Annotated in this window: 46 protein-coding genes and 2 pseudogenes; 31 read left to right on the forward strand and 17 right to left on the reverse strand. The window is 63.8% G+C overall.

The window, feature by feature from the left end; translation table 11 throughout:
• The 5 genes and pseudogenes from BN1132_RS06440 to kefF form a co-directional block, all read right to left on the reverse strand.
• A pseudogene (locus tag BN1132_RS06440) lies at positions 1–896 on the reverse strand (IS1595 family transposase); the annotation flags it as partial.
• A 914-nt stretch (positions 897–1,810) separates the two neighbouring features.
• Positions 1,811–2,797: a helix-turn-helix transcriptional regulator gene (locus tag BN1132_RS06445; protein WP_042076108.1), complete on the reverse strand. Its 987-nt coding sequence runs from the start codon at positions 2,795–2,797 to the stop codon at positions 1,811–1,813.
• Positions 2,798–3,085: 288 nt separating this feature from the next.
• A complete protein-coding gene (locus BN1132_RS06450; protein WP_042076111.1) occupies positions 3,086–3,472 on the reverse strand; it encodes a SirB2 family protein in 387 nt (128 codons plus the stop codon).
• On the reverse strand, positions 3,469–5,325 hold the full coding sequence (locus tag BN1132_RS06455; protein WP_042076112.1) for a monovalent cation:proton antiporter-2 (CPA2) family protein: 1,857 nt from the start codon (positions 5,323–5,325) through the stop codon (positions 3,469–3,471). The genes BN1132_RS06450 and BN1132_RS06455 overlap by 4 nt, the downstream gene beginning before the upstream one ends.
• Positions 5,326–5,365: 40 nt before the next feature.
• On the reverse strand, positions 5,366–5,965 hold the full coding sequence (gene kefF / locus BN1132_RS06460) for a glutathione-regulated potassium-efflux system oxidoreductase KefF (protein ID WP_042076115.1): 600 nt from the start codon (positions 5,963–5,965) through the stop codon (positions 5,366–5,368).
• A 252-nt stretch (positions 5,966–6,217) separates the two neighbouring features.
• Here kefF and BN1132_RS06465 point away from each other — a divergent pair, with 252 nt between their 5' ends.
• The 5 genes from BN1132_RS06465 to BN1132_RS06485 all read left to right on the forward strand — a co-directional run bounded on the left by BN1132_RS06465 (position 6,218) and on the right by BN1132_RS06485 (position 13,665).
• On the forward strand, positions 6,218–6,541 hold the full coding sequence (locus BN1132_RS06465) for a hypothetical protein (protein WP_042076116.1): 324 nt from the start codon (positions 6,218–6,220) through the stop codon (positions 6,539–6,541).
• Positions 6,542–6,588: 47 nt separating this feature from the next.
• Positions 6,589–7,020: a DUF411 domain-containing protein gene (locus BN1132_RS06470; RefSeq protein ID WP_042076118.1), complete on the forward strand. Its 432-nt coding sequence runs from the start codon at positions 6,589–6,591 to the stop codon at positions 7,018–7,020.
• Between the two features lie 311 nt (positions 7,021–7,331).
• Complete coding sequence (locus tag BN1132_RS06475) at positions 7,332–9,485, forward strand: S9 family peptidase (RefSeq protein WP_042076119.1); 2,154 nt, start codon at positions 7,332–7,334, stop codon at positions 9,483–9,485.
• Between the two features lie 556 nt (positions 9,486–10,041).
• Positions 10,042–11,013, forward strand: a complete 972-nt coding sequence (locus BN1132_RS06480) for a TAXI family TRAP transporter solute-binding subunit (protein ID WP_042076184.1) — start codon at positions 10,042–10,044, stop codon at positions 11,011–11,013.
• Between the two features lie 87 nt (positions 11,014–11,100).
• The gene (locus BN1132_RS06485; protein WP_042076121.1) at positions 11,101–13,665 is read left to right on the forward strand and encodes a TRAP transporter permease; all 2,565 of its coding nucleotides are present in this window, start codon (positions 11,101–11,103) and stop codon (positions 13,663–13,665) included.
• Between the two features lie 102 nt (positions 13,666–13,767).
• Here the strand turns inward: BN1132_RS06485 and BN1132_RS19405 are convergent, their stop codons facing one another.
• A complete protein-coding gene (locus BN1132_RS19405) occupies positions 13,768–13,926 on the reverse strand; it encodes a hypothetical protein (RefSeq protein ID WP_084202639.1) in 159 nt (52 codons plus the stop codon).
• Between the two features lie 172 nt (positions 13,927–14,098).
• Between BN1132_RS19405 and BN1132_RS06490 the strand changes: the two genes are divergently transcribed.
• A complete protein-coding gene (locus BN1132_RS06490) occupies positions 14,099–14,725 on the forward strand; it encodes a lysoplasmalogenase (RefSeq protein WP_042076122.1) in 627 nt (208 codons plus the stop codon).
• A gap of 87 nt (positions 14,726–14,812) precedes the next feature.
• Here the strand turns inward: BN1132_RS06490 and BN1132_RS06495 are convergent, their stop codons facing one another.
• Complete coding sequence (locus BN1132_RS06495) at positions 14,813–16,366, reverse strand: DHA2 family efflux MFS transporter permease subunit (RefSeq protein ID WP_042076124.1); 1,554 nt, start codon at positions 16,364–16,366, stop codon at positions 14,813–14,815.
• Entirely contained in the window at positions 16,366–17,418 is a 1,053-nt protein-coding gene (locus BN1132_RS06500) for an HlyD family secretion protein (RefSeq protein WP_042076125.1), read from the reverse strand. The genes BN1132_RS06495 and BN1132_RS06500 overlap by 1 nt, the downstream gene beginning before the upstream one ends.
• A gap of 97 nt (positions 17,419–17,515) precedes the next feature.
• Between BN1132_RS06500 and BN1132_RS06505 the strand changes: the two genes are divergently transcribed.
• Positions 17,516–18,418 (forward strand): LysR family transcriptional regulator, encoded by a 903-nt coding sequence (locus BN1132_RS06505; RefSeq protein ID WP_042076128.1) that lies wholly within the window; start codon positions 17,516–17,518, stop codon positions 18,416–18,418.
• A 210-nt stretch (positions 18,419–18,628) separates the two neighbouring features.
• Positions 18,629–18,943 carry a putative signal transducing protein gene (locus BN1132_RS06510; RefSeq protein ID WP_042076131.1) on the forward strand — a complete coding sequence of 105 codons (315 nt, stop codon included), beginning with the start codon at positions 18,629–18,631 and terminating at the stop codon, positions 18,941–18,943.
• A 13-nt stretch (positions 18,944–18,956) separates the two neighbouring features.
• Here the strand turns inward: BN1132_RS06510 and BN1132_RS06515 are convergent, their stop codons facing one another.
• Positions 18,957–20,240 carry a dicarboxylate/amino acid:cation symporter gene (locus BN1132_RS06515; RefSeq protein ID WP_042076134.1) on the reverse strand — a complete coding sequence of 428 codons (1,284 nt, stop codon included), beginning with the start codon at positions 20,238–20,240 and terminating at the stop codon, positions 18,957–18,959.
• Positions 20,241–20,447: 207 nt separating this feature from the next.
• Between BN1132_RS06515 and BN1132_RS06520 the strand changes: the two genes are divergently transcribed.
• Entirely contained in the window at positions 20,448–20,693 is a 246-nt protein-coding gene (locus tag BN1132_RS06520) for a YecH family metal-binding protein (protein ID WP_042076135.1), read from the forward strand.
• A gap of 101 nt (positions 20,694–20,794) precedes the next feature.
• Positions 20,795–21,394 (forward strand): YhgN family NAAT transporter, encoded by a 600-nt coding sequence (locus tag BN1132_RS06525; protein ID WP_042076137.1) that lies wholly within the window; start codon positions 20,795–20,797, stop codon positions 21,392–21,394.
• Between the two features lie 60 nt (positions 21,395–21,454).
• Here BN1132_RS06525 and BN1132_RS06530 read toward each other — a convergent pair whose 3' ends face one another.
• Positions 21,455–22,432 (reverse strand): LysR substrate-binding domain-containing protein, encoded by a 978-nt coding sequence (locus tag BN1132_RS06530; RefSeq protein WP_042076139.1) that lies wholly within the window; start codon positions 22,430–22,432, stop codon positions 21,455–21,457.
• Positions 22,433–22,703: 271 nt separating this feature from the next.
• Here BN1132_RS06530 and tatA point away from each other — a divergent pair, with 271 nt between their 5' ends.
• From tatA to BN1132_RS06545, 3 genes are all read left to right on the forward strand, one after another.
• Complete coding sequence (gene tatA, locus BN1132_RS06535; RefSeq protein ID WP_042076141.1) at positions 22,704–22,865, forward strand: twin-arginine translocase TatA/TatE family subunit; 162 nt, start codon at positions 22,704–22,706, stop codon at positions 22,863–22,865.
• A gap of 9 nt (positions 22,866–22,874) precedes the next feature.
• The gene (locus BN1132_RS06540) at positions 22,875–23,177 is read left to right on the forward strand and encodes a YfcZ/YiiS family protein (RefSeq protein WP_042076144.1); all 303 of its coding nucleotides are present in this window, start codon (positions 22,875–22,877) and stop codon (positions 23,175–23,177) included.
• 236 nt (positions 23,178–23,413) lie between these two features.
• On the forward strand, positions 23,414–24,877 hold the full coding sequence (locus tag BN1132_RS06545) for an MltF family protein (protein ID WP_042076146.1): 1,464 nt from the start codon (positions 23,414–23,416) through the stop codon (positions 24,875–24,877).
• A gap of 4 nt (positions 24,878–24,881) precedes the next feature.
• Here BN1132_RS06545 and BN1132_RS20100 read toward each other — a convergent pair whose 3' ends face one another.
• Positions 24,882–25,043, reverse strand: a complete 162-nt coding sequence (locus BN1132_RS20100; RefSeq protein ID WP_164884656.1) for a hypothetical protein — start codon at positions 25,041–25,043, stop codon at positions 24,882–24,884.
• Positions 25,044–25,118: 75 nt separating this feature from the next.
• Here BN1132_RS20100 and BN1132_RS06550 point away from each other — a divergent pair, with 75 nt between their 5' ends.
• Entirely contained in the window at positions 25,119–26,372 is a 1,254-nt protein-coding gene (locus BN1132_RS06550; protein ID WP_042076147.1) for a phospholipase D family protein, read from the forward strand.
• 472 nt (positions 26,373–26,844) lie between these two features.
• Here BN1132_RS06550 and BN1132_RS06555 read toward each other — a convergent pair whose 3' ends face one another.
• Positions 26,845–27,963: a fatty acid desaturase gene (locus BN1132_RS06555; RefSeq protein ID WP_042076150.1), complete on the reverse strand. Its 1,119-nt coding sequence runs from the start codon at positions 27,961–27,963 to the stop codon at positions 26,845–26,847.
• 149 nt (positions 27,964–28,112) lie between these two features.
• Between BN1132_RS06555 and fabR the strand changes: the two genes are divergently transcribed.
• Together fabR and BN1132_RS06565 are read left to right on the forward strand one after the other, a co-directional pair.
• Complete coding sequence (gene fabR, locus BN1132_RS06560) at positions 28,113–28,733, forward strand: HTH-type transcriptional repressor FabR (protein WP_042076151.1); 621 nt, start codon at positions 28,113–28,115, stop codon at positions 28,731–28,733.
• A 19-nt stretch (positions 28,734–28,752) separates the two neighbouring features.
• Complete coding sequence (locus BN1132_RS06565) at positions 28,753–29,118, forward strand: YijD family membrane protein (RefSeq protein WP_042076152.1); 366 nt, start codon at positions 28,753–28,755, stop codon at positions 29,116–29,118.
• A gap of 37 nt (positions 29,119–29,155) precedes the next feature.
• Here BN1132_RS06565 and BN1132_RS06570 read toward each other — a convergent pair whose 3' ends face one another.
• Complete coding sequence (locus tag BN1132_RS06570) at positions 29,156–29,470, reverse strand: DUF1145 domain-containing protein (protein WP_042076154.1); 315 nt, start codon at positions 29,468–29,470, stop codon at positions 29,156–29,158.
• Between the two features lie 230 nt (positions 29,471–29,700).
• Positions 29,701–30,330: a 16S rRNA (guanine(966)-N(2))-methyltransferase RsmD gene (gene rsmD / locus BN1132_RS06575; protein WP_042076156.1), complete on the reverse strand. Its 630-nt coding sequence runs from the start codon at positions 30,328–30,330 to the stop codon at positions 29,701–29,703.
• A 110-nt stretch (positions 30,331–30,440) separates the two neighbouring features.
• On the opposite strand from rsmD, the gene ftsY reads away from it, so the two are divergent.
• The 10 genes from ftsY to hutH all read left to right on the forward strand — a co-directional run bounded on the left by ftsY (position 30,441) and on the right by hutH (position 42,391).
• On the forward strand, positions 30,441–32,111 hold the full coding sequence (ftsY, locus tag BN1132_RS06580) for a signal recognition particle-docking protein FtsY (RefSeq protein WP_042076157.1): 1,671 nt from the start codon (positions 30,441–30,443) through the stop codon (positions 32,109–32,111).
• A 130-nt stretch (positions 32,112–32,241) separates the two neighbouring features.
• Positions 32,242–32,910 carry a cell division ATP-binding protein FtsE gene (gene ftsE, locus BN1132_RS06585; RefSeq protein WP_042076158.1) on the forward strand — a complete coding sequence of 223 codons (669 nt, stop codon included), beginning with the start codon at positions 32,242–32,244 and terminating at the stop codon, positions 32,908–32,910.
• A gap of 97 nt (positions 32,911–33,007) precedes the next feature.
• Positions 33,008–33,961, forward strand: coding sequence for a permease-like cell division protein FtsX (ftsX, locus tag BN1132_RS06590; protein ID WP_005323432.1), 954 nt, complete (start codon positions 33,008–33,010; stop codon positions 33,959–33,961).
• Between the two features lie 453 nt (positions 33,962–34,414).
• On the forward strand, positions 34,415–35,269 hold the full coding sequence (gene rpoH / locus BN1132_RS06595; protein ID WP_042076160.1) for an RNA polymerase sigma factor RpoH: 855 nt from the start codon (positions 34,415–34,417) through the stop codon (positions 35,267–35,269).
• 125 nt (positions 35,270–35,394) lie between these two features.
• Complete coding sequence (gene can / locus BN1132_RS06600; RefSeq protein WP_042076162.1) at positions 35,395–36,054, forward strand: carbonate dehydratase; 660 nt, start codon at positions 35,395–35,397, stop codon at positions 36,052–36,054.
• Positions 36,055–36,065: 11 nt separating this feature from the next.
• Positions 36,066–36,770 carry a histidine utilization repressor gene (gene hutC, locus BN1132_RS06605; RefSeq protein WP_042076163.1) on the forward strand — a complete coding sequence of 235 codons (705 nt, stop codon included), beginning with the start codon at positions 36,066–36,068 and terminating at the stop codon, positions 36,768–36,770.
• Between the two features lie 156 nt (positions 36,771–36,926).
• On the forward strand, positions 36,927–38,162 hold the full coding sequence (gene hutI, locus BN1132_RS06610; RefSeq protein ID WP_042076165.1) for an imidazolonepropionase: 1,236 nt from the start codon (positions 36,927–36,929) through the stop codon (positions 38,160–38,162).
• Positions 38,155–39,111, forward strand: a complete 957-nt coding sequence (gene hutG / locus BN1132_RS06615) for a formimidoylglutamase (RefSeq protein ID WP_042076167.1) — start codon at positions 38,155–38,157, stop codon at positions 39,109–39,111. Before hutI ends, hutG begins: the two co-directional genes overlap by 8 nt.
• Positions 39,112–39,153: 42 nt before the next feature.
• Positions 39,154–40,857, forward strand: coding sequence for a urocanate hydratase (gene hutU / locus BN1132_RS06620; RefSeq protein ID WP_042076168.1), 1,704 nt, complete (start codon positions 39,154–39,156; stop codon positions 40,855–40,857).
• A 1-nt stretch (position 40,858) separates the two neighbouring features.
• Positions 40,859–42,391: a histidine ammonia-lyase gene (gene hutH, locus BN1132_RS06625; RefSeq protein WP_042076169.1), complete on the forward strand. Its 1,533-nt coding sequence runs from the start codon at positions 40,859–40,861 to the stop codon at positions 42,389–42,391.
• A gap of 183 nt (positions 42,392–42,574) precedes the next feature.
• Here the strand turns inward: hutH and BN1132_RS06630 are convergent, their stop codons facing one another.
• The gene (locus BN1132_RS06630) at positions 42,575–43,672 is read right to left on the reverse strand and encodes a calcium:cation antiporter (RefSeq protein WP_042076170.1); all 1,098 of its coding nucleotides are present in this window, start codon (positions 43,670–43,672) and stop codon (positions 42,575–42,577) included.
• 264 nt (positions 43,673–43,936) lie between these two features.
• On the reverse strand, positions 43,937–45,487 hold the full coding sequence (locus tag BN1132_RS06635) for an EAL domain-containing protein (RefSeq protein WP_084202643.1): 1,551 nt from the start codon (positions 45,485–45,487) through the stop codon (positions 43,937–43,939).
• A 499-nt stretch (positions 45,488–45,986) separates the two neighbouring features.
• Between BN1132_RS06635 and BN1132_RS06640 the strand changes: the two genes are divergently transcribed.
• Entirely contained in the window at positions 45,987–47,906 is a 1,920-nt protein-coding gene (locus BN1132_RS06640; RefSeq protein ID WP_042076176.1) for an EAL domain-containing protein, read from the forward strand.
• A gap of 59 nt (positions 47,907–47,965) precedes the next feature.
• On the opposite strand, the gene BN1132_RS06645 is transcribed toward BN1132_RS06640, so the two are convergent.
• Positions 47,966–48,913: a 1-aminocyclopropane-1-carboxylate deaminase/D-cysteine desulfhydrase gene (locus tag BN1132_RS06645; protein WP_042076178.1), complete on the reverse strand. Its 948-nt coding sequence runs from the start codon at positions 48,911–48,913 to the stop codon at positions 47,966–47,968.
• A 69-nt stretch (positions 48,914–48,982) separates the two neighbouring features.
• Here BN1132_RS06645 and BN1132_RS06650 point away from each other — a divergent pair, with 69 nt between their 5' ends.
• The 4 genes and pseudogenes from BN1132_RS06650 to BN1132_RS06665 form a co-directional block, all read left to right on the forward strand.
• The gene (locus tag BN1132_RS06650; protein WP_042076179.1) at positions 48,983–49,846 is read left to right on the forward strand and encodes a hypothetical protein; all 864 of its coding nucleotides are present in this window, start codon (positions 48,983–48,985) and stop codon (positions 49,844–49,846) included.
• Positions 49,846–50,439, forward strand: coding sequence for a PilN domain-containing protein (locus BN1132_RS06655; protein ID WP_042076181.1), 594 nt, complete (start codon positions 49,846–49,848; stop codon positions 50,437–50,439). Before BN1132_RS06650 ends, BN1132_RS06655 begins: the two co-directional genes overlap by 1 nt.
• On the forward strand, positions 50,439–51,086 hold the full coding sequence (locus BN1132_RS06660) for an MSHA biogenesis protein MshJ (RefSeq protein WP_042076182.1): 648 nt from the start codon (positions 50,439–50,441) through the stop codon (positions 51,084–51,086). The genes BN1132_RS06655 and BN1132_RS06660 overlap by 1 nt, the downstream gene beginning before the upstream one ends.
• Positions 51,079–51,261: pseudogene (locus BN1132_RS06665) on the forward strand (MSHA biogenesis protein MshK); the annotation flags it as partial. The gene BN1132_RS06660 and the pseudogene BN1132_RS06665, both read left to right, overlap by 8 nt.

The following is a 51,261-nucleotide window of genomic DNA, read 5'->3' on the forward strand; positions in this document are numbered from 1 at the left end:
TATCCGGCATTTGTGCATGGTGCGCTCTAGCGCCTCATGCAAGCACAGCCTGATGTTCACCCCCCTTCCGTAAAGCTCCAACATCCTGCACCAACCCAGATAATTCTTCAGGTAAGACGTCGCCACTCCGTGGAATCGCTCCATCCACTCCTTTAGCCTGTGGTGATATCCGTTCACATGTTGAGTGTGGTAGGCACCGGCTATCACTCGCTGTCTCACCCGGTTATGCAGCACTTGATGGCTCAGTCCCTGGCTGCGGGCAAAGCTCGCATACACCCCTGCGCCATCACTGCACAGCACCGCATCCTTGTCCACCAGCGGCGCCAGGACCGCCTTCACATGCTTGGCATCCAGCTGAGCTAGTTGGAAGTCGGCCAGATGATCTTCTCTGTCTTGCACCACGACGACCGGGATATAATCCGGTCCCGTTCCTCGGGTACGTCCTTTGCCACCCCGCAGCCTAACAGGTCGTGACCAGACAAACTGGCCTTTGAAGGACTCTAGGAAGAAGGTCTCGTCCACTTCCACAATCCCCCCTTCATGGTCGGCACGATGCTCCGCCATGGCGCGCAGAAAGCGATGGCGCCACAGGAAAGCTGTGTTCTTGCAGACTCCGCAGCGCCGGGCTGCTTCTCTGATGGTCAGCCCCTCGATGAGGGCCTGCGCATAGTCTTGCCAGCATTGGGATTTTCTCCGGCGTGCCAATGGCGTCTTGGTCAAGGTAGAGCAGGTCCGCAAGCATGGTTTGCAACGGTTGCGCATGACAATGGGACAAGTAGGGCATTAATAGGAGGGGGCAAGCTGAGTTGCTGCAACTCACGCCGAGCGATATGTCGTTGTCGAAGAGAGAGTTGTGGGAACAGGGTAAGGAGATGTTGGAAGGCTTGGGTGTCCATGATGGAGGCCCTCAAGGTGATGACTTACTCCAAGGCTAGCCTTCCAACACATAATTGGGACAGAGGCAAAAGAAAAGGGGACGGCATCTGCCGTCCCCTCAAGTCATTTCGTCCAGTCCATGAACTGCCATGCTCCCTGCAATCCTTGACTCTATCCTTTCCTTTGGAATTTCCCCTTCCCAATCCGTTGGGGTGTCCTGTGGCCTTCCTAGCCTGGCAATCGATCCTGATTGCTTCACCCTCTCCATCCTGGAGGTGTCCGTTACCACATCCCGTGGTGTTCCTTGCGTCTTCCTGACAGATAACCACCCTGGCTATCTCGCTTCATCCTGAAGCTGTTCCTGACCGCATCTTGCGGCGTCCTTTCGTCCTTGCGAGTGACTGTCCTTGCCACTCAGCCTCTTCCTGAGGTGTCCTGAGACCGCATCCTGCAGTTGTCCGGTCGATCCCTGTGATGACTATCCAAGTCATCGGCCTCATCCCGAGGTGTTCCTGATCCACGTCCTGTGGATTATTCCCTGTTTATGCGCCGTTCCTGCATCCTGCCGAACCGGCTCGTCCTTGTGAGACCCATAGTAAGGCAATCGTGTACATGTACAAGGCGGGCAAGGCGACAGGCGCAGGCCTCGGTGTGAATCATTCGTCCACCGACAAGCTTATTGCTTATTTATATCAATGACTTAGTTGGTTTCTTTTGAAAGTATACTATGCCCGGGATGGCTTTGCGTACGGTTCAACACTGAGGGGTCTTACAGGGGGAATGGCGGATCTCTCACAACCAAAAATCGGCAGGAAAACGATCGTACAGCAGCTTCAATCAGGGGTGTAAGAGTTCAAAATTATTTGAATATTTATGCTTTAAAAGTAGACAAAAGCCGAGATAAATCTCGGCTTTGTATTGTCTGCTGGTTTCTTTAGCTGACCCTTGTCCCAGGAGTCGGGTAGGCCTTGCGCAGTGATTCGGGAGCCAGCACTTCCAGATCGCCGCTCATGTTGTTCAGCCAGGAGCGGAACTCGGGCGTATCCTGCACTTCGGTCTCCACCACCACGCTGCGCTTGTCGTAGCGGGTCATGCGCGGATTGTGCCCAGGGATCTGCCCGTCGATCAGGGTAGGGCAGTTGGCATCGATACGGCCGACGAAGCGGATCGGGCCGCTGACGTCCTGATAACCCTGGTCGCGGATCAGCTTCTGGATGTTGAAATCCTTCGGCTGGGTCGCGCTGAAGTTGGTCAGCTCCACGTTCTTGATGTGATCGAACGGAATGCCATAGACCTTGGGATCCAGCTCGGACAGGGTGCAGAGCAGGATGGGGCCGTCGGACTGGTTCAGGATCCCGAGCGGGTTGATGCGGTCGTAGCAGAGCCACACGGTGCGCTCCTTGATGACGCGCTGGATCTCGGCGCTGAACTTGCGACCGCGCCAGAGGGCGTCGCGGATCAGGGTGCTGCGGCGGATTTCCGGGTTGCCGGCAAACGGACGCGGCGACTGATGCACGCTCTCCAGCCAGCGCTCGGCCAGTTCGCTCTGGCTGTCGCGGATCACCTGGCCGGCCTTGTCGACCAGCGGGTTCAATTCGGTCAGCACGCTCGCCGGCAGCAGTTGGCTCGCCTGATCGCTCCAGGTCTTCAGGGCCACTGCCAGAGAGAGCGGCATGATGTTGGCAAAATCGTTGAGGCCATGGCGCTCGAAGCACCAGCCATGGGGCTTGCTACGTTCATCAGAGGTGAGGTCGAACAGCCCCATGCCGGACATCTCTTCCAGGTCCCGTTGCACGGTACGGAGACTGACGTGAATGCCTTCCTCTTCCAGTTTTACCTGGAGCTGGCTGGCGGTCAGCTTGTAAGGGCGGTGCGGGATGCAACGCGCCAAGGTCAGTTGTCGTAACAGCTTCTTACTCATGGTGCATGCCTTCACTGGTTTAGCGTTGAGTGTATCCTAGCCATGGCCTGCGACAGTCTATGTCGCAAGTTTTGCTGCGACAACTGTCGCCATTTTCATACATAATTTCGTAAGATAATGATAAATAAAGTAAAAAATGAGATTTGAAGGTCTGTTTGGGGCTTTTTTTTGCTGAAATTAAGCCTCGGCAGGATTGTCGCCATCCTGATGGCAGAGGGGGGAATGGGGTCCGGAGCGTATCGAGAGGGGGAAATGCGGTGAGGCACCAGCCCTCACCGCCAGGGGTCATCAGGCCAGCCAGGACCAGGCAGACTTGGTGATGGCCGCACCTATCATGTAGCCGAATACCGCGATCGCGGCGATGCCAGCCACGAGTTTCTGGCCGCGGGCCGGCCGCTTGAGCGCCATGACGCCGAGACCTATGTAGACCACCAGGGCGATCAGCTTGCCCATCAGCCAGGGCTGCTGACCTGGGCTCATCTGCAGGGTCACCGCCAACAGGATCCCGAACAGCAACAGGAAGGTGTCGTTGACATGGGGCAGGATCTTCAGCCACTTCTGCTGCAACCGCTCGCTGCCGCCGAGCGCCAGGCTCCAGCGGTAGACGAACAGCAGCAGGCTGACCAGGGCCAGGGTCATGTGCAGGTGTTTGAGCATGGGGTAATAGGCAATCATATTGCTTCCTTGTCGTTGTCGGGCAGACCGCTGTTCCAGTTGTGGGCGTGGGTACGCTCCTGCCCTTCCTGATCGTCTTGCAGCAGGTCGGAGAGGATTTCGCGGTATTGCAGGCTCTTGTTGATATAGGTGTGTTCGTCGTCCAGGTAGTTGACCTGTTCCCGCAGCAGCCGGTTGTCATACTGCTTGAACATCTGGCCGGCCCGCCAGGCCTGGTTGGCCCGGAATCCCAGCTGCGTCAGGGCCTCGACCCCGAGATCCACCGCCGACCCCAGGGTTTCCCGGTACACGCTGTCGATCCCGTGGCGCAGGATCTCGTGGGCGTGGGGCCTGTCCTGGGCACGGGCCAGGATCCTGAGATGCGGGAAGTGTTTCTTCACCATCTCGATCACCGCGAGAGAGGTGGCCGGATCGTTGATGGAGAGCACCAGCAGCCTGGCCTTGTGGGCGCCGGCGGCGTGCAGCAGGTCGAGCCGGCTGGCATCGCCGTAGAATACCTGATAGCCGTACTTGCGCAGCATCTCGATCTGGCTGGCGTCCTGCTCGAGGATGGTGGTGCCGATGCCATGTCCGTGCAGCAGGCGCCCCACTATCTGACCGAAGCGGCCGAAGCCGGCGATGATGACAGGGTGTTCCACCAGTTCCGGCTGCTCGTGCTCCGGCTGGTCCTCCCGATTTCGATAGTCGAACCAGGGCTGGATCACCCGATCGTTCAGGATCAGCAAGAGCGGTGTCAGCGCCATGGAGAGCGCCACCACCAGGGTCAGCAGGGAGATGGTCTCCCCCGGCAGCACCTTGTTCTGGGCGGCGAACGAGAACAGCACGAAGGCGAATTCCCCCCCCTGGGCCAGGGCCAGGGCGAAGGTCCAGCGCTGGCTGGGGGAGATACGAATGATGAGGCCGAGCCCCATCAGCACTCCCCATTTCAATACCATCAGGCCAATCACCAGGGTCGGGATGAGCAGGGGATGGGCGGCAAACAGGCTGAAGTCGATGCCGGCCCCCACCGACATGAAGAAGAGGCCGAGCAGCAGCCCCTTGAACGGCTCTATGTCCGCCTCCAGCTCGTGGCGATATTCGCTGTCGGCCAGCACCACGCCGGCGAGGAAGGAGCCGAGGGCAGGGGAGAGGCCCACCGACTCCATCAGCACGGCGATGGCGATCACCAGCAGCAGGGCGGCGGCGACGAAGATCTCCCGCATGTGGGCCTCTGCGATGGCGCGGAACACGGGCCGCATCAGGTAGTGACCCCCCAGCACTATGCCGGCGATGGCAGCCACCACCAGCAGACCGTGTTGCCAGCCCGCCAGTTCGGGGCCGCCGCCGCTGGCCACGGGCGCGACGGCGAGCAGCGGCAGTATGGCCAGGATGGGGATGACGGCGATGTCCTGGAACAGCAGCACCGCAAAGCCGGATCTGCCGCTCTCGCTCTGCATCAGCCTGCGCTCCTGCAGGCTCTGCAGTACGATGGCGGTGGAGGAGAGCGCCAGAATGAGGCCGATAGCCAGCCCCTGCTGCCAGGGCAGGCCGATGAGGGAGGCGACCCCGGTCAGGGCGGCGCTGGTGAGCAGCACCTGCAGGCCGCCGGTGCCGAGGATGGGCCCCTTCAACTGCCAGAGCAGGGCAGGACGCAGCTCCAGGCCTACCAGAAACAGCATCAGCACCACCCCGAACTCGGCGAAGTGCATCACATCCTTCTGCTCCCCCACCAGGCCGAGCAGGAAGGGGCCAATGATGATGCCCGCCAGCAGGTAACCGAGCACCGATCCCAGCCCCCAGCGCTTGGCCAGCGGCACCGCGATCACCGCGGCAGAAAGATAGATCAGGGCGTCAAACAGCAATCCGTGTCCCATCAGTGACTCCTCCGCCCTCGTTGTCTCGTCTCGCTTCGTATCATGACAGTCCCTCCAGCAGATCCCGCAGATAGGCGCTGCCGGCGAGCTGAGCCGGCGTCAGCTGTTCGTCCCTCAGGGCACAGAGCAACTGGCGATAGTCCTGGCCGCAGCGGCGCAGCGCCTCCGGGTCACGGATCTTGTGAAAGGAGTGCAGCACGAAGGGTGGCAACCAGGTCATGCCGCACAGCTGTGCGGTCTGCTGGAACGGCAGCAGAAAGTCCAGCAGGGGACGCTGGTTGTAGCCGGCGCTGCAATAGGATTCGGGAGCCCCCCCCGTGGTGATGGCAGAGAGCCACTGCTTGCCGCTGAGGGCGTGGGCTTCCGGGCCGTAGGCGTAGCCGTACTCCAGCACCAGGTCCATCCACTCCTTCATGATGGCCGGGCAGGAGTACCAGTAGAAGGGGTGCTGGAAGACGATGATGTCGTGCTCCGACAGCAGGCCCTGCTCCCGCTTCACGTCGATGAACATGTCGGGGTAGTGGTGGTAGAGGTCGTGCAGCGTGATGCCGTCCAGGCCGGACAAGGCCTGCAACAGTTGCTTGTTGGCCCGGGAACTCTGCAGCGCCGGGTGCGAGAAGATAACCAGAATGCGTTTCATGGGGTTCCTGAAGAGGTCTAGTACCGGCAAAAAAGGTGCATTGAGCAGCGACGTTATCAAGAAGCACCCTGACCTGCCAGCATCGGGTGTGAATGACACCCTCACGGGGCATGGCGAGTCCCCGGCTGTGGCCGCGTCTGGTGGTCGATGGCCGTTATCTCGCGCGCTTTTGATCTCCCTCAGCTGGCGGGCTTGACCCTCCCCCAGGGCCAGGGGTTACCATGGGCCATCATTTCGTCAATGAGTCCTGTCATGGTCCTGACCCGTCGCCAACTCGCTCGCGCCCGCCGCTGGCTCCCCCTGTGGAGTCTGCTGATGGTGCTGATGTCGTTTGGCAGCCGGGCGGCCACCGATCTCTGTACCCTGACGCCCCATTGCAGCCAGAGCGAACGCATCCTGGAGAAGGCCATGCCCTGCGGCAGCTTCACCTCGGCGCTCGCCATGACGGTGCTCACCGCCGACAGCCTGACGGTGGCCCGGCTTGAGCCGGACTCCCCGGACTTCCTCTCCCCCTCCCTGTTCATGCCGGACGCGCCGTCCGAGCGACTGGAGCGTCCTCCCCGCCACCAAGGTTGAGTCGAGTTCCCCCGTTTTTTGGCATTTCTTCTTATCCGAGGTGAGTTATGTACAAGTCCCTGTTGCTGGCCGTGGTGGCCGGTACCCTCAGTTTTTCTGCTCTGGCAGCCGAGCAGATGACCGTCTACAAGTCCAAGTACTGCGGCTGCTGCAAGACCTGGATCAAGCACATGGAAGAGAACGGCTTCGCAGTCAAGGTCGTGGAAACCGAAGAGCCTGAACCGGTCAAGCAGCAGTACGGTATCACCCCGCAGCTGGCGTCCTGCCACACCGGGGTGGTGAACGGCTATGTGGTGGAGGGGCATGTACCCGCCGCCGACGTGCAGAAGCTGCTCAAGGAGAAGCCGGCGATCCGCGGCCTGACCATTCCGGGCATGCCCCAGAGTGCGCCGGGCATGGACATTCCGGGTCAGCCCTATGAGGTGCTGAGCATAGACAAGGAGGGCGCGACCAGGGTCTGGTCGAGCTATCCCGGCTGATGAAGGCTGGCCGTGAGCAGGCACGCTTCCATCATGTGAGGCACACCTGAGCGAGCCCGTGCCGCTCACGGTCAGGAAGGGGCCGCCATCGCGAGATGGCGGCCCTTTTTCGTCGATTTGGGGGGAAAGTCAGGGGATCGCTTGCAACCCCGGGCGACAAGGGGCAGATTGATCGCCAATTTATTTTCTCAGGGACAGTGCACCCTTTCGCCAGCCTGGTCACCGCATCGGCGGTACGGGTGGCGGCGTGTGCCGTCGATGTCTGGCGTTCCCCCGGGCCGCCAGCCCTGTTACTGCGCAGAGGATGCGACATGTTCACCTTTTCCCGAGGGTTGCTGCTGGCTTGCCTGCTGGTCGCCCCCTCTTCCCATGCCAATGAAGAGTCCACCATGCCTACAAGCGATACCTCCCTCCCGTCCGCCATTGTTCCCCCGGTGGCGGCCAAGCATCCCCATCCACTCAAGAAGCACGGGGACACGCGGGTCGACAACTACTACTGGTTGCGCGATGACGAGCGGCAGAAACCCGAGGTGCTGGACTATCTCAAGGCCGAAAACGCCTACACCGAGGCCATGCTCAAGCCGGCCAAGCCGCTGCGTGATCAGCTCTACCAGGAGATGGTGGCCCGCATTCCCCAGCAGGACGAGTCCGTTCCCTATGTGAAGAACGGCTACCGTTACCAGACCCGCTACGAGCCGGGCAAGGAGTACGCCATCTACTCCCGCAGCAAGGTGGAGGGGGACGAGGCGCCCAGCCTGCTGCTGGACGGCAACCAGCGGGCCGAGGGGCACGACTTCTATTCTCTGGGAGCCCTGGAGGTGAGCCGCAACAACCGCTGGCTGGCGGTGGCGGAGGACTTCCTCTCCCGCCGTCAATACAAGATCCAGTTCCTGGATCTGGAGAGCGGCAAATGGGCCGCCGACGTCCTCGAGAACACCTCGGGCAACCTGGTGTGGGCCAACGACAGCAAGACGGTGTTCTATGTGCGCAAGCACCCCCAGACTCTGCTGCCCTATCAGGTCTATCGCCACACCCTCGGCACGGATCCGGCCAAGGATCAGCTGGTCTACGAGGAGAAGGACGACAGCTTCTACGTCAGCCTCTACGCCACCACCTCGGAAGACTTCATCGTCATCGCCCTCTCCAGCACCACCACCAGCGAGGCGCGCCTCATCGACGCCAATGTGCCGGGTCAGACGCCGCGCCTGTTCCTGCCGCGCCAGGTGGACCACGAATACAGCCTGGATCACTACCGCGGCCGCTTCTACGTGCGCTCCAACAAGGACGGCAAGAACTTCGGCCTGTACGAGACCAGGGAGAGCCCGGTGGATCGCTGGAAGGCAGTGATCGCCCCCAATCCCGACGTGCTGCTGGAGAGCTACGCCCTGTTCAGGGACTGGCTGGTGCTGGAGGAGCGCAGCCAGGGGCTGACCCGGCTGCGTCAGGTCAACTGGCAGAGCGGCGAGCAGAAGGAGATCGCCTTCGACGACCCCGCCTACGTCACCTGGCTCGCCTACAACCCTGAGCCGGAGACGAGCGCCCTGCGCTATGGCTACTCCTCCATGACCACGCCGTCCTCCACCTATGAGCTCGACATGGACAGCGGCAAGCGCACCCTGCTCAAGCAGCAGCCGGTGGCGGGGTTCAAGGCGGACCAGTATGTCAGCGAGCGGCTCTGGATCGCCGCCCGCGACGGCGTCAAGGTGCCTGTCTCCCTGGTCTATCGCAAGGACAAGTTCAAGCAGGTCGGCCAGAATCCGCTGCTGGTCTATGGCTACGGCTCCTACGGCGCCAGCATGGATCCGGACTTCAGCAGCTCGCGCCTGAGCCTGCTGGATCGCGGCTTCGTCTACGCCATCGCCCACGTGCGGGGCGGCGAGGAGCTGGGCCGCGCCTGGTATGAAGACGGCAAGCTGCTGAAGAAGCAGAACAGCTTCCACGACTTCATCGACGTGACCGAGGCGCTGGTGGCCCGGGGCTATGGCGCCAGAGATCAGGTCTACGCCATGGGGGGCAGCGCCGGCGGCCTGCTGATGGGGGCCGTCATCAACCAGGCGCCCCAGCTCTACCGCGGCGTGGTGGCCCAGGTGCCCTTCGTCGACGTGGTCACCACCATGCTGGACGAGTCCATTCCCCTCACCACGGGCGAGTACGACGAGTGGGGCAACCCGAACCAGAAGCGCTACTACGACTACATGCTGGCCTACAGCCCCTACGATCAGGTCAAGGCCCAGGCCTACCCCAATCTGCTGGTCACCACAGGGCTGCACGACTCCCAGGTGCAGTACTGGGAGCCCGCCAAGTGGGTCGCCAAGCTGCGGGAGCTGAAGACGGACGACAACCTGCTGCTGCTCAGCACCGACATGGACGCCGGTCACGGCGGCAAGTCGGGGCGCTTCAAGGCCTATGAGGACATCGCCCTGGAGTTCGCCTTCATCCTGGAGCTGGCCGGCAGCAAGGCGTGACTGCCTGGGTCGGATGAAAACGATTTGTAACTAAGCCCCGATCGGGCCGCCGGCGAAGGCGGTCGATCGGGGTTTCTGCATCCAGGTGGCGGCGACGACATCGAGATGGTGTTTATGCTGGATATGGCCGTCATTTCGATAGAACACACCAGAATGGGAACCCTTGCCAGTCAAGGGTTACGAAAGAATCTGCCCACGTTTTTATTGCTTCCATTCGATGGCGCATCTAATTAATCTGCGGCAGAGAAATTGATGATCCGCTTCAAAATTCTCGCTATTTAAATCCACCATTTTGCTGTTTTGTTTGATTTATGTTGGCGCCATGTGCTTAATCGGGGGCGTTAACTCTTTTGAACTGGCCAGCCGTGGTCAGATCACCTCCGATCGGCATGACGCCGATTATCTCACCGCAGGATGATGGTGGCTGATGGCAGGGCGCTCGCCGCTCGACCATTTCCTCGTACGAGGCTGTACAGGCAGATCCGGTCTTGATGCGGGTCCGTCTCATATTCACCCGGGAATCGGGTGGGATAAATCAATGAAAAGGATGAAGAACATGAAAGGATTATCCTTGGCGTGCGCCCTGTCGGCTGCCCTGGTCGGTGTCTCTTTTGGTGGTCCGGTACAGGCGCAGGAGCGCTTCGTGACCATAGGCACCGGCGGTCAGACCGGCGTCTACTATGTGGCGGGCCAGTCCATCTGCCGCTTCCTCAACCGCGGCGCCGCCGATCACCAGATCAAGTGCAACGCACCGGCCAGTGGCGGTGGTGTGGCCAACGTCAACGGCATCCGCTCCGGTGAGTTCAACTTCGGCATCATGCAGTCCGACCACCAGTACAAGGCGATGAAGGGCGTAGAGCCGTTCAAGGCCGAAGGGGCCATGGACGACATCCGCGCCGTCTTCTCCCTGCAGAGCGAAGTGTTCACCATCCTGGCCCGCAAGGATGCCAAGGTCGCCGGCTTCGACGATCTCAAGGGCAAGCGCGTCAACATCGGCAACCCGGGTTCCGGCCAGCGGGACACCTTCGAAGAGATCATGGCCGTCAAGGGCTGGGACAAGTCCGCCTTCAGCCTGGTCTCCGAGCTCAAGCCCGCCGAGCAGGCCTCCGCCCTGGGTGACAACAACATCGACGCCATGAGCTACTTCGTCGGCCACCCGAACGGCGCCATCCAGGAAGCCTCCACCACCACGGACACCGTGCTGGTGCCGGTGACCGGCCCCGAGATCGACAAGCTGCTGGCCGAGAAGAGCTACTACAGCAAGGCCGAGATCCCCGGTGGCCTCTACAAGGGCAGCCCGAACCCGACCCCGTCCATCGGCGGCAAGGCGGTGCTCTCCACCAGCGCCAAGGCCGATCCGGAAGTGGTCTACCAGCTGGTCAAGTCCGTGTTCGACAACCTGGATCGCTTCAAGCGCCTGCACCCGGCCTTCGCCGACCTGAAGGAGGCCGACATGATCAAGGTGGGTCTCTCCGCCCCGCTGCATGAAGGCGCGGTCCGCTACTACAAGGAACGTGGCTGGATGTAATCCGGCTGCGGCTTCGGATGTGCCCCGGACTCGCTCCTCCTTAGGGGGAGCGAGTCCCGTTTATTGCAGCACCAACAGAGTCACACTATGCAGCAAACACAACAACAAGAGGCGCTCTCGGCCGAGGAGCTGATCGCCCAGGACGTGGGCGCCCGCCTGCCGGTCGGCGCAATGAGCTGGATCATCGCGGGCCTCGCGCTGGTCTGGTCCCTGTTCCAGCTCTGGATCGCCTCGCCACTGCCGTTCTCCCTCGGCGTCGGCGTGCTCAACGACACTGAAACCCGCTCGATCCACCTGGCCTTCGCCATCCTGCTCGCCTATCTGGTGTTCCCGGCTCTGCGCACCTCGCCGCGGGATCGGGTGCCCCTCGCCGACATCGCCCTCGGCCTCGTCGGCGCCGCCGTCGCCAGCTACCTGTTCGTCATGTATGACCAGCTGGCCCAGCGCCCCGGCAACCTGACCTCCATGGACTTCGCGGTCGCCTGCATCGGCATCCCGCTCCTGCTGGAAGCCGCCCGCCGAGCCCTGGGCCCGGCCCTGGCGGTCATCGCCATCGTCTTCCTGGCCTACAGCCTGGCCGGCCCCTGGATGCCCTCCCTGCTGGCCCACCGCGGGGTGAGCCTGCACGCCCTGGCGAATCACCAGTGGATCACCACCGAAGGGGTGTTCGGTATCGCCCTCGGGGTCTCCACCAGCTTCGTCTTCCTGTTCGTGCTGTTCGGTGCCCTGCTCGAGCGTGCGGGTGCCGGTCACTACTTCATCCAGCTCGCCTTCAGCCTGCTGGGTCACCTGCGCGGCGGCCCGGCCAAGGCGGCCGTGGTGGCCTCGGCCCTGACCGGGGTCATCTCCGGCTCGTCCATTGCCAACGTGGTCACCACGGGCACCTTCACCATCCCCATGATGAAACGGGTCGGCTTCTCCAAGGAGAAGGCCGGTGCGGTGGAAGTGGCCTCCTCGGTCAATGGCCAGATCATGCCCCCCGTCATGGGCGCCGCGGCCTTCCTGATGGTGGAGTACGTGGGCATTCCCTACGTGGAGATCATCAAGCACGCCTTCCTGCCGGCGGCCATCTCCTATATCGCGCTGCTCTACATCGTCCATCTGGAGGCGCTCAAGCTCGGCATGGAGCCCATCGGCAACCGCCAGCCGCGCCCCTGGCTGCGCCGCCTGACCGGCTTCGCCTTCGGTGCCGCCCTCATCAGCGGCCTCTCCATGGCGGTCTACTACGGCCTGGGCTGGCTCAAGCCGGTGCTGGGCGACCATGCCCTGCCGGGGATCAGCCTGCTGCTGGCCGTCGCCTATCTGGGGCTGCTCAAGATAGCCGCGAGCAACGCACCGCTGCCTGCCGAGGATCCGGACAAGCCCCTGGACGAGCTGCCCGAGACCCGCTCCGTGCTGCTCTCCGGCCTGCACTTCCTGCTGCCCGTGGTGGTACTGGTGTGGTGCCTGATGGTGGAGCGCCTCTCCCCCGGGCTGTCGGCCTTCTGGGGCTCGGTGATGCTCATCATCATACTGCTGACCCAGCGGCCGCTGCTGAACTGGCTGCGCACCGACGGCAAGCATGACTACGGCACCTTCACCGACGGCGTGGTGGACCTGCGCGAGGGGCTGATCGCCGGCGCCCGCAACATGATCGGCATCGGTATCGCCACCGCCACCGCCGGCATCATCGTCGGGGCCGTCTCCCAGACCGGCGTCGGCCTGGTGCTGGCGGATCTGGTGGAGTTCCTCTCCATGGGCAACCTGCTGCTCATGCTCATCCTCACCGCCCTGCTGAGCCTGATCCTCGGCATGGGGCTGCCGACCACCGCCAACTACATAGTGGTGTCGAGCCTGCTGGCGCCGGTGATCGTCACCCTGGGGCAGCAGAACGGCCTCATCGTGCCGCTCATCGCGGTGCACCTGTTCGTGTTCTACTTCGGCATCATGGCGGACGTGACCCCGCCGGTGGGGCTGGCCTCGTTCGCGGCGGCGGCCGTCTCCAAGGGCGATCCCATCAAGACCGGGATCACGGCGTTCTACTACAGCCTGCGCACCGCGGCGCTGCCCTTCCTGTTCATCTTCAACACCGATCTGCTGCTCATCAACGTGGACTTCGCCCACGGGGTGCTGATCTTCATCGTGGCCACGGTGGCCATGCTGATCTTCGCCGCCGCGACCCAGGGCTGGTTCCTGGTGAAGAGCCGCTGGTACGAGAGCCTGCTGCTGCTGCTGGTGGCCTTCACCCTGTTCCGCCCCGGCTTCTGGATGGATCTGCTGCACGATCCCTACCGTGACACGTCCCCGGCCGAGCTGGTGCAGACCATGGGTCAGGTGGAGGCCGAGAGCACCCTGCGCCTGCGCATGGAAGGGGAGGACGCGGTCGGCAAGCTGCGCCGCTTCACCGTGCTGCTGCCGGTGCCGGAGGGGGCGAGCGGCGAGGATCGCCTGGCCAAGCTGGGGATCCAGACCTATGAGCAGGACGGCAAGATCCTGATCGACACCGTCACCTTCGGCAGCCAGGCCGCCGATCTGGGGCTGGAGATGGATCAGCAGATCCTGAGCGTGAAGGCCCCCACCGAGCGCTGGCACAAGGAGCTGATGTGGCTGCCCGGCTTCCTGCTGTTCGGCGTCATCGTCTGGCTGCAACGCCGGCGGGCGGTGCGCCCCTGAGCCTCGACCATAAAAACGGCGCCTTCGGGCGCCGTTTTCAATGCTGGGGGGAGGTGATGCCGGCCGCCGCCTCTGCAGCAGACCACGGGCATACCGGGAGGGCTAGTTTGATTGAACCTGCTTCTGCTTTTGCAGCAGATCCAGGGTCTGCTGTTCCTGCGGGCTCAGGCCCAGCTGCTCGCAGGCTTGCTCAAAACTGATGCCAAGGTGGCACATCATGATGTCGATGGCGGGCAGGTAGTTGGTCATTGCGTCTTCCATGGTGATCCTCCGGAGCTGTCTCTTATGCCCGAGCCGTGCGGAGGGGGCAATTAGACTTTAGGCGTAGGGTGCCATCTGCTTCGCCCCCTGCCACTGCCCGGGGGAATTTGCTACTCTTGCGTGCACTAAAGAGGTTGCCGTCCGAGTGCGAGCAGCCGGTGAGGAGCAGGGCATGTTATTGAGTTTCTTGATCATCGCATCGGGCTGGTGGCACATCCGCGCGGCCTACGGCTCAGACCCTCGTCAGTTCTACATCAGCAAGCCGCTGACCATGCTGTTCATCATCGCCCTGGCATTCGGCTACCAGAGCGACGACCACAACGGCTCTCATGCCTGGATCCTGCTGGGCCTCTGCCTGTCGCTGGCCGGGGACGTGCTGCTGATGCTGCCAAGGGATCGTTTCATCCAGGGGCTGGCGGCATTTCTTGTCGCGCACCTCTGCTACATCGTCGGCTTCGCCCAGGGCCCCCTGGTGCTCAAGCTGGTGGACGGTCTGCTGCTGCTGGGGCTGGCCGGCATGGTGTTCGGCCTGCTGTGGAGCAAGCTCGGCGAGATGCGGATCCCCGTCTTCTGCTACATGCTGGTGATCATCGCCATGGCCTGGGTGGCCGCCGGTGCCTGGCACGCCTCCCTCACCGCCGGCAGCGCCGCCGCCCTGGTGGGGGCCCTGATGTTCCTCTTCTCCGACAGCATGCTGGCCCTCGACCGTTTCCGTCGCCCCTTCCCCCATGCCACGGCCTGGATCATGAGCAGCTACTTCGCCGCCCAGTTCCTGATCGCCGCTTCGCTGGCAGGCTGAGGGTGTCGGAGTTGTCTCCTCGCTGAGGGGGGTACAGACAAAAAACGGGCCCTTAGGCTCGTTTTGCTATTCCATTCTCACCGTTTTTCACGCCTCCAGCGGTTCTGCATCCGCCGTCCTGGGGGCCGGCTGCCTGAGCAGCAGCATCAAGGCGCTGGCGATGAGCAGGAAGATGCCCATCACGTAGAACACCTGGTTGTAGGCCATGATGGCGGCCTCCCGGTTGATGGTATTGGACAGCATGGCCCTGGCTTGCTGCTGCGCCAGCGCCGGATCCGAGCCCTGGGCCATCAGGTTCTGGGCCAGTTGCAGCAGGTAGCTCTGTCCCTCGATGCTGGTGGCGGCCAGGGTGCTGCCGATCTGGCTGACGTGGATCCGGGTGTCGTTGTCGATCTGGGTGGCGATGATGGCGATGCCGAAGGCGCCCCCCAGGTTGCGCAGCACGTTGAGCAATGTGGAGGAGGAGGGGACCTCGTCCGGCGTCAGGCTGGCGGTCGCCACCAGGGAGAGGGGCACCATGATGAAGGGTTGGCCCAGGGCGCGCACGATGAGGGACTGGATCAGCTGGGGCCCGGCGTAGTCGGCACTCATGTTGACGTTCATAAAGCAGCTGATGGCGAACACCAGGAAGCCGAAGCTCACCAGATAGCGCGGATCGATGCGGGTCACCAGCCTGGGCACCAGGGGCAGCACCAGCAGCTGGGGCAGTCCCATCCACATCAGCACCTCCCCTATCTCCAGGGCGTTGTAGTTGTGGATCTGGGTCATGTAGAGCGGCAGCACATAGATGGATCCCATCAACGCCATGCCGAGCACCAGGTAGGCGAAGCAGGCCAGGGCGAAGCGCGGGTTGTGCAGCAGCCGCAGGTTGACCAGGGGGTGGCGGCGCAGCAGCTGGCTGATGACGAAGAACACCAGCGCCACCACGGAGATGACGGTGAGCCGCACGATGAAGCTGGAGCCGAACCAGTCCTCTCTGTTGCCCTCTTCCAGCACCACCTCCAGCAGGCCCAGCCCCACCGCCATGGTGAGGATGCCGACCAGATCTACCCGCTTGATCACCTTCCAGTCCACCGGCTTCCTGTCCAGGCCGTGGGCCAGCATGGCCATCACCAGCAGGCCCGGCGGCACGTTCAGGTAGAAGATGTAGTGCCAGGACATCTGCTCGGTCAGCCAGCCGCCCAGGGTCGGGCCTATGGCGGGGGCGAAGGTGGCGCACAGGCCGAACAGCGCCATGCCGGTGGCCCGCTTGTGCAGCGGCAGCAGGCTGACGATGAGGGAGAAGGCCATGGGGATCAGGGCCCCGCCGGTGAAGCCCTGCAGCGCCCTAAAGACGATCATGCTGGTGAGGTTCCAGCTGAACGAGCAGAGCACGGAGGCGACGATGAAGGCCCCCGTGGTCCACAGCAGGTAGCGCCGCACGCTCAGCCCCCGGCTCAGCCAGCCGCTCAGCGGGATGGCGATCATCTCCGCCACCAGATAGGAGGTGGAGATCCAGGAGCTCTCGCTCAGGGTGGCCGAGAGGGCCCCCTGAATGTCCTTCAGGGAGGCGTTGGTGATCTGGATGTCGAGGATGGCCATGAAGGCGCCGATGAGGCCCCCCATGACCGCGATCCAGTTGCGGCGTGGAATGGGTTCCATCAGTGGGCGGCCACCACGGGATCAGGGGTGCGGGTATCCACTATCACCTCGGTGGAGAGGCCCGGCAGCAGCCTGCCCGCCAGGGGACCCGGCTCCAGGATGCGGATCTTGACCGGGACCCGCTGCACTATTTTGGTGAAGTTGCCGGTGGCGTTCTCCGGCGGCAGCAGGGCGAACTTGGCACCGGTGGCGGGAGCCAGGCTGTCGATGATCCCCTCGACCGGCTGATCCGGGTAGGCATCCAGGATCACCTCCACCTTCTGCCCCGGCTGCATATGCTGCAACTGGGTCTCCTTGAAATTCGCCTCGACCCAGACCTGGCTCAGGGGCACCAGGCTGGCCACCTGCATGCCGGACTGGACATAGAGCCCCTCCCGCAGGCTGCGCTTGCCGATGATGCCGTCGGCCGGGGCCCGCAGCTCTGTGTAGCCGAGCTCCAGCCTGGCCTGTTCGAGCTGGGCGGCGCTCAATGCCAGCCTGGCCTGGTTCTGCTTGGCTTCGGCGTCCAGCACCAGCAGCCGCTCGCGGGCGGCCTGCAGGGCGGCCCTGGCCTCCTGCTCCTGGGCCTGGCTGACCTGCAAGCCGGCCCGCACCTCGTCCAGGTTGTCCTGGGAGCTGTAGTGGCGCTCATTGAGCTGGCTGACGCGGCGCACCTGCTGCTGGGCCCGCACCTGTTCGGCATTGGCGGAGCTGACCCTGGCCTCGGCCTGGCGAATGAGGCTCAGCTGCTGGGTGCGGGTGGCGGCCAGGTTCTCCGCCGTCGCCTGGTTGAGGCGCAGGTCGGCCTCGGCCTCCGCGACCCGGGTCCTGTGCTCCCGGTCGTCGAGCCGGGCGATGAGCTGGCCCGCCTTCACCGCCTGGTTGTCGGTCACCAGCACCTCGCCGATGTAGCCGGACAGCTTGGAGCCGATGCCGGTCACCTCACTCTGCAGGTAGGCGTTGTCGGTGCTCTCGAAGTAACGGCCGTGCAGATACCAGTAGGCGGCGAACAGCATGCCCAGCAGTACCAGCAGCAGGGCGGCCAGCAGGGGGATCTTCTTGTGTTGACTCATGATATTGGGTTTCCTGAACTGTGGCGGGCAGGCTAACATCGCGAGACTGTTTCGATTAGTATCCATTCATGAGATATACAGTTTCACTGGTGAGACAATGGACTTGAACGCAGCCCTCATTCTCGTGCGCATCGTCGACAAGGGCTCCTTCACCGCCGCCGCCCAGGAGCTGGGCATGACCAAGGCCACGGTGAGCCGGCGCATCGCCGAGCTGGAGCAGCGTCTCGGCGTGCGGCTGCTCTACCGCTCCACCCGCCAGCTCACCCTGACCGAGGCGGGGGAGCAGTACTACCTGCGCTGCAGCAAGGCGGTGGAGGAGCTGGCCCAGGCCGAGCTGATGCTGAGCGCCAGCCAGCAGGAGGTGACCGGCACCCTCAAGCTGGCGGTCCCCATCGAGACGGGGCAGCTGGTGGTGGGCAGGCTGGTGGCGAACTTCCTGCAAGCCTATCCGGGGTTGCAGGTGGAGCTGGAGCTGACCAACCGCATCGTGGATCCCATCAGCGAGGGGCTGGACGCCATAGTGCGGGTCGGTGACATGAGCGACTCCAATCTGGCGGCACGGCGCCTGTGGAGCACGGAGCGGCTGCTGTGCGCCAGCCCGGCGTACCTGGCCCGCAGCCCGGCGATCGCCCACCCCGAAGATCTGGTACACCATGAGCGGGTGGCGGTGAGCAGCGGCTTCCTGGCGTCCCACTGGTGTTTCGAGCGGGACGATCGCGAGGTGCTGGTGGATCCGCCCTCCCGCTTCCAGGTCAACAACATCACCTGCGCCCGCGAGGCGGCGAAGGCGGGGCTGGGGCTGGCCTCCCTGCCCGCCATGCTGTGCCATGATGAGCTGGCGAGCGGTGCTCTGGTGTCGCTGCTGCCGGATTGGCAGCAACCCAGGGTGCCCATCTACCTGCTGTTTCCGGAGCGGCGGCTGATGCCGCGCAAGTTGAGGGCATTCATCGATTTTCTGGTGGCCAACGGCCCCGAGTATGGCATCGACAAGCTGTTGTGAGCGGCGCCGGGGGCGGGCACAGTGGATCACATGCCATGGAGCCAGCCGCTCCTGGACGGCCCGGGCGGGAGCGGTGCGAGACGGGCATTGCGAGGAGGGCATGAAGGGATCCATGGATTGACTTGTGTCGAGCCTCCCATTCCCTGGAGGCGCACGCCCTGGAATGAGGGTAGCGCTGGCGGCACTGACAAGCGGTTTCGAGGACAACGTATGGATCAGTGGATTAACTTGTATCGCGCCTCTCACTCATTGGAGGCGCACGCCCTGAAAGGGGCCCTGGAGGTCGAGGGCGTCAGGGTGCGGCTCAGCGGGGAGGGGCTCAGTGGTGCGCTGGGGGAGCTGCCGGTGGATCTGCTGCAGGTCACCCTGATGGTGTGCGAGCAGGATCGCCTGCGGGCGGGCCGGATCATCGAGCGCTACCAGCAGCGTCAGGGGAACGGCTGGCTATGCGGCCAGTGCGGGGAGGAGAACGGCGCCAACTTCGACATCTGCTGGCGCTGCCATCACGATCCCCACGAGCACTGATCGCGGCCGCATCTCAACGCAGGGTGAAGTCGATGTCATCTCCCGCGTGGGCATCGTGATAGGTGGCGAGATCCAGCTCCTTCTCGCTGCGGGCGATGAGCACGGAGACCAGGATGTCGCCGGAGACGTTGACCGTGGTGCGCGCCATGTCGAGGATCCGGTCGATGCCCGCAATGAGGGCCACCCCTTCCAGCGGCAGTCCCACCGCGGTCAGGGTCAGGGTCAGCAGCATCAGCCCGGTGCCGGGTGTGCCCGCCGTGCCTATGCTGGCCAGGGTGGCGATGCTGATGATGGTCAGGTAGTCCACCAGGTGCAGATCCACCCCGAACGCCTGGGCCACGAACAGGGCGGTCACCCCCTGATAGAGAGCGGTGCCGTCCATGTTGATGGTGGCGCCGATGGGCAGCACCTTGGCGGTGATGGCGGGGGAGACCCCGAGCCTGCGCTCGGCGCAGGCCAGGCTGATGGGCAGGGTGCTGCTGCTTGAGCTGCTGGTGAAGGCCACCGCCTGGGCGTCGAGGATGCTCTTGAAGTAGTGCAGCGGGTTGAGGCGGGCCAGCAGGAGCAGCAGGCTGCTGTAGACGCCGAGCAGGTGCAGCAGGCAGCCGAGGTAGACGGCGCCGATCACCTTGAGCAGCGGCAGCAGCAGGCTGACCCCGTATTTGCCGGTCATCCAGGCCATCAGGGCGCAGACGCCATAGGGGGCCAGGGCCATCACCATCTGGGTCAGCTTGAACATCCCCTCCGCCAGGGAGGTGAAGAACAGGATGGCGGGGCGACCGCGCCGCCCGGTGGCGTTGAGGGCCAGGGCGAGGGCCACGGCGAATACGATCACCTGCAGTATCTTGCCGTCCACCATGGCCTGCATCGGGTTGCGCGGCACCAGGTGGCTCAGCACGCTGGCCAGGGTCGGCTGCTCCGCCAGGGCGCCCCGTTCATAGGGATCCATATTGGCACCCATGCCCGGCTCCAGCAGCCAGCCCATCATCAGGCCGATGCAGATGGCGACGGCGGTGGAGCAGAGATAGAGGGTGATGGCCTTGCCGGCGATCCGATCCAGGGTCTTGCCCTTGAGCAGCGAGGTGAGACCGGCGATGACAGAGCAGAAGATGAGGGGCACCATCAGCATCTGTATGGTGTTCACGAACAGAAGGCCGATGGGCTTGAGCAGGAGCGCCAGCTCGTTGAAGCCGAGCCCGATCCCTATCCCGATCAGCATGCCGAGCAGGGTCTTCAACCAGAGCGGGCGGCGGGTCCAGATCCGCCAGGGCTTGAAGACCAATCCATGGAACAGCATGACGCCAATGTCCTTATTTTCTGTCTGCGATGGCAAAAAGGGGCGCTAGTGTAGCCGTCCCCCCGTCAGGTTGCCACATTATCGACAAAGCGGCGCACAGGGCCACCCCGGGGACACGAAAAAAGGTGTTTTGTTGGCTTGCATCAAGATCGGGCGCCGGGCTTTTGGCTTTAATGGGCATCTGACATGATGATTAAGAGGTTTGCAATGACTCAATCGGTACACGGTCACGACGTGATGGAGATGATGCTGGCGCAGGGCGGCCAGTTTACCCGGGCCAGCCTCAAGCAGGCCATCGATGATCGCTTCGGGGCGGATGCCCGTTTCCACACCTGCAGCGCCAGCGAGATGGATGCCGAGGCCCTGATCGACTTCCTGGCCAGGCGCGGCAAGTTCATCGAATCCGACGAGGGCTTCCAGACCCGCGCCGACAAGATCTGCAACCACGGTTGATTCCCGACGGCGAGCGCTGCCGGGTGCTCGCCGAATCCCGCCACCTTTGTTATATTCGCCCTCTTTTCCCTCTTCTGTTGAAGGCGTTGCCTGGGCGTTGTATGGACACTTTTTCCGCTGCCGTCATGCTGTTTCTGATCATGGATCCCCTGGGGAACCTGCCGGTCTTCCTCTCGATCCTGCGCCACGTCGATCCCAAGCGGCGGCGCAAGGTGATGATCCGCGAGCTGCTGTTCTCCTTGGGTATCATGATGGGCTTCCTGTTCGCCGGTCAGCAGATCCTGAGCTTCCTCAACCTGCGCCAGGAGGCGGTCAGCATCGCCGGCGGCATCATACTCTTCCTCATCGCCATCAAGATGATCTTCCCGACTCCCGGCGGCGTGACCGGGTTGGCGGCGGGGGAGGAGCCCTTCCTGGTGCCCATGGCCATCCCCATGATCGCGGGCCCCTCCATCCTGGCCTCCCTGCTGCTGCTGGCGAACCAGGAGCCGACCCGGATGGTGGACTGGTCCCTGGCGCTGCTGATGGCCTGGGGCGCCAGCGCCGTGATCCTGATGTTCTACGAGCTGTTCAACAAGCTGCTGGGTGAGCGAGGACTAACCGCGGTGGAGCGGCTGATGGGCATGCTGCTGGTGATGATCTCGGTGCAGATGCTGCTGGACGGCGTGCACCACTATCTGGCGGTGACGGGTCAGAACTGACGGGGCGGCATGCTGAACTCAAGGTGAAACGGGGCTCCTGGAGCCCCGTTTTTTTGCGCGTCAGGCGGCAGCGGCCGGGCCATCCGCCGAGGTTTCCAGCTTGCCCATGATGAGGGCGAGCAGGGTCTCTCGCAGCCAGCGGTGTCCGGGATCCTCCTCGTGACGCTGATGCCAGATGAGCAGGTGGGAGATGCTGTCCAGGGCGATGGGCAGTGGCAGCGGCACCAGGGGGTAGACCTGGGTGGCGTGGCGGGCATAGAGGCGGGAGAGGGTCACTATCATGTCCGAGTGCATGCCCATGCGCAGCGCCGCCTCGAAGGAGGGGACGGTCGCCTCGATCCGGCGATAGAGATCCTGCTCCGCCAGCTTGTGATCCAGCATCCAGCGATCTCGCCCCTCGCAGTAGGTCTGCACGTGGGGATAGGCCAGGTAGCGGGCGAGATCCCACTCGGGGTCGCGCAGGGCCGGGTGATCCCGCTGTACCAGGCAGGTGAGGTCATCGATGGCGAGCAGTCGCTGGCAGATGGCGTTGGGCAGGGTATCCAGCCTGAAATCCGAGTTGATGCAGTTCTCCCGCACCGTGAAGGCGATGTCCACCTGACCCTGGCTCATCTCGGTCAGGCTGTGCTCCGTCCACTCCTCGTAACGCAGCCGGATCCCCGGCGCCTGGCGCTTGAGCTCGCTCAGGTAGAGCGGCGCGAACAGGGTGAAGGCGCTGTCCATGCTGGCGATGACGAACTCCCGCTCGGTGCTGGCGGGATCGAAGTCCGGCGGCTGGATCAGGTTGTCCAGCGACAGCAGTATGGGCTGCAACTGTTGCTGCAGATCCAGGGCGCGCGGGGTGGGATCCATCCCGTAGGCGGAGCGGACGAACAGGGGGTCGTCGAAGGTCTCCCGCAGCCGGCCCAGGGCCTTGCTGACGGCGGACTGGCTCAGGTGGAGGCGGCGAGCGGCCCGGCTGCCGTTGCGCTCCTCCAGCAAGACTTGCAGGATAATCAACAAATTAAGGTCTATGCGGCCAAGCTGTTCCAGCAACATGATATGAATCCTCTTCAATTCTTAGATGAATTTATACCATTTGTTTTCATATCTTGGCGATCCTATGCTCGACGGGTCTCTCGCCCTGGTGGCGGCTGGTACAGGATGTAGCGGTTGAGGGGACAAGTAGCACCGACTCATACGGCGGCCCCTGGTCGCCGTATTTTTTTATGATTGATTCGTAAACTTGCACCTGGCTTGATTTCGCCCAACAATCGATACGCTTTCTTTTGATACAACCTCAGGGTATCTATCAGTCAGGAGTATCCCCATGGGACTGGGTGGCATTCATATCTGGCATCTGCTGATCTTGCTCGTGGTCGTCGTCGTGGTGTTTGGCAGCAAACGCCTGGCCGGCGCCGGTGAGGATCTGGGCACCGCCATCAGGGATTTTCGCAACGCCTTGCGCGACGACGAACATCCGAACAAGTAGGAGTGAAGTATGTCTGTTGACGAGAAAGTGGAATTGAACGAGACCTGCGACAGCTGCGGCTGTTTCGCCGAGATCGGCACCATCATAGGCGAGGGTGATGACGTGATGGAGCTGGTGATCGAGGCGGCGACCGAAGCCGCTGCCCGCGACAAGCTGGCGGCCTACGAGGCGCTGGCCCAGCAGGTCACCGCCGAGGCCAGGAGCAGCAGCGAGCTGAGCCAGGGCCCCGACGGCGTGATCCTGAAGGCCCGCCTGCAATTCACCTGCACCGCCGAGAAGCTGATCTTCGAGATGCGTGCCCGCTCTATCTGAGCCCTTGATGAGACGGCAGGTCTGCCTGCCGTCTTGCTTTGCCCCTCGCCTTCTCCCTCCCTTTGCGTTGTATAGTGAGTTATTCCACGGACGATCCGGTTCCCGTCCGGCATGCGCCGATCGGCAGCTGGTCCCGCGACGCCCCATGGCTCTTGCCATGAACCGCAGGCGCCAGGACGGTTCCTTCTGCTGGGGACCCGACAGGGCGCGCCGACCCACAGCGAGGTGGCTATATCATGATGAGGCGATGGATCTGGGGCCTGCTGGCCCTCTGCGCGCTCCCTCTGCTGGCGGCGGATCTCCATTCCCGGTCTGGTGACGTCCCCTCCCGCGCCGTGGACGTCAAACCCAAGCTCCTGCCTCAGGCGGGGGATCTCGAACACATCCTGCAGAAGAAGGAGCTCAGGGCCCTGGTGGTCTATGAGCGGGGGTTCTTCTTCTTCGACAAGGGAGCCCAGTACGGCATCCTGGTGAACCAGCTGCAGGGCTTCGAGCGCTGGCTGAACCAGACCTACCTCCCCGGGGAGAAGCTCAAGCTCAAGATCATCTACATCCCGGTGCGCCAGGACCGGCTGCTGGACTATCTCACCGAGGGGCGCGGGGATCTGGTGGCCGCCAATCTGACGGTGACGCCAACCCGACGCGAGCAGGTCACCTTCTCCCAGCCGCTTATCTCCCCCATCGAGGAGTGGGTGGTGAGCCAGCGGGAGCTGCCCGCCTTCAACCGCATCACCCAGCTCTCCGGGCGGCGGATCTGGGTCCGCGCCAGCTCCAGCTACCATGAGAGCCTGCACCAGCTGAACTGGCTGTTTCGCGAGCTGGGGCTGCCTCCCGTCTACATAGAGACGGTGCCCGAATACCTGCAGGACGGGGATCTGCTGGAGATGGTGGCGGCCGGCATCATACCGCTGACGGTCACCGACAGCTTCAAGGGCCGGATCTGGCTCGACATGATAGGGGGCCTCAAGGCCCACAGGCTGATCCCGCTGCGGGACAAGGGGCGCAGCGCCTGGGCCCTGCGCAACAACAGCCCCGAGCTGCTCAAGGCGGTGAACGCCTATATCTCGGAGTCGAGCAAGCGCACCCTCTACAGCGACATGACCCTGCGCCGCCTGCTGGCCCAGAGCGACCGGATGAGCAATATCCTGGCGCCGGATCCCCTGGGGCGGTTGTCGACCATCCGCAAGGTGCTGGAGGCCCAGGCCGACAAATACCAGCTGGACTGGCTGATGCTGGCGGCGCTCGGCTACAAGGAGTCCGGCCTCGATCCCAACGTCAGATCCCACAAGGGGGCGGTCGGCATCATGCAACTGCTACCGAGCACGGGGGGCGAGGTGGGGATCCGCGGTACCCGGCTCACCAGCCTGGAGGGCAATGTGGAGGCGGCCTGCCGCTACATGCGGCTGATCCTCGACACCTACTTCAACGATCCCGGGATGGACAGGCTCAACCGCCACCTGTTTGCCCTGGCGGCCTACAATGCGGGCCCGAACCGGGTGCAGGCGCTGCAGGCCAAGGCCAGGGAGCGGGGGCTGGATCCCAACGTCTGGTTCGGCAACGTGGAGCAGCTGGTGGCCAACGAGGTTGGCCAGGGGCCCATCAACTACGTCGGCACCATCTACAAATACTACGTGGCCTACCGTTTCAGCCTGCCCCAGCTGGAGGGCAAGTCCGAGGCCATAGAGGCGGCGCAGCCCTGAGCGGTCAGTGCCGGCCGGGGAGGCGATCCTCATGAAGACGCGGGAGGGACTCCCAGCCCAGATCCCTGTGCTGCTGGTACCAGGGCATCAGCAGCCTGGCGGGGGTGGGATCCGGCTGGCTGGCCTGTGGTCCCTGGCTGAGGGAGGGGTGGTCATGCAGTTCCATCATGGGCTCCTTGACACGCCGGCATCGGGGCGGTTTTCTGGGTTATGCCATGACCAGATGACAAGGAGATGACCCTTGATCCCCGCCGACTTTGCCCTGCTCGACGATCCCGGCGCTGCCCTCAAGGCCCGCTGCCAGCTGATCCGCGCCGCCCGCCACCGGATCCTGGCCCAGTACTACAGCTGGGAGGAGGACGGCAGCGGCAAGCTGCTGCTGGCCGAGCTGATCCGGGCTGCCAGGCGCGGGGTGCGGGTCCGGCTGCTCATCGACGATCTCTATGGTGGTGACAACCGCTTCCTGGAGGCGGTGGCGGTAGAGCCCGGCATAGAGGTGCGCCTGTTCAACCCCTTCTGGCTGAGGGGCTGGCGCCCCCTGACCCTGCTGCTGGAGGGGTTGCTCAGCTTTCGCCGCATCAACCACCGGATGCACAACAAGCTGCTGCTGGTGGACGGGGGCCAGGCGGTGATCGGGGGGCGCAACATCGGCGATCGCTACTTCGGGCTGGGGGCGGCCCCCCATTTCATCGATCTGGATCTGCTCTGCCGCGGCCCGCTCTGCCAGCAGGCGGAGCAGGGGTTCGAGCTGTTCTGGCAGAGCCGCTGGAGCCACCCCGTGCGGCGCCTGCTGCGACGCCCCTTGCTGCCTGCCGAAATCGCCGTCCTGAACGACTTCCTGCTGACCCTGACCGAGCCCGCCATGGCCGCCGTCTACGATCTGCCCGCCAGCCTGTTCGACGACGAGCCCGTGCCCCTGCGCTGGCATCCGGGCCTGGGGGAGTGCTGGTTCGACCGGCCCGGCAAGGGGCTGGTCTCCCGGCCGACCACGGCCCCCCGGCTGGGACGCAAGCTGGCGGCCAACCTGGGGGCCCTGAGGTTGGTGAGCCCTTACCTGATCCTGACCCGGGGCCTGCGTCGCCGCCTCCGGGAGCAGCGCAGGGCGGGGGTCGGCATCGCTATCCTGACCAACTCCCTGGCCAGCACGGACGTCCCCCTGGTCTATGGCGCCTACCGACGTCACCGCCCCTGGCTCGAACGCCAGGGGATCGAGCTGTTCGAGCTGGTGGGTGAGGAGACCAGTCTGCATGCCAAGCTGATCCTGATGGGAGAGGAAGAGGCGCTGCTCGGCAGCTTCAATCTGGATCCCCGCTCCCTGATGCTCAACACCGAGCTGATGCTGCACCTTCGCTGCCCGGCGCTGTGCGACGAGTTGCAGCACCTGATCGAGGCATGGCTGCAGCGAGCCGTTCACCCTGTGGGGGGACCGCCCTCACCCTGGCGGCGCCTGCTGGCGCAATTGAGCGATTGGTTACCTTTGCACCGCTGGCTGTGAGGGGCGCAGGGCTTGTGCGAGATCTCGCAAAGCCTTGTGCGCCTTCGAGGATAACGTTTGCCATCCAAAATCGGATGGGGATTTTATCGTATTGTTTTTAATCGATTTATATCATGATATCGGTGATTTTTCTGGCACCTTGCCTGCATGGGGAGCCGCATAAAGCGGTTTTTTATTTTATTCAACTGGGTAGTATTCCGGTTGCAAGGACAAACACGGCGGCGGGTCTGCCGTGTGGGCGAAGGCAACAGGGGAACTGGGCCGGTCGGATTGCTCCGGCAGGCATCGCGGATCGGGAGCGGAAACCCGTGAGGCGCAACGGCGCCCCTTCATTACCGGATCCCAATATGGAACATGCTATTTGCGAGGGGGTGACATGCGAGTGTCGCCCCATTTTTTTGTCTCCCGCCCTGGGTGCCAAAGCAAGAAGACCGCCAGCTGGCGGTCTTCTTGATCCTGGATCTTGAGCGTCTCAGGCAATGCCGGCCAGGAGTCGGCTCCAGTTGCGCTTGGCAACGAGGAAGCCGTCCCGCAGCGAGCGATATTCCAGCTGCAGCCTGAGCCTGTCGTAGCGCGCCAGGGCCTTGCGCCCGCGCTGCTCCAGCAGTTGCTTGCGGCTGGCGTAGTAGTGCTGGATCTGCTGGCTCAGCTTGTCGTACTCCTCCTGCAGCAGCGCCTGCCACAGCTCCCTGTCATCCTGCTTATGCAGCCTGGCCTGGGCCCGCTTGAGCTGCATCTCCAGCCGGGCCTGCTCGATGCGCTCCTCCGGGCAGGATCTCAGGTCTTTGGCCAGCCCGCACCAGGCGGCGCTCTGGATCAGCCACTTGGTGGGGTCGAACTGCCACCAGCGGATGCCGTTGCGGTAGTCGTTCTCGAACAGGTGGTGGAAGTTGTGGTACCCCTCGCCGAAGGTGAAGAAGGCCAGGATGCCGTTGTCCCGCGCGCTGTTGCGATCGGTGAACGGCTGGCTGCCCCATATGTGGGCCAGGGAGTTGATGAAGAAGGTGGTGTGATGGGTCATCACCATGCGCAGCACCCCGGCGAGCAGCAGCATGCCGAGCAGGTCCCCGTGCACGAGTCCCAGCAGCAACGGAATGCCGATGTTGGTGCTGAGGGTCAGCGCCAGATAGTGCCTGTGCTGGAAGGCGACCACGGGGTTGTTCTGCAGATCCCGCACGTTGCTGTAGTCGTGGTAGGTGTCGCGCTGGTATTCCCGCAGCATCCAGCCGATGTGGGAGAACCAGAAGCCGCGGCCCGCGCTGTAGGGATCCTTCTGGTTGTCATCCACATGGCGGTGGTGGCGGCGGTGATCCGACGACCAGTGCAGCGCCGAGTTCTGCAGGGCGAGGGCGCCGCCGATGGCGAAGATCCACTGCAGCAGCGGGTGCGCCTTGTAGGCCTTGTGGGACCAGAGCCTGTGGTAGCCGGCGGTGATGGAGATGCCGCAGTAGCAGAACAGCAGCAGGAAGCTGCCCCACTGCCAGAGGTCATAGCCATGGGTCATGCCGTACCAGGGCACGGCGATCAGCGCGGTCAGCCCGGAGAGGGCAAACAGCAGGGTGTTGGTCATGATGATCGGGGGGCGTTCCATCTCACTCGGTTCCTTTCAGCGAACAGCTGTTCACTATTCTCCATTGAGCCGGAATGCGGGTCAATGGTAAAAAAGTCGGAGACAAACCTGATCCCGTCCCGCCCTTCGGGTTATCATCTGGCCTCGCTAATCTCAAGGTGACTGTTTTCGTGGGTATTCGCGCGCAACAAAAAGAAAAGACCCGGCGTACGCTGATCGACGCGGCGTTCAGTCAACTCTGTGCCAACCGCAGCTTCTCCAACCTCAGCCTGCGGGAAGTGGCCAGGGAGGCGGGCATAGCCCCGACCTCCTTCTACCGTCATTTTCGCGACATGGAAGAGCTGGGGCTGACCCTGGTGGACGAGGGGGGGCTGACCCTGCGCCAGTTGATGCGCCAGGCGCGCCAGCGCATCGCCGGTGGTGGCAGCGTCATCAGCACCTCGGTGCAGACCTTCATGGAATTCGTCGAGAACAACCCGAACATCTTCCGCCTGCTGCTGCGCGAGCGCTCCGGCACCTCGGCCGCCTTCCGTCAGGCGGTGGCCCGGGAGATCCAGCACTTCATCGCCGAGCTCACCGACTATCTGGAGGCTACGACTGAGGCTCCACGGGAAGAGGCCTACATCCAGGCCGAGGCCATGGTGACCATCGTCTTCAGCGCCGGTGCCGATGCCCTCGACATGACCCCCGAAGAGTGCAAGGCGCTGTCGGAGCGCACCATCAGCCAGCTGCGGATGATCGCCATGGGCGCCGAGGTGCAGAACCGCAAGCGCCGCGAATCTCTCTCTTAACGCAAGGATGGACAGCCTCATGCATGAACCGAACCCGATCCCGAAGAAGCCCCTGGTGCTGGCCCTGCTGATGGGTATCTGCGGGGATGCCTTCCTGTCGACCCTGCTGGAGTCGGTCGTCCCCTTCTCCTTCTTCCCCCTGATCGCCCTGCTGCTGGCGGCCAACCAGCTCTACCAGCACTATCGTCACGAGCCCATGGTGGGCAACACCCCCAGCTGCATGCTGATCTGCTTCTTCATCGGCGTGTTCGGGCACTCGGCCCTGCTCAAGGTGCAGTACCCCGAGCTTGGCAGCAACTTCTTCTCCCTCATCGCCATGCTGTTGCTGCTGGCCGCGCTCTCCATCAAGCTGGGCATCAGCCTCGGAAAAACGCAGAAGGAGTGACGAGTCACTCCTTCCGGTCTGGCAGGGCGGGTCGACCTCAGTCGGCCCGGGGCGGGGTCTCTCCCTTCTGCCTGGCGTCTATGATGGCCTGCAGCTTGGCGCGGATCTCCATCATGCCGAACACCCCGAAGATCAGCACCTGGGTGAATTCGAGGCGGGTGACCGCGAAATAGGGCTTGCAGGCGGCCTTGATCATGCTCGCCTGCACCCAGTGCATCAGTATCACTATGACGCCGCACACCGGCAGAAAGCCGTTCAGTTTGCCCGGCAGGGTGCCCAGCAGGGCGAGCACCACGCCGAACCAGAAGAACAGCAGCACCCCCATTGCCAACAGATTAAACGCCCGCTTCATCGCCTACCTCCCGTACATAGAGTTGATGGCAGACCCGACCGGCCTGCCTTTCCTTGAGTCGTTGCCCACATTGACGGGGAGGGGCATAGCGCCCATCTCCCCCTTTAAACCGCAGCGTCATTCCTGGTGTCCCGCAGATAGAGCTGGTAGCAGACCTGATCTGATCGACTTGCTTGTCCTTGAGTAATTGCCCACATTGACGGGAAGGGGCATAGCGCCCATCTCCCCCTTTAAACTGCAGCGTCATTTCTGGTGTCCCGCAGATAGAGCTGGTAGCAGACCTGACCCGCCTGCTTGTCCTTGAGCAATTGCCAGCTGGCGGGCAGGGCCAGATCGGCCATCTCTTTTTCCCGCTCAAGATAGATGAGGGCGTCCGGCGCGAGCCAGCCGCGCTGTTCCAGCAGCTCGCACACCTGAGGCAGCAGTTCGCGGCGAAACGGCGGATCCAGGAACACCAGATCGAAGGGGGTGGTCTGGCCTTGCAGCCAGCTCACCGCATCGGCCTGGATCACCTGGCCCTGAGTGCTGCCGAGCACGGCCAGGTTCTTTCTGAGCTGGTCGGCGGCGCCCCTGTCCATCTCGATCAGAGTCACCTGCTCGGCGTAACGCGACAAGGCCTCCAGCCCCAGCCCGCCACTGCCGGCAAAGAGATCGAGGCAGCGGGCGCCGCGCACATGGGGTGCCAGCCAGTTGAAGATGGTCTCCTTGACGCGATCCGTGGTGGGTCTGAGTCCTTCCACATCCCTGACCGGCAGTTTGCGCCCCTTCCACTGGCCGCTGATGATTCGTACCACGCCCGCGCGCCCCTGGGGGGCCGGGCTCTTGCTCGGGCCGTTACGGCTGGATTTCACTCTGGGCATCGCGTTTCGTCGTCAGAAAATAAAGTGATAGTATAAGGCGGTTCATTTTTATGCCGACCCGCCGAGGGACGGCTATCTTAGCAGTCAGCCTTTGATGTGAGTATTTTTAGATGGCAAAAGGTTTGTTTTCCTGGCTGGGTTTCGGCCGCAAGAAAGAAGAGGCTGAGGCCGTCCCATCGCAGGCGCCCGACGCCACCCCGGCTGTCGCCGAGTCCGAGGTCACCGTTGCCCCCGCTCCCGTAGTTGATGCCCCCCTGACCGAGGCTCCTGCTGTGCCGCACGAGGCAGCCCTGACGGGTCCAGAGGAAGGCCCCTTGGTGGCGGAAGAGCCGGAGGGCGAACTCGAGCCCGTCATCGTCAATGAGGCCCTGATCGCTGCCGATCCCCAGGCTGGGGAAGAAGCGCGCCTTGCCGCCGGGGCTCAGGCCGCGGAAGAAGCGCGCCTTGCCGCCGAGGCTCAGGCTGCCGAAGAAGCTCGTATCGCCGCCGAAGCTCAGGCTGCGGAAGAGGCCCGTCATGCTGCCGAGGCTCAGGCCGCGGAAGAGGCCCGTCTTGCCGCCGGGGCTCAGGCCGCGGAAGAAGCGCGCCTTGCCGCCGAGGCTCAGGCTGCCGAAGAAGCGCGTCTTGCCGCCGAGGCTCAGGCCGCGGAAGAGGCCCGTCTTGCCGCCGAAGTTCAGGCTGCCGAAGAAGCTCGTATCGCCGCCGAAGCCCAGGCTGCCGAGGAGGCCCGTATCGCCAAAGAGGCCCAGAGAGCGGAAGATCTGCGCCTGGTAGCCGAGATGGAGGCACAGGCCGCCGCACTTGTCGCTTTGCCGTTGGCCGCCAAGGTGGACGACGACACCCAGGAGAAGCCGCAGCGGGAGGGCTTCTTCGCCCGCCTCAAACGCAGCCTGGTGCGCACCAGGGAGAATATCGGCTCCGGTTTCTTCGGCCTGTTCCGCGGCAAGAAGATCGATGACGATCTGTTCGAAGAGCTGGAGACCCAGCTGCTAACCGCCGATCTCGGCGTGGACACCACCAGCCGCATCATCGAAGGCTTGGTGCAGCATGCGGATCGCAAGCAGCTCAAGGATGCCGAGGCGCTCTACGGCCTGCTCAAGCAGGACATGGGCGAGATGCTGGCCAAGGTCGAGCAGCCGCTGGTGATCGACACCAGCAAGAAGCCCTATGTGATCCTGATGGTGGGTGTGAACGGCGTCGGCAAGACCACCACCATCGGCAAGCTGGCCAAGCAGTTCCAGGCCGAGGGCAAGAGCGTGATGCTGGCCGCCGGCGATACCTTCCGCGCCGCCGCCGTCGAGCAGCTGCAGGTGTGGGGCCAGCGCAACAACATTCCGGTGATAGCCCAGCACACGGGTGCCGACTCCGCCTCCGTCATCTATGACGCCATCGAGGCTGCCCGCTCCCGCGGCGCCGACGTGCTGATCGCCGATACCGCCGGCCGCTTGCAGAACAAGAGCAACCTGATGGAGGAGCTCAAGAAGGTGGTGCGGGTGATGAAGAAGCTGGACGATGTGGCGCCCCACGAGATCATGCTGACCCTGGACGCGGGCACCGGCCAGAACGCCCTGAGTCAGGCCAAGCTGTTCAGCGAAGCGGTGGGCCTGACCGGCATCACCCTCACCAAGCTGGACGGCACCGCCAAGGGCGGCGTCATCTTCGCGGTGGCGGACAAGTTCCAGATCCCGATCCGCTACATCGGGGTGGGCGAGGGGATCGACGATCTGCGCCCCTTCGTCGCCAACGACTTTATCGAGGCGTTGTTCAGTCGCGATGAATGAGCCTGGCCGCGATGCGCCAGCTCAGCCGCGATGAGCAGTGTCCCAGCCCCGACTCCGGTCGGGGCTTGTCACTCTCAGGGTATGATCCACCTCGATCCCGGTCGGGGTTTGTCACTGTCAGGGAACCGTTATGATTCGTTTTGACAAGGTCAGCAAGGTATACAGCGGTGGCCATCAGGCGCTGCAGAAGGTCAGTTTCCACCTGCGCAAGGGGGAGATGGCCTTCCTGACCGGCCATTCGGGGGCGGGCAAGAGCACCCTCCTGAAACTCATCAGCGTGATGGAGCGACCGACCGATGGCCGCGTCTTCTTCCACGGCGATGACGTTAGCCATATCCAGCGCAGCCAGATCCCCTATGTGCGCCGCCAGATCGGGATGATCTTCCAGGATCACCGGCTGCTGATGGACCGCACCGTGTTCGACAACGTGGCCCTGCCCCTGGTGATCGATGGCTACAGCCATGCCGACATCAACAAGCGGGTGGCGGCGGCGCTGGACAAGGTGGGCCTGCTCGGCAAGGAGCGCTACCAGCCGCGCATGCTCTCCGGCGGTGAGCAGCAGCGGGTCGGCATCGCCCGCGCCATCGTCAACAAGCCGCCCCTGCTGCTGGCGGATGAGCCGACCGGTAACCTGGATCCCCAGCTCTCCATGGACATCATGCGCCTGTTCGAGGAGTTCAACCGCTTCGGGGTCTCGGTGCTGATTGCCACCCATGATCTGGGGCTGATCGCCCGCATGCGCTATCGCACCCTGACCCTCAAGGCGGGGCGCATGTATTCGTCCGGGGAGGAACTCTGATGGCCATCGTTCGTCATAAACAGCTGCCGCTGCGCCGTCTGATGATGGTCATGTGGATGGATCAGGTCGCGGATATTCGACACGGGGGAGAGTGCTGATGGCTATTGTTCGTCATAAACAGCCGCCGTTGCGTCGTCTGATGATGTATGGCGTGGATCACGTGCGTCAGGCCTTTGCCAGCCTGGGGGAGCTGTGGCGCAACCCGCTTGCCTCCCTGATGACCCTGGCGGTGCTCGGTGTCAGTCTGGCGCTGCCCTCCTGCTTCCACGTGCTGCTGAAAAACGCCGAAGTGGTGGAAGGGAGCTGGCAGACCAGCTCCCAGATCTCCCTCTATCTGCGCAAGGATCTGCCGGAGCAGAGCATCCTCGACATGAAGCAGCGGATCCTGCTCTATCCCGAGGTGGAGTCCGTCACCTACATGAACCGGGACGAGGCGCTCAAGGAGTTTCGCGAGATCTCCGGCTTCGGCGATGCCCTGGATTATCTCGACAGCAACCCGCTGCCGCCGGTGCTGAGCGTGATCCCGGATCCGCGCTGGCAGAATCCGGAAGGGGCCGCGGAGCTGCTCGCCAAGCTGGAGAACGAACCCGGCATCGAGCAGGGCAAGCTGGATCTGCAGTGGCTGACCCGGCTGCAGGGGATCATGAACCTGCTGCGCCACACCATCACCGGCATCGCCGTGCTGCTGCTCTCTGCCGTGCTGCTGATCGTCGGCAACACGCTCAGGCTGAATATTCTCAACCAGCGCTCCGAGATCGAAGTGCTCAAGCTGGTGGGGGCGACCGATGCCTTCATCCATCGTCCCTTCCTCTATACCGGCATCTGGTTCGGTGTCATCGGCGGCATGCTGGCCTGGTGGCTGACCGAGGTGATGGTGATCTGGAGCGAGGGGGTGGTGAAGGAGCTGGCGGGGCTCTACAACAGCAACTTCCGGCTGGTGGGGATGGGGGCGTTCGACGGCTTCAACCTCATACTGCTGGGGGCCTTGCTGGGGCTGATCGCCTCCTGGTTTTCGGTCCATCGCCACATTCGCGACATCGAACCTTCCTGATTGATTTACCAGCAACGCAAACCACTGGATTTTGCGAACTGGATCAAGTAAAAGAGTGGCCCGTTTCTGGCACGGGCCACTTTCTCAGAGTAATCTGAATGGTATCCGTGCAGAGGATCATTATGTGGATCCTCTGAACCTTTTGATTTATCAACGGTCTATTTACTGCAACAGAATGAATACGGGTATGGCCCCTATGCCTTGCTCGTCTGACTTGGCAAGCATGTGAAGGTTGCGAGCTCCGCAACAATGGACTTAGCATGCTACTTTTCAGGGGTCCTTCACTGTGACCCCTTTTTTTTGACCGTTCATTTATGATTCATGCCGTCAGCCTAAGATAGGCCGGGTTCATGCTGGGGTTATGTTTGATTCAGCCCGCAGAATGATACCTGGTCGGTAGACACGCCTTCTCAGGGTGTTAGACTGATTCGATTGAAAAGTAAGAGGTAGAACATGGGAACTTCATTGCAGCGCACTATGGCTCTGATTCCGCAAGGTAGTCTGGAAGGCTATATCCAGGCAGTCAACTCGATCCCTGTGCTGAGCGCAGAGGAAGAGCGCGAACTGGCGATGCGTTTGCAGCAGGATGGCGATCTCGAGGCTGCCCGTCAGCTGGTCATGTCGCATCTGCGTTTTGTCGTTCACGTGGCCAAGAGCTACTCCGGCTATGGCCTGCCTCAGGCCGATCTGGTGCAGGAAGGCAACATCGGCCTGATGAAAGCCGTCAAGCGCTTCGACCCGAGCGTCGGGGTGCGTCTGGTCTCCTTCGCCGTGCACTGGATCAAGGCCGAAATCCACGAATACGTGCTGCGCAACTGGCGCATGGTCAAGGTGGCCACCACCAAGGCCCAGCGCAAGCTGTTCTTCAACCTGCGCAAGTCCAAGAAGCGTCTGGGCTGGCTGAATCACGAAGAGGTGCAGGCCGTGGCTGCCGACCTCGGGGTCTCTGCCGCCGACGTCACCGAGATGGAGGCGCGCATGAGCAACTACGATCAGGCCTTCGATCTGGTGGGTGACGACGAGGACGAGGGCAGCTTCGCCCCGGTGCACTACCTGGAAGACAAGTCTTCCGATCTGGCCGCCACCATAGAGAACGACAACTGGGACAACCACGCCACCCGTCGTCTGAGCGCGGCGCTCGCCACCCTGGATGAGCGCAGCCAGCACATCATCCGTGCCCGCTGGCTGGATGAGGAGAGCAAGACCACCTTGCAGGAGCTGGCCGACAACTATGGCGTTTCCGCCGAGCGCGTGCGTCAGCTTGAGAAAAACGCCCTCAAGAAGCTGAAAGACGCCATGGATGCCTGAGGGCCTCCAACACGAGACAGGGCCTGATGGCCCTGTTTTTGTTTCACGGGGATCTGGTCGGCCTTGCCTTGGTTACCCTTGTGTATGTTATGTTGCCGCCACTGCCACAGTTAGGGAGAGCAGAAGTGAAACTGTTGAACGACCTGTTTACCAACAACCGCGAGTGGGCGGAACGGATCAAGGCCGAGGATCCCAATTTCTTCGCTACCCTGTCCGCCCAGCAGGCCCCGGAGTACCTCTGGATCGGCTGCTCCGATAGCCGGGTACCCGCCAACCAGCTGATGGGACTGCTGCCGGGGGATGTCTTCGTCCACCGCAACGTCGCCAACCTGGTGGTACACACCGATTTCAACTGCCTCTCCGTGCTGCAATACGCGGTGGAGGTGCTCAAGGTGAAACACATCATCGTCTGCGGCCACTACGGCTGCGGCGGCGTCAAGGCGGCGATGCAGAACCAGGAGCTGGGCCTCATCGACAACTGGCTGCGCAACATCAAGGACGTCTACTTCAAGTACGGCGAAGAGCTCGAGGCCATTGAGGATGAGCACGAGCGCTTCGACTACCTGTGCGAGCTGAACGTGGCCGAGCAGGTGGCGAACGTCTGCCACACCACCATCATCCAGAATGCCTGGCGCAAGGGTCAGGAGCTGGCGGTGCACGGCTGGATCTATGGCATCAAGGACGGTCTGCTGCACGATCTCGATCTCTGCATCAGCGGCCCTGACCAGATCCCGGACGTCTATCGCGCCTGGCCGGACATGCGTCCGCCCCACCGCCGTCGCTGAGGCGCCGCCTGGTGGCCCCCGCCCTCTACCTTCAGATCAAGCAGCACATCCTGGACGGGATCCGCGAACGCCACTACCAGGCGGGGGACAGGATCCCGACCGAGGCCGCCCTGTGCGCGCAGTTCGCCGTGAGCCGGATGACGGTGAACAAGGCGCTGCGTGAGCTGGTGGCCGAGGGCTGGCTGGTGCGCAGCGCCGGCGCCGGCAGCTTCGTGGCGGACAGGCGTACCGAGTCGCCGCTCCTGGCCATTCGCAACATCGCCGACGAGATCGCCGAGCGGGGCAGCCAGTACAGCGCTCGCGTGATCCGCCTGCAACGCCAGGCCGCCGACGAGAAGGTGGCGGTGCGTCTGGGCCTGCGGGTGGGTGCACCCACCTTTCACAGCCTCATCGTCCACCAGGCCGACGGGGAGCCGCTGCAGCTGGAGGAGCGCTTCGTCGATGCCGAGCGCCTGCCGGAATACGGCGAGCAGGATTTCACGAGGCAGACGCCGAACAGCTATCTGATGGAGGTCTGCCCCCTCTCCGAGATGGAGCACGTGGTGGAGGCGGTGCTGCCGAGTGCCGGCGAGGCCGGGTTGCTGCAGGTGCGGGTCGATACCCCCTGCCTGCTGCTGCACCGGCGCACCTGGTCGGACGGCTACCTGGTCTCCTATGCCCGCCTGCTCTCGCCGGGCTCCCGCTACAAGTTGAGCTCCAAGACCCGATTGGCCTGATTGTATATACATAATAGGCATTTGAAAGCCCACCTTCTGGTGGGCTTTTTTGTGCCTAAACTCTAATAAAGCCGCTGTTATCAAGATGTGAACTGGATCCTTTCTTTCTCTCCAGAGATCGGCTATAAAATATTGTATATACATTTAGAGGTCGGTATGAACAAGGAACTGTTGAACTGCGAGCGGGTCTGGCTCAACGTGACGCCCGCCACCCTGCGCCCCGATCTGGCGGACTACGGCCTGCTGGAGCCTCACGCCCTCGGCGTTCACGACGGCAGGATCCACGCCCTGGTCCCCATGCAGGATCTCAAGGGGCCCCATCCCGCCCACTGGCGCGACATGAAGGGCAGGCTGGTGACCCCAGGCCTCATCGACTGCCACACCCACCTCGTCTTCGCCGGCAGCCGGGCCGAGGAGTTCGAGCTGCGCCAGAAAGGGGTGCCCTATGCGGAGATCGCCCGCAGGGGGGGGGGCATCCTCTCCACCGTGCGCGCCACCCGCGCGGCCAGCGAGGATCAGCTCTATGAGCTGGCGCTGCCGAGGATCTGGTCCCTGATCCGGGAAGGGGTCACCACGGTGGAGATCAAGTCCGGCTATGGCCTCACCCTGGCGGACGAGCTCAAGATGCTGCGAGTCGCCCGCCGGCTGGGGGAGGCGCTGCCGATCCGGGTCAAGACCACCCTGCTGGCGGCCCATGCTGTGCCACCGGAGTATCGGGACGATCCCGACTCCTGGGTCGAGACCATCTGCCAGGAGATCATCCCGGCCGCCGCCGAGGCGGGTCTGGCGGATGCGGTGGACGTCTTCTGCGAACACATCGGCTTTTCCCTCGCCCAGACCGAGCAGGTCTATCTGGCGGCGGATCAGTACAACCTCGCGGTGAAGGGGCACATGGATCAGCTCTCCAATCTGGGGGGCAGCACGCTCGCCGCCAATTTCGGCGCCCTCTCGGTGGATCACCTGGAGTATCTGGATCAGGAGGGAATACAGGCGCTGGCCCACCGCGGCGTGGTCGCCACCCTGCTGCCCACCGCCTTCTATTTCCTGAAGGAGACCAAGCTGCCACCTGTCGAAGCCCTGCGCCGCGCCGGGGTGCCCATGGCGGTCTCCTCCGACATCAACCCGGGTACGGCCCCCATCGTCTCCCTGCGCATGGCCATGAACATGGCCTGCACCCTGTTCGGCCTGACCCCGGTGGAGGCCATGACCGGGGTGACCCGCCATGCCGCCAAAGCGCTCGGCGAGCAGGAACATCTGGGGCAGTTGAGAGTGGGCATGCAGGCGGATTTCCTTATCTGGAGCTGCGCGCACCCCTCCGAAATCAGCTACCTGGTCGGCGTCGATCAGCTGGTCAGCCGGGTATTCAACGGCGAGGAGACGCACCATGGATAAGTTCAACCCGGTCGACATGTCGGTCTGGCAGGGGCGCCAGGATCCGGAAGATGGTGATCTGGCCCTGCGCTGGCACGACAAAGTGCTGCCTTGGCAAGAGGCGCAGTCCTGGCAAGCCGACAGCGAGCCTAGCGTGGTGCTGCTCGGCTTCGCCTGTGACGAGGGGGTTCGCCGCAACAAGGGCCGGGTGGGCGCCGCCGGTGCACCCCAGGCCATCCGCAAGCTGCTGGCCAACACCGCCTGGCACCTGGGCCGACCCGTCCATGACGGCGGCGACGTGCACTGCGACGACGGGGATCTCGATGCCGCCCACGACCGGTTGGCCGAGCGGGTCGCCCGTGCGCTGGACCAGGGGCACTTCCCCCTGGTGCTGGGGGGCGGTCACGAGGTGGCCTTCGGCAGCTGGAGCGGCCTCAACCGTCATCTGGCTGGCAAGGGCAAGGTCGGCATCATCAATTTCGACGCCCACTTCGACCTGCGCATGAAACAGGAGCAGGCGAGCTCGGGCACCCCCTTCTTCCAGATTGCCGAGCAGTGCGCAGCCCAGGGCACCCCTTTTAACTATGCTTGCCTCGGGGTGGCCGAGACCGCCAACACCGCGGCGCTCTTTGCCCGCGCCGAGGCGCTGGGGGTCTGGCACGTGCTGGACGAGGCGATGACGCCGGCCGAGCTGCCGGTGCTGCTGGCGGGACTGGATGCCTTTATCGCCCGCTGCGATCACCTCTATCTGACCATCGATCTCGATGTCTTGCCCGGCGCCGTGATGCCGGGAGTGAGCGCCCCCGCCGCCCGCGGCGTGGAGCTGGCCGTCATCGAACCCCTGATCGCCCATATCCGGGCCAGCGGCAAGCTCAGGCTCGCCGATCTGGCCGAGTACAACCCGAACCTGGATCAGGACAACCGCAGCGCCCGCGTGGCCGCGCGCCTGGTCCACCAGTTGACCAAGTAGCGGCGCACCGCGCCTGACCGTATCGCTAAACAAGGAGTGTCTATGTCTGTACAACACCAGGATCCCCGCCACGATCCGAGCCGCGTGATCCGCGCCTCCCGCGGCACCCAGCTGACCGCCAAGAGCTGGCTCACCGAGGCGCCCCTGCGGATGCTGATGAACAACCTGGATCCGGAAGTGGCGGAGCATCCCCAGTCCCTGGTGGTCTATGGCGGCATCGGCCGCGCCGCCCGCAACTGGGCCTGCTACGACAAGATCGTCGAGGTGCTGACCCGGCTCGAGGACGACCAGACCCTGCTGGTGCAATCCGGCAAGCCGGTCGGCGTGTTCCAGACCCACAAGGACGCGCCTCGGGTGCTGATCGCCAACTCCAACCTGGTGCCGCACTGGGCCAACTGGGAGCACTTCAACGAGCTCGACAAGAAGGGATTGATGATGTACGGCCAGATGACCGCCGGCTCCTGGATCTACATAGGTACTCAGGGGATAGTGCAGGGCACCTACGAGACCTTCTTCGCGGTGGCGAACCAGCATTTCGACGGCAAGCCTGCGGGCCGCTGGATCCTGACCGGGGGCCTGGGTGGCATGGGTGGCGCCCAGCCGCTGGCCGCCACCATGGCCGGTTTCTCCATGATCGCCGTGGAGTGCGACGAGACCCGCATCGACTTCCGTCTCAAGACCCGCTACGTCGACAAGAAGGCCTACAGCCTGGATGAGGCGCTGGCCATGGTCGAAGAGGCCAGGCAGAGCGGCACCGCCGTCTCCGTCGGCCTGCTCGGCAACGCCGCCGACGTCTTCGCCGAGCTGGTGGCGCGTGGCATCACGCCGGACGTGGTGACCGACCAGACCTCAGCCCATGACCCGGTGCACGGCTACCTGCCCCAGGGCTGGAGCCTGGCCCAGTGGCGCGAGCTGCAAAAGAGCGCGCCGCAAGAGGTCAACGTGGCGGCTCGCCGCTCCATGGCCCGCCAGGTGGAGGCCATGCTGACCCTGCAATCCCGCGGTGCCGCCACGCTCGATTATGGGAATAACATCCGTCAGATGGCGCTGGAAGAGGGGGTGAAAAACGCCTTCGACTTCCCCGGCTTCGTCCCGGCCTACATTCGCCCGCTGTTCTGCGAGGGGATCGGCCCGTTCCGCTGGGTAGCGCTCTCCGGCGACCCGGAAGACATCTACAAGACCGACCAGAAGGTAAAAGAGCTGATCCCGGACGATCCCCACCTGCACAACTGGCTCGACATGGCCCGCGAGCGCATCGCCTTCCAGGGCCTGCCGGCGCGGATCTGCTGGGTCGGTGTCAAGGATCGGGTGCGCCTGGGCCTGGCCTTCAACGAGATGGTGAAGAATGGCGAGCTGAAAGCCCCCGTCGTCATCGGCCGCGACCACCTGGACTCCGGCTCGGTGGCGAGCCCGAACCGCGAGACCGAATCCATGATGGATGGCTCCGACGCCGTTTCCGACTGGCCGCTGCTCAACGCCCTGCTCAACACCGCCGGCGGCGCAACCTGGGTCTCCCTGCACCACGGCGGCGGGGTCGGCATGGGCTTCTCCCAGCACTCCGGCGTGGTGATCGTCTGTGACGGCACCAACGACGCCGCCAAGCGGGTCGGCCGCGTGCTGCGCAACGATCCAGGTACCGGGGTGATGCGTCACGCCGATGCCGGTTATGAAATTGCCATCAACTGTGCCGTTGATGCGAAACTGGATCTGCCGATGCTGGATACAGCTGGCAAGGGAGCGAAATAAGATGTTTGAACTCAATCTGTTGCCGGGCGAGCTGACCCTCGCCACCCTGCGCCGCGTCAGCCGCGAGCCGGTACACGTTTCACTGGATCCCGCCGCCCTGCCGGGGATCCACGCCTCCGCCGCCGTGGTCTCCAAGGTGATCGAGCAGAACCGCGTGGTGTACGGCATCAACACCGGCTTTGGCCTGCTGGCCAACACCCGGATCCCGGTGGAGCAGCTGGACGAGCTGCAGCGCTCCATAGTGCTCTCCCACGCGGCAGGGATTGGCGAGTATATGGATGACGCCACCGTACGGCTGATGATGGTGCTCAAGCTCAACTCCCTGGCCCGCGGCTTCTCCGGCATCCGGCTGGTGGTGCTGGAGGCCCTGATGCGGCTCATCAACGCCGAGGTGTACCCCGTGGTGCCGAAGAAGGGGTCCGTCGGTGCCTCCGGCGATCTGGCGCCCCTGGCCCACATGAGCTGCCTGCTGATAGGTGAAGGCAAGGCCCGTCACAAGGGCGAGCTGATCGACGCCGCCACTGCCCTCAAGATTGCAGGCCTGGTGCCCATCGCCCTGGCGCCGAAAGAGGGGCTGGCGCTGCTCAACGGTACCCAGGCGAGCACGGCGTTTGCGCTGGAAGGGCTGTTCCACGCCGAGGATCTCTACGCCGGCGCCATCACCATAGGTGCCATGAGCGTGGAGGCCGCACTCGGCAGCCGCCGTCCCTTCGACGCCCGCATCCACGCGGTGCGTGGTCAGCGTGGCCAGATCGACGCGGCCGCCTGCTACCGCCACCTGCTGGTGGATGGCAGCGAGATCGGCATGTCCCACCACAATTGCGAGAAGGTACAGGATCCTTACTCATTGCGTTGCCAGCCGCAGGTGATGGGCGCCTGTCTGACCCAGATCCGCCAGGCGGCCGAGGTGCTGGTGTGCGAGGCCAATGCGGTCTCCGACAACCCCCTGGTGTTTGCCGAGGATGAAGACATCCTCTCCGGCGGCAACTTCCACGCAGAACCCGTGGCCTTCGCCGCCGACAACCTGGCGCTGGCCATCGCCGAGATAGGCTCGCTCTCCGAGCGGCGCATGGCGCTGCTGATCGACTCGCGGATGTCCGGTCTGCCGGCCTTCCTGGTGAACAACGGCGGCGTCAACTCCGGCTTCATGATCGCCCAGGTCACCTCGGCGGCGCTCGCCTCCGAGAACAAGACGCTGGCCCACCCGGCCTCGGTGGACAGCCTGCCCACCTCCGCGAACCAGGAGGATCACGTCTCCATGGCCACCTTCGCCGGCCGCCGGCTGGCAGACATGGCCGAGAACACCCGCGGCATCCTGGCGGTGGAGCTGCTGGCGGCGGCCCAGGGGCTGGATTTCCGCGCGCCGCTGCGCAGCACCGAGCTTATCGAGCTGGCCAAGGGCCGGCTGCGGGAAGAGGTCAGCTTCTACGACAAGGACAGGTATTTCGCGCCGGACATCGAGGCGGCGGCCGCGCTGCTGGGCCGTGCCAGCTACAACGACCTGATCCCGGCCGGGATCCTGCCCAGCCTCTGAATCGAAGCCTGAGCAAACCATAAAAAAAGACCGCCCATGGGGCGGTCTTTTTATTTCTGGCTTTTGGGTGCCGCTCCTGTCCTTGGCCATCGGGAGCGGGCTGACCAGCTGCGGACACTGTTATCCGTGTTCGAATATCAGGCACCGGTGGGCCGTGAAGGGCACCATGAAGAGTTGGCGCCGTTAGCCATGCTCGAACATCAGGAACAGGTAGACCACGAAGAGCACCAGGTGGGTGGCGCCGTGCAGGGCGTGAGTGCGGCCGCTGCTGAAGGTCACCTTGCACACCATGAGGGTGGTGACGAGCAGTACCATGTCGGCCGGGGATAGGCCGAGGCGCACGTCGTGGCCCACCAGGGAGCCGATGAAGAGCACCGAGGGAACGGTGAGGGCGATGGTAGCCAGCACGGAGCCGAAGTAGAGGTTCATGGCGCGCTGCAGCTGGTTGTTGAAGGCCGCCTTGATGGCGCCGACCGCCTCCGGCGCCAGCACGATACAGGCGACGATGAAGCCACCCAGGGCCGCCGGGGCCTCCATCACATGGACACCGTGATTGATGGGGATGGCGAGCGTCTTGGCCAGCAGGATCACCACCACCAGGTAGGCCAGCAGCAGCAGGGTGTGATAGACGTTGCTGCGCAGGGGGCCGTGGTGCTCCTCGTGATCCTCGTGGTCGCTGTCGACGAAGAAGTGGCTGTGGCTGCGAGTCTGGATCAGCAGGAAGACGCCGTAGAGCAGCAGCGAGATGATGATCAGCATCCAGGACATGGCGCCGGACAGGCCGCCCTGGGAGCCCCCCTGGGTGAAGTTGGGCAGTACCAGGCAGAGCAGGGCCAGGGGAATGATCGCCACCAGATAGGATTTGACCCCGTCCAGATTGAAGTTCTGAGTGTGGTAGCGCCAGCCGCCAAACAGCAGGGTGAAGCCCACCAGGCCGTTGGTCACCAGCATCACCACGGCGAACATGGTGTCGCGGGCCATGGTGGGGTTGGGCTCGCCGGTCAGCATGACGGAGGAGATCATCACCACCTCCAGGGAGATGACCGACAGGGTGAGGATCAGGGTGCCAAAAGGTTCGCCGAGCTTGATGGCCAGGGCATCGGAGTGACGGACGACGGAGAAGATGGCCCAGGTGACGACGGCCAGCAGGAGCAGCGACACCGGCAGGTAGACCGCAAGGGGGGTTGCCTCCGTCAGCAGCTCGCTGCCGAGGGTCTTGAAGAAGAGCAGGGTCAGCAGGCCGGCGGGCAGGGCAATCTCTTGGCGGATAAATGACTTCATAGGCAGTGGTTCTCATCTCGGGGCGGCGGTGGCCGACAGGGTATGGAGCAACTTGACGGCGTCACCGGGGTGACGAACCCGTTGATGATATAGGGTGTTGTCCACTCGAGGGAAAATCATTTTTGTGGCAAGAGGTGAGGGATCCGGCCAGTCAGACCGGATCCTATACCGGTTAGGCTGTGCCCGGGTTGTTCTGCCGCCAGTCCAGCAGCCAGATCCTCAGCTTGCCGAGGGGCATGGGCCTGGCATGGACATGGCTCTGGATCAGACCGCAGCCCTGCCCGGCGACACTGTGCCCGGGTTGTTCTGCCGCCAGTCCAGCAGCCAGATCTTCAGCTTGCCGAGGGGCATGGGCCTGGCATAGACATAACCCTGGATCAGATGGACGCCATGCTGGCTCAGATAGTCGACCTGGGCCTGGGTCTCGACCCCTTCGGCGATCATCTCCATGTCCGACTTGAGGCCGAAGGCGATGATGGCTTCCAGCAGGTTGCGCTTGGGATCGTCCGTGCCTATGGTGTCGACGAACATCTTGTCGATCTTGATCTGGCGGATGCCGAGGCGCTGCAGGTAGGCGAAGCCGCCGTAGCCGGTGCCGAAATCGTCCAGCTTGAAGTGATACCCCTTCTCCTGCAGGGTGGCGATCTCCCCCATGGCCGCCTGGATGTCGGTGATGGGCTCACGCTCCGTGAGCTCGAAGGTGAGCCTGTCCGGAGAGGGCCAGCCATGGCGTTGCAACTGGCCGCTCAGATGGGGCTGCTCTATGTGGGCGGCCACCAGGTTGACACTGACCCACTGGGTCGGCGCCAGACTGGAGAGATCGGCGATGACCTGCTCCAGCAGTTGATCCGTCATGGGCAGGATCAGGTCCTGCTCTTCCGCATAGGCGATGAAGGTGCCTGGCGGCACCATGTTCCGCCCCCGCTGCCAGCGCAGCAGTGCCTCGAAGCCGACCACCTCCCGGGTGCGGCTGTCCACCACGGGCTGGTAGAAGGGGATGAACTCCCGCCGTGCCAGCCCGGCCTGCAGCAACCCCTTGAGGGAGCGCCGGTAGTTGCGCAGCCCCCAGTAGATGGCCACCAGCAGACCCCCCAGGGCACCGCCATACCAGAGGCCGTAGTGGCGAGCCTGCATGCTTGCATGGCGCTGCAGCGCCTTGCCTGCCCACAGGGTCTGCCTGATCTGCTTGCCGGGATCCAGGAAGCTCAGGCTCTGGCTGGCGGCTTCCTGCTTGATGGTGCTGTCCCCGCGAGGAAAGATGGGATTCACCTCGCCGGGTTCCAGCTGGCTGAACTCGAGATAGAAGCAGTCGGCACAAGGGGTTTTCAGCAGGTCATGGCTCCAGCTGTTGCTCAGCACCCAGTAGGCGATGTTGCCGCCGGCCCTGTAGTAGGCAACCAGCTCCTGCTCGGTGTGGAAGCTGGCCTGGGTGGCGATGATCCCGAACTGATCGCCAGCGGGGTAGGGGGGCATGTCGGCGGAGTGGAAGGGCAACGTCTGTCCCAGGCTGGAGCAGCCGCTGCCGGAGGCGAGAATGAGCCCCTGTATTCGAAGATGCTTGCTGTAAAAATGGGGACCGCGCAGCAGCGCCATGTCCTGGGGACCACAATCGAAACGAAAGCGAGCCAGCTGGAGGCGAATGCCTTGATCCAGTTCGCGGTGGCGTTCGAGCAGCGCCTCTTCTATCTCCCGGCCTTTCTGTGTCAGCAGCTGGCGGGCGAGGGGGCGCTCCAGCAGGTGCCCGAGGGGCAAGGCCAGCAGCGGTGGCAGGCAGAGCAACAGCAGACTGATCCAGAGAGGGGATGTTCGTCGCAAGAGATACCTGTCCGGTGGACGCATGGGATGCAAATGGATTGCAATATCATAGCATTAGCTGCATCGATTTGAGTCGGGTCGGTCACACTTGGAACAAAAATGGTAATCCCTTGATAAACAACCAATATGACAAATTGATTGATGAAGATTCAATCGCTGACCTGTCATAAATGACAATTGTCCAGCTTATCTGAAATGGCTAGAGTAGCGGTGCGGTTTGACTCACCGTGTGTTCAATACTCCTGTATCTATTTTTGTCAGTAGCACAGAGTGTTAGTTTTGATATGAGTGTTTCTTTTGGTCCCCGTGCGGGACCATTTTTCTGTCCGTCTCCCCCGGGTGTTGCCCCTCCTCCAGTTTTCCGTTCCGACGGCCTGCCGGCCAGAGTCTGACGCCCCCGTCCGCTTATTTGCAGAAGCGGGATCTTCATCCATAGGCGGCCTTTGGCCAAGGCTGATACCATGAGGCCCTATGGATGCTGTCGGCTACGGAAAGGCACATGAAACTGACCACTCAACTCGTCTCCTTTATTACCCTGTGCGTGATCGCGGCCATGGCCATGGTGATGCTGGGCGGGGTCTTCAGTTTTCGCCAGATGGGCATGGAGCTGCAGCAGAACCGGGTCGATTCCCTGGTGGAGATCATCGACAAGCAGCTGGGGGTGACCGATGACCAGCAGGCCCTTGCCCGCTGGCTGCCCTCCCTGCTGCGGGCCTCCCACGTGGTCGAACTGGAGATCCGCCAGGACAAGCAGCGGGTCTACTGGTTTCGCGACGTGCAGCAGCAGACCGACGAGAGCCTGCTGATCCCCTACAGCAAGGCGATCCCCAATCAGGCCGGCATGCGGGCCGACTTCAAGCTGGACAGGCCGTTCAAGGAGTTCGAGTACTCCATGCGGGCCATGTTTGGCATCTCCCTCGGCGTCTTCATCGTGGTGTTCGGGCTCTGGTACTCCATTCGCTGGCTGCGCCAGCAGTTGCGCGGTGCCGAACTGCTGGCGGAACGGGCCCAGCTGATCCTGGATGGCAAGCTCACCAAGCTGGCCCATGATCCGGCAGAGGAGTGGCCGGCCCCGGCCAGCCAGGCCCTCGACTATCTGCTGGCCGAGCTGGCGGACGCCCGCAAGGAGCGCAGCCGGTTCGACAACTTCATCCGCAGCAACGCCTTCGTCGACAAGACGACGGGCATCGGCAACCGCCTCTTCTTCGACAACCGGCTGGAGAGCGCCATCATGGAGGCGAGCGTGATCAGCGGCGGGGTGCTGCTGATCGAGCTGGCCGGGCTGGAGGAGCTGGATCCCGAGTTGAGCAGTCGCCCGAGCCAGGAGCTGCTGATGGAGGCGAGCGCCTCCATCGGTGCCTTCGTGCGCAAGCACAGCGGCGCCCTGCAGGCCCGCTATGCGGGCCAAGTATTTGCCGTGCTGCTGCCCAACATGTCCGAGAGCGAGATGGTGGACGGGGCCAGCCAGCTGCTCAAGAGCCTGCAGCGCCTGCACTGGCCCGAGGCGGTCAATGTGGAGACGGCCGTCTACCTGGGGGCCGTCTGCTACCAGGCCGAGGACTCCCTGCTCAAGGTGCAGGAGGAGGCCGAGCTGGCGCTCAAGAGCGCACGCCTGCAGGGCCACAGCGGATGGTTCCTGTTCGAGAAGTCCCTCAACGACGAGGCGAGCAGCAAGGGGACGGTGCGCTGGCGCACCCTGATCAGCCGTCGCATCGAGGAGCGGGGGATCTCCTTCTATCTGCAGCCGGTGCAGCAGGAGCGGGATCAGGTGGTGCTGCAGCAGGAGCTGCTGATCCGCATCCACGACGAACAGGGCAGGGAGCTGCAGGCGGGGGTCTTCATGCCCATGGCGGAGAAGGCCGGGCTGCTGCTGCCGCTGGACCGGCTGGTGGTCGCCAGCACCCTGCGCCTGCTGCGGCAGCGGCCGGCGTCGAGCTGCCCCGTCAGTCTCTCCCTCAGCGCCCAGAACCTGCTCAACCGGGAGTTCCAGCGCGAGCTCTTCTTCGATCTGTTCCAGCTGCCGCGCAGCACCAACGAGGGGCTGATCCTGCAGCTGTCGGAATCCCAGGTGACCCGCCACTACGAGGCCCTCAAGCGGCCGCTGCGGGCGCTGCGCATGCTGGGCTGCCAGCTGGCCATCGATCACGCGGGTCAGGACGTGGTGAGCACCCAGTACATCAAGGAGTTCGAGATCCACTTCCTCAAGCTGCACCCCAGCCTGGTGCGGGAGATCCATCTGCGCCAGGTCAACCAGATGGCGGTGCGCAGCCTGGTGGGCGGCTGTGCCAACACCCAGACCCGGGTGATAGCGGTGGGGGTGGAGAGCGGCGACGAGTGGAAGATGCTGCGCCACCTCGGGGTGCACGCGGGGCAGGGCCCCTGGTTCGCCGAGCCCGCCCCCTTCACCATGCCCACCTGACTGTGGCGCCGGCAGGGCGATGAAACGCCCTTTGGCGCGACCGGCCGTGGCGGGCGGTCCTAGAGACGGCCCTGCTCCCGCAAGCCCGCCAGCCCCTGCATGCCGCCGGTGTGGATGAAGACCACCTCGCTGCCGCGGGGAATGCGGCCGGCGTCCAGCTCCCGAAACAGCCCCCACATCGCCTTGCCGCTGTAGATGGGCTCGAGCGGCAGCCCGGTCTGGGCGCTGAAGTCCTGCACCCATTGCCAGAGCGCCTGGCTGAACCTGGCGTAGCCGCCGTCGTGGTGATCCAGGGCGATGTGCCATCCCTGGGTGGTGGCCGCCGCCGGATGAAGCCGGCACACCTCGTCATGGAGGAAGCCTCCCCCCTTGAGCACGGCGATGGCCAGGATCCGCTCCCGCTCCCGCTTGCCCGCGATGAGCCCCGCCAGGGTGCCGCCGCTGGCGCAGGGCAGCACCCAGAGATCCGGCGAGAAGGGCAGTTCGGCCACCAGCTCGGCCACCCCGGGGATGGCGAACGGGCTGCTGCCCCCCTCCGGCACTATCAGGGTGTCTTCATCCTCGAACCTGGCCAGCCAGTCGGGATCCTGGCGTCGCCGGTAGCTCTGGCGGTCCACGAAAACGAGATCCATGCCCCAGCCTCTGGCCGCACTCAGGGTCGCGTTGCTGACGGTGGCGGCCTCACCGCGTATGATGCCCGTGGTGCGCAGCCCCAATCTGAACCCAGCCGCCGCCAGGGCGTGGATGTGATTGGAGTAGGCGCCGCCAAACGACAGTATGTGCGTCTTGCCCTGTGACCTGGCCCGTTCCAGGTGGTATTTGAGCTTGCGCCACTTGTTGCCCGAGAGGGTCGGGTGGATCAGGTCGTCCCGCTTGCACCAGAGCCTGACGTCCCTGGCATCCAGCAGCGGGTGGTGGATCCTGTGCAGGGGGGAGGGGAGGCTGAGGGGGGCCAGCGGGTCGTCTGCGGGGGGCGTCGGCCCGGCCTTCGGAGCATTGTCTGTCATAAAATTGGAGGCTAATCGCCTGTTTATGTTAAGGTTTAATCCGTTTCATGCCGCCAGGTGCAGATCCAGATGAAGTCATTGTTCAGACGTTCGTCCCCCAGCCATCAGGTCGGACTCCTGCTGGCCAGCGATCGCATCCTGCTGGCCAGCACGGGGCCCGCGCCCGTGTTTACCAGCCGCGCCGTCAATGGTCCTCACGAGTGGTCCAGGGCCCTGGCAGAGCTGTTTTCCCAGCATGGGTTGGCCAAGTCTAAGGTGCGGGTGGCCCTGGCCGCCAGCCTTTATCAGCAGATCCAGATCGACAAGCCCGCCGTGCCCGATGCCGAGATGGCGGGGGCCCTGCCCTGGGCCGTCAAGGACTTCGTCACCGACCCCGTGCTGCAGCTCGCCATGGATTACGTGGATCTGCCGACCCCCCCTGCGGGCCGCCCGAGGATCAACGTGATCTGCGTGCCGAAGAGCCGGATACAGCAGGTGGCGGATGCGGTCAACGGCGTGGCCACCCTGGCCGCCATCGTCAGCGACGAGCTGGCCATGACGGCCCTCTACGAGGAGGATCAGGCGGTCCGCATGCTGCTCTGGCAACCCAGGGGACAGGAGCTGCAACTGCTGGTCTTCCATCGGGGCGGCCTCTGCTTCTCACGCCAGCTGCGCGGCTTTGCCGTCCTCACCGGCCCCCGTGAGCCCGAAGACGAGCTGCTCGACGCGCTGGCGCTGGAGCTTCAGCGCTCCATCGACTATCTGGCCGGCCATCTCAAGCTGCCGGAGCCGGGCCAGTTGCAGCTCGCGATCGCCTCCTCCGCCATGGGGCTGCTGGTCCGCTACCTGGAGCAGGCCTTCGGCTTCCCGGTGTCGGCCATGGCCAACAAGGCGGTGCTGGCCGGGGTGGAGTACCTCAGTGCCTATGGCGCCGCCCTGGGCAGGAGCGAATGATGAAACACCATATCAACCTCTATGGCGCCGAGTTCAGACCCAGGCGCCTGTGGGCCAGCCTCCCCCAGATGAGCCTGGTCTGGGGCGGCGTGCTGCTGTTGTTGCTGGCGGCCACCCTCTTCTATGGCTGGCAACAGCAGGGCCTGGACCGTGAATTGGCTGGCGTGCGGGCACAGCTCGAGGTGCAGCGCGGCGAGGCCAGGCGGCTGGATGCCGAGCTGGCCCGTCATCAGGCGGATGCCGGGTTGCAGCAGCAACTGGCCGACAAGCGGGAGGAGCTGGGCGCCAAGCAGGCGCTGATGCAGCAGCTTGGCAGCCTCTCCCTGCAAAAATCCCGGGGCTATGCGGGCGTGATGGCGGATCTCGCCCGCCTGCGGGATGCCCGCCTCTCCCTGCAGCGGATCGAGATAAGCGATGGGCGGATCAATCTCTCCGGGGTGGCCGAACGCAGCCAGGACGTGCCCGCCTGGGTGAATCGCTTCAAGCAGACCCCGACCCTGGCGGGGGCGCAGTTTGGCGAGCTCACCCTGAGTCGGGACAAGGAGGGCCGGCTGGCCTTCCAGCTCAGTGGCATAGCGCGGGAGGCCCCCTGATGGAGATGAAGGCACAGTGGCAGGGGTGGGCGACCCGGATCGCCGCCCTCAGCCTGCGGGAGCGGATCCTGATCCTGCTGACGGGGGTCATCCTGCTGGGCGCTCTCGGCGTCTATGGCTGGCTGGAGACCGCCGATACCCGCCTGAACCAGGATCGCCAGGCTCTGATGGCGGCGCAGCGGGATCTGGAGATCCTGACCCTGGAGAACCAGGGCAAGCAGGCCCGGCTGGGGCGGGATCCCAACGCCCGGGTGCGCGAGCAGCTGGCCGGCGTGCAGGCGTCCCTCGACCAGCTGGATGGGCAGTTGCTGGCCCAGACGGTGGATCTGATCCCGGCCCGGGAGATGCCGGCGGTGCTGGAGGCCCTGTTGTCTCGCTCCGCCAACCTGCATATGCTGGCGCTGACCTCCCTCAAACCCGAGCCGCTGATGGCCGGCGAGCAGCGCGTCAACCTGTTCAGGCACGGGATCCGGCTCCAGCTGGAGGGGGGCTATTTCGATGTCTACCAGTACCTGAAGGCGCTGGAGGCACTGCCCCGTCACTTCTACTGGAAGGGCTTCGACTACAGGGTGGTCGAGTACCCCAAGGCGGCGGTGGCGATGGAGATCTACACCCTCAGCACCAGCAAGGAGTTTATCCGTGGTTAAGCGGCATATCGGCGGGACGGGATCCCGCGCCCTCCCGTCCTGGCGCTGGCTGGCCCTGTGGGGCTGTCTGCTGGTCCCCCTGGCCCAGGCGGAGGTGCTGCAGGATCCCACGGCTCCCCTGGCCGGCACGGCGCAGGCGGCGAGCGCGAGCAAGGGGGCCGGCCTGCCCCGCCTG

This window comes from Aeromonas sanarellii (genome assembly GCF_000820085.1).
GTDB lineage: Bacteria > Pseudomonadota > Gammaproteobacteria > Enterobacterales > Aeromonadaceae > Aeromonas > Aeromonas sanarellii.

Coding starts and splice junctions, on each gene's coding strand:
- ftsE (WP_042076158.1), top strand. CDS start 32,242: ATGATTCGTTTTGACAAGGTCAGCAAGGTATACAGCGGTGGCCATCAG.
- BN1132_RS06660 (WP_042076182.1), top strand. CDS start 50,439: ATGGAGATGAAGGCACAGTGGCAGGGGTGGGCGACCCGGATCGCCGCC.
- BN1132_RS06495 (WP_042076124.1), bottom strand. CDS start 16,366: ATGGAACCCATTCCACGCCGCAACTGGATCGCGGTCATGGGGGGCCTC.
- kefF (WP_042076115.1), bottom strand. CDS start 5,965: ATGAAACGCATTCTGGTTATCTTCTCGCACCCGGCGCTGCAGAGTTCC.
- BN1132_RS06520 (WP_042076135.1), top strand. CDS start 20,448: ATGACTCAATCGGTACACGGTCACGACGTGATGGAGATGATGCTGGCG.
- BN1132_RS06465 (WP_042076116.1), top strand. CDS start 6,218: ATGGTCCTGACCCGTCGCCAACTCGCTCGCGCCCGCCGCTGGCTCCCC.
- ftsY (WP_042076157.1), top strand. CDS start 30,441: ATGGCAAAAGGTTTGTTTTCCTGGCTGGGTTTCGGCCGCAAGAAAGAA.
- BN1132_RS06475 (WP_042076119.1), top strand. CDS start 7,332: ATGTTCACCTTTTCCCGAGGGTTGCTGCTGGCTTGCCTGCTGGTCGCC.
- BN1132_RS06450 (WP_042076111.1), bottom strand. CDS start 3,472: ATGATTGCCTATTACCCCATGCTCAAACACCTGCACATGACCCTGGCC.
- BN1132_RS06630 (WP_042076170.1), bottom strand. CDS start 43,672: ATGAAGTCATTTATCCGCCAAGAGATTGCCCTGCCCGCCGGCCTGCTG.
- hutG (WP_042076167.1), top strand. CDS start 38,155: ATGGATAAGTTCAACCCGGTCGACATGTCGGTCTGGCAGGGGCGCCAG.
- BN1132_RS06565 (WP_042076152.1), top strand. CDS start 28,753: ATGCATGAACCGAACCCGATCCCGAAGAAGCCCCTGGTGCTGGCCCTG.
- BN1132_RS06570 (WP_042076154.1), bottom strand. CDS start 29,470: ATGAAGCGGGCGTTTAATCTGTTGGCAATGGGGGTGCTGCTGTTCTTC.
- rsmD (WP_042076156.1), bottom strand. CDS start 30,330: ATGCCCAGAGTGAAATCCAGCCGTAACGGCCCGAGCAAGAGCCCGGCC.
- tatA (WP_042076141.1), top strand. CDS start 22,704: ATGGGACTGGGTGGCATTCATATCTGGCATCTGCTGATCTTGCTCGTG.
- BN1132_RS06645 (WP_042076178.1), bottom strand. CDS start 48,913: ATGACAGACAATGCTCCGAAGGCCGGGCCGACGCCCCCCGCAGACGAC.
- BN1132_RS19405 (WP_084202639.1), bottom strand. CDS start 13,926: ATGGAAGACGCAATGACCAACTACCTGCCCGCCATCGACATCATGATG.
- BN1132_RS06470 (WP_042076118.1), top strand. CDS start 6,589: ATGTACAAGTCCCTGTTGCTGGCCGTGGTGGCCGGTACCCTCAGTTTT.
- BN1132_RS06510 (WP_042076131.1), top strand. CDS start 18,629: ATGGATCAGTGGATTAACTTGTATCGCGCCTCTCACTCATTGGAGGCG.
- BN1132_RS06655 (WP_042076181.1), top strand. CDS start 49,846: ATGAAACACCATATCAACCTCTATGGCGCCGAGTTCAGACCCAGGCGC.
- BN1132_RS06530 (WP_042076139.1), bottom strand. CDS start 22,432: ATGTTGCTGGAACAGCTTGGCCGCATAGACCTTAATTTGTTGATTATC.
- BN1132_RS06540 (WP_042076144.1), top strand. CDS start 22,875: ATGTCTGTTGACGAGAAAGTGGAATTGAACGAGACCTGCGACAGCTGC.
- rpoH (WP_042076160.1), top strand. CDS start 34,415: ATGGGAACTTCATTGCAGCGCACTATGGCTCTGATTCCGCAAGGTAGT.
- BN1132_RS06480 (WP_042076184.1), top strand. CDS start 10,042: ATGAAAGGATTATCCTTGGCGTGCGCCCTGTCGGCTGCCCTGGTCGGT.
- BN1132_RS06650 (WP_042076179.1), top strand. CDS start 48,983: ATGAAGTCATTGTTCAGACGTTCGTCCCCCAGCCATCAGGTCGGACTC.
- BN1132_RS06490 (WP_042076122.1), top strand. CDS start 14,099: ATGTTATTGAGTTTCTTGATCATCGCATCGGGCTGGTGGCACATCCGC.
- BN1132_RS06555 (WP_042076150.1), bottom strand. CDS start 27,963: ATGGAACGCCCCCCGATCATCATGACCAACACCCTGCTGTTTGCCCTC.
- hutU (WP_042076168.1), top strand. CDS start 39,154: ATGTCTGTACAACACCAGGATCCCCGCCACGATCCGAGCCGCGTGATC.
- hutH (WP_042076169.1), top strand. CDS start 40,859: ATGTTTGAACTCAATCTGTTGCCGGGCGAGCTGACCCTCGCCACCCTG.
- BN1132_RS06485 (WP_042076121.1), top strand. CDS start 11,101: ATGCAGCAAACACAACAACAAGAGGCGCTCTCGGCCGAGGAGCTGATC.
- BN1132_RS06455 (WP_042076112.1), bottom strand. CDS start 5,325: ATGGGACACGGATTGCTGTTTGACGCCCTGATCTATCTTTCTGCCGCG.
- BN1132_RS06525 (WP_042076137.1), top strand. CDS start 20,795: ATGGACACTTTTTCCGCTGCCGTCATGCTGTTTCTGATCATGGATCCC.
- BN1132_RS06640 (WP_042076176.1), top strand. CDS start 45,987: ATGAAACTGACCACTCAACTCGTCTCCTTTATTACCCTGTGCGTGATC.
- BN1132_RS06545 (WP_042076146.1), top strand. CDS start 23,414: ATGATGAGGCGATGGATCTGGGGCCTGCTGGCCCTCTGCGCGCTCCCT.
- BN1132_RS06505 (WP_042076128.1), top strand. CDS start 17,516: ATGGACTTGAACGCAGCCCTCATTCTCGTGCGCATCGTCGACAAGGGC.
- BN1132_RS06500 (WP_042076125.1), bottom strand. CDS start 17,418: ATGAGTCAACACAAGAAGATCCCCCTGCTGGCCGCCCTGCTGCTGGTA.
- ftsX (WP_005323432.1), top strand. CDS start 33,008: ATGGCTATTGTTCGTCATAAACAGCCGCCGTTGCGTCGTCTGATGATG.
- BN1132_RS06515 (WP_042076134.1), bottom strand. CDS start 20,240: ATGCTGTTCCATGGATTGGTCTTCAAGCCCTGGCGGATCTGGACCCGC.
- hutI (WP_042076165.1), top strand. CDS start 36,927: ATGAACAAGGAACTGTTGAACTGCGAGCGGGTCTGGCTCAACGTGACG.
- BN1132_RS20100 (WP_164884656.1), bottom strand. CDS start 25,043: ATGGAACTGCATGACCACCCCTCCCTCAGCCAGGGACCACAGGCCAGC.
- BN1132_RS06445 (WP_042076108.1), bottom strand. CDS start 2,797: ATGAGTAAGAAGCTGTTACGACAACTGACCTTGGCGCGTTGCATCCCG.